Origin of the sequence: Paenibacillus dokdonensis (genome assembly GCF_004916975.1) — a bacterium.
In the GTDB taxonomy this organism is placed as follows: Bacteria; Bacillota; Bacilli; order Paenibacillales; family Paenibacillaceae; genus Paenibacillus_AQ; species Paenibacillus_AQ dokdonensis.
In genome coordinates this window covers 115,343-173,013 of record NZ_STGQ01000002.1, presented here as the reverse complement: position 1 = coordinate 173,013, position 57,671 = coordinate 115,343, and the positions used below count along the sequence as shown (strand labels likewise).

At 49.1% G+C, this 57,671-nt stretch carries 49 protein-coding genes and 1 riboswitch (2 of these 50 running past the window's edge); of the genes, 48 read left to right on the top strand and 1 reads right to left on the bottom strand.

All coding sequences use genetic code 11. The features are described 5' to 3' along the window. On the bottom strand, positions 1–234 hold the 5' portion of the coding sequence (locus tag E6W40_RS18905; RefSeq protein ID WP_136607192.1) for an RNA polymerase sigma factor. Its footprint begins 330 nt before the window's first position; the window shows 234 of its 564 coding nt (coding positions 1–234); its start codon is at positions 232–234; the stop codon falls past the left edge of the window. A gap of 280 nt (positions 235–514) precedes the next feature. On the opposite strand from E6W40_RS18905, the gene prfA reads away from it, so the two are divergent. The 48 genes from prfA to E6W40_RS18665 form a co-directional block, all read left to right on the top strand. Next, complete coding sequence (prfA, locus tag E6W40_RS18900) at positions 515–1,582, top strand: peptide chain release factor 1 (RefSeq protein WP_136607191.1); 1,068 nt, start codon at positions 515–517, stop codon at positions 1,580–1,582. 25 nt (positions 1,583–1,607) lie between these two features. Beyond that, the gene (gene prmC, locus E6W40_RS18895; RefSeq protein ID WP_211147069.1) at positions 1,608–2,525 is read left to right on the top strand and encodes a peptide chain release factor N(5)-glutamine methyltransferase; all 918 of its coding nucleotides are present in this window, start codon (positions 1,608–1,610) and stop codon (positions 2,523–2,525) included. Between the two features lie 85 nt (positions 2,526–2,610). Continuing rightward, positions 2,611–3,840 carry an FtsW/RodA/SpoVE family cell cycle protein gene (locus E6W40_RS18890; protein WP_136607189.1) on the top strand — a complete coding sequence of 410 codons (1,230 nt, stop codon included), beginning with the start codon at positions 2,611–2,613 and terminating at the stop codon, positions 3,838–3,840. A 94-nt stretch (positions 3,841–3,934) separates the two neighbouring features. Further along, positions 3,935–5,116, top strand: a complete 1,182-nt coding sequence (locus E6W40_RS18885; protein ID WP_136607188.1) for an FtsW/RodA/SpoVE family cell cycle protein — start codon at positions 3,935–3,937, stop codon at positions 5,114–5,116. A 285-nt stretch (positions 5,117–5,401) separates the two neighbouring features. Further along, positions 5,402–6,145, top strand: coding sequence for a stage II sporulation protein R (spoIIR, locus tag E6W40_RS18880; RefSeq protein WP_136607187.1), 744 nt, complete (start codon positions 5,402–5,404; stop codon positions 6,143–6,145). A 225-nt stretch (positions 6,146–6,370) separates the two neighbouring features. Beyond that, positions 6,371–7,471 (top strand): L-threonylcarbamoyladenylate synthase, encoded by a 1,101-nt coding sequence (locus E6W40_RS18875; protein WP_246073159.1) that lies wholly within the window; start codon positions 6,371–6,373, stop codon positions 7,469–7,471. 80 nt (positions 7,472–7,551) lie between these two features. After that, positions 7,552–8,112: a manganese efflux pump MntP gene (locus E6W40_RS18870; protein ID WP_136607185.1), complete on the top strand. Its 561-nt coding sequence runs from the start codon at positions 7,552–7,554 to the stop codon at positions 8,110–8,112. A gap of 72 nt (positions 8,113–8,184) precedes the next feature. Further along, positions 8,185–8,772 (top strand): low molecular weight protein arginine phosphatase, encoded by a 588-nt coding sequence (locus E6W40_RS18865; protein ID WP_136607184.1) that lies wholly within the window; start codon positions 8,185–8,187, stop codon positions 8,770–8,772. A gap of 61 nt (positions 8,773–8,833) precedes the next feature. Then, positions 8,834–8,916, top strand: a riboswitch (ZMP/ZTP riboswitch). Positions 8,917–9,117: 201 nt separating this feature from the next. Beyond that, the gene (gene rpiB, locus E6W40_RS18860; RefSeq protein WP_136607183.1) at positions 9,118–9,573 is read left to right on the top strand and encodes a ribose 5-phosphate isomerase B; all 456 of its coding nucleotides are present in this window, start codon (positions 9,118–9,120) and stop codon (positions 9,571–9,573) included. A 12-nt stretch (positions 9,574–9,585) separates the two neighbouring features. Continuing rightward, on the top strand, positions 9,586–10,188 hold the full coding sequence (locus E6W40_RS18855; RefSeq protein ID WP_136607182.1) for a TIGR01440 family protein: 603 nt from the start codon (positions 9,586–9,588) through the stop codon (positions 10,186–10,188). 39 nt (positions 10,189–10,227) lie between these two features. Continuing rightward, positions 10,228–11,478 (top strand): serine hydroxymethyltransferase, encoded by a 1,251-nt coding sequence (locus E6W40_RS18850; protein ID WP_136607181.1) that lies wholly within the window; start codon positions 10,228–10,230, stop codon positions 11,476–11,478. Positions 11,479–11,781: 303 nt separating this feature from the next. Continuing rightward, positions 11,782–12,411, top strand: coding sequence for a uracil phosphoribosyltransferase (gene upp, locus E6W40_RS18845; RefSeq protein WP_136607180.1), 630 nt, complete (start codon positions 11,782–11,784; stop codon positions 12,409–12,411). 21 nt (positions 12,412–12,432) lie between these two features. After that, a complete protein-coding gene (gene wecB / locus E6W40_RS18840; RefSeq protein ID WP_136607179.1) occupies positions 12,433–13,593 on the top strand; it encodes a non-hydrolyzing UDP-N-acetylglucosamine 2-epimerase in 1,161 nt (386 codons plus the stop codon). Between the two features lie 178 nt (positions 13,594–13,771). Continuing rightward, the gene (locus E6W40_RS18835) at positions 13,772–14,026 is read left to right on the top strand and encodes an AtpZ/AtpI family protein (RefSeq protein WP_136607178.1); all 255 of its coding nucleotides are present in this window, start codon (positions 13,772–13,774) and stop codon (positions 14,024–14,026) included. Continuing rightward, complete coding sequence (locus tag E6W40_RS18830; RefSeq protein WP_136607177.1) at positions 14,019–14,396, top strand: ATP synthase subunit I; 378 nt, start codon at positions 14,019–14,021, stop codon at positions 14,394–14,396. The genes E6W40_RS18835 and E6W40_RS18830 overlap by 8 nt, the downstream gene beginning before the upstream one ends. A gap of 31 nt (positions 14,397–14,427) precedes the next feature. Continuing rightward, positions 14,428–15,237: a F0F1 ATP synthase subunit A gene (atpB, locus tag E6W40_RS18825; RefSeq protein ID WP_136607176.1), complete on the top strand. Its 810-nt coding sequence runs from the start codon at positions 14,428–14,430 to the stop codon at positions 15,235–15,237. 94 nt (positions 15,238–15,331) lie between these two features. After that, positions 15,332–15,556 (top strand): F0F1 ATP synthase subunit C, encoded by a 225-nt coding sequence (gene atpE / locus E6W40_RS18820; protein ID WP_136607175.1) that lies wholly within the window; start codon positions 15,332–15,334, stop codon positions 15,554–15,556. 129 nt (positions 15,557–15,685) lie between these two features. Further along, a complete protein-coding gene (gene atpF / locus E6W40_RS18815; RefSeq protein WP_136607174.1) occupies positions 15,686–16,174 on the top strand; it encodes a F0F1 ATP synthase subunit B in 489 nt (162 codons plus the stop codon). Beyond that, positions 16,171–16,719, top strand: a complete 549-nt coding sequence (locus tag E6W40_RS18810) for a F0F1 ATP synthase subunit delta (RefSeq protein ID WP_136607173.1) — start codon at positions 16,171–16,173, stop codon at positions 16,717–16,719. The genes atpF and E6W40_RS18810 overlap by 4 nt, the downstream gene beginning before the upstream one ends. A 16-nt stretch (positions 16,720–16,735) precedes the next feature. Further along, complete coding sequence (atpA, locus tag E6W40_RS18805) at positions 16,736–18,250, top strand: F0F1 ATP synthase subunit alpha (protein ID WP_136607172.1); 1,515 nt, start codon at positions 16,736–16,738, stop codon at positions 18,248–18,250. A gap of 300 nt (positions 18,251–18,550) precedes the next feature. Further along, complete coding sequence (gene atpG / locus E6W40_RS18800) at positions 18,551–19,417, top strand: ATP synthase F1 subunit gamma (RefSeq protein WP_136607171.1); 867 nt, start codon at positions 18,551–18,553, stop codon at positions 19,415–19,417. A 113-nt stretch (positions 19,418–19,530) separates the two neighbouring features. After that, on the top strand, positions 19,531–20,934 hold the full coding sequence (gene atpD, locus E6W40_RS18795) for a F0F1 ATP synthase subunit beta (protein WP_136607170.1): 1,404 nt from the start codon (positions 19,531–19,533) through the stop codon (positions 20,932–20,934). A 54-nt stretch (positions 20,935–20,988) separates the two neighbouring features. Beyond that, positions 20,989–21,399 (top strand): F0F1 ATP synthase subunit epsilon, encoded by a 411-nt coding sequence (locus E6W40_RS18790; RefSeq protein ID WP_136607169.1) that lies wholly within the window; start codon positions 20,989–20,991, stop codon positions 21,397–21,399. Between the two features lie 300 nt (positions 21,400–21,699). Then, on the top strand, positions 21,700–21,957 hold the full coding sequence (locus E6W40_RS18785; RefSeq protein WP_136607168.1) for a DUF1146 family protein: 258 nt from the start codon (positions 21,700–21,702) through the stop codon (positions 21,955–21,957). Positions 21,958–22,366: 409 nt separating this feature from the next. Then, positions 22,367–23,719 carry a UDP-N-acetylglucosamine 1-carboxyvinyltransferase gene (gene murA, locus E6W40_RS18780; protein ID WP_136607167.1) on the top strand — a complete coding sequence of 451 codons (1,353 nt, stop codon included), beginning with the start codon at positions 22,367–22,369 and terminating at the stop codon, positions 23,717–23,719. A 377-nt stretch (positions 23,720–24,096) separates the two neighbouring features. Beyond that, positions 24,097–25,503, top strand: coding sequence for a stage II sporulation protein D (gene spoIID / locus E6W40_RS18775; RefSeq protein WP_136607166.1), 1,407 nt, complete (start codon positions 24,097–24,099; stop codon positions 25,501–25,503). Positions 25,504–25,623: 120 nt separating this feature from the next. Beyond that, positions 25,624–26,370, top strand: a complete 747-nt coding sequence (locus E6W40_RS18770) for a M23 family metallopeptidase (protein ID WP_136607165.1) — start codon at positions 25,624–25,626, stop codon at positions 26,368–26,370. A 243-nt stretch (positions 26,371–26,613) separates the two neighbouring features. Next, a complete protein-coding gene (gene spoIIID, locus E6W40_RS18765) occupies positions 26,614–26,895 on the top strand; it encodes a sporulation transcriptional regulator SpoIIID (protein ID WP_036715046.1) in 282 nt (93 codons plus the stop codon). Between the two features lie 198 nt (positions 26,896–27,093). Further along, entirely contained in the window at positions 27,094–28,092 is a 999-nt protein-coding gene (mreB, locus tag E6W40_RS18760) for a rod shape-determining protein (RefSeq protein WP_136608143.1), read from the top strand. A 110-nt stretch (positions 28,093–28,202) separates the two neighbouring features. Further along, positions 28,203–29,084: a flagellar hook-basal body protein gene (locus tag E6W40_RS18755; protein WP_136607164.1), complete on the top strand. Its 882-nt coding sequence runs from the start codon at positions 28,203–28,205 to the stop codon at positions 29,082–29,084. A 120-nt stretch (positions 29,085–29,204) separates the two neighbouring features. After that, positions 29,205–30,026: a flagellar hook-basal body protein gene (locus E6W40_RS18750; protein WP_136607163.1), complete on the top strand. Its 822-nt coding sequence runs from the start codon at positions 29,205–29,207 to the stop codon at positions 30,024–30,026. Between the two features lie 13 nt (positions 30,027–30,039). Beyond that, complete coding sequence (locus E6W40_RS30525; protein WP_136607162.1) at positions 30,040–30,324, top strand: DNA-directed RNA polymerase subunit beta; 285 nt, start codon at positions 30,040–30,042, stop codon at positions 30,322–30,324. A gap of 272 nt (positions 30,325–30,596) precedes the next feature. After that, on the top strand, positions 30,597–31,034 hold the full coding sequence (gene fabZ / locus E6W40_RS18740) for a 3-hydroxyacyl-ACP dehydratase FabZ (RefSeq protein WP_136607161.1): 438 nt from the start codon (positions 30,597–30,599) through the stop codon (positions 31,032–31,034). A 40-nt stretch (positions 31,035–31,074) separates the two neighbouring features. Beyond that, on the top strand, positions 31,075–32,793 hold the full coding sequence (locus tag E6W40_RS18735) for a phospho-sugar mutase (protein ID WP_136607160.1): 1,719 nt from the start codon (positions 31,075–31,077) through the stop codon (positions 32,791–32,793). Between the two features lie 78 nt (positions 32,794–32,871). Beyond that, positions 32,872–34,890, top strand: a complete 2,019-nt coding sequence (locus E6W40_RS18730; RefSeq protein WP_136607159.1) for a DUF5693 family protein — start codon at positions 32,872–32,874, stop codon at positions 34,888–34,890. Beyond that, positions 34,863–35,987, top strand: a complete 1,125-nt coding sequence (gene csaB, locus E6W40_RS18725; protein WP_136608142.1) for a polysaccharide pyruvyl transferase CsaB — start codon at positions 34,863–34,865, stop codon at positions 35,985–35,987. Before E6W40_RS18730 ends, csaB begins: the two co-directional genes overlap by 28 nt. A 103-nt stretch (positions 35,988–36,090) precedes the next feature. After that, positions 36,091–36,822, top strand: a complete 732-nt coding sequence (locus E6W40_RS18720) for a WecB/TagA/CpsF family glycosyltransferase (protein WP_136608141.1) — start codon at positions 36,091–36,093, stop codon at positions 36,820–36,822. A gap of 112 nt (positions 36,823–36,934) precedes the next feature. Next, positions 36,935–38,062, top strand: a complete 1,128-nt coding sequence (locus E6W40_RS18715; RefSeq protein ID WP_136607158.1) for a glycosyltransferase family 4 protein — start codon at positions 36,935–36,937, stop codon at positions 38,060–38,062. Between the two features lie 224 nt (positions 38,063–38,286). Then, on the top strand, positions 38,287–42,240 hold the full coding sequence (locus E6W40_RS18710) for an S-layer homology domain-containing protein (RefSeq protein WP_136607157.1): 3,954 nt from the start codon (positions 38,287–38,289) through the stop codon (positions 42,238–42,240). 139 nt (positions 42,241–42,379) lie between these two features. Continuing rightward, complete coding sequence (locus tag E6W40_RS18705; RefSeq protein ID WP_136607156.1) at positions 42,380–42,721, top strand: hypothetical protein; 342 nt, start codon at positions 42,380–42,382, stop codon at positions 42,719–42,721. Positions 42,722–43,166: 445 nt separating this feature from the next. Beyond that, positions 43,167–46,445 carry an Ig-like domain-containing domain gene (locus E6W40_RS18700; RefSeq protein WP_136607155.1) on the top strand — a complete coding sequence of 1,093 codons (3,279 nt, stop codon included), beginning with the start codon at positions 43,167–43,169 and terminating at the stop codon, positions 46,443–46,445. Between the two features lie 100 nt (positions 46,446–46,545). Continuing rightward, on the top strand, positions 46,546–47,100 hold the full coding sequence (locus tag E6W40_RS18695) for a hypothetical protein (protein ID WP_136607154.1): 555 nt from the start codon (positions 46,546–46,548) through the stop codon (positions 47,098–47,100). Between the two features lie 129 nt (positions 47,101–47,229). Then, entirely contained in the window at positions 47,230–47,505 is a 276-nt protein-coding gene (locus E6W40_RS18690; protein WP_136607153.1) for an alpha/beta-type small acid-soluble spore protein, read from the top strand. Between the two features lie 159 nt (positions 47,506–47,664). Further along, on the top strand, positions 47,665–48,867 hold the full coding sequence (gene metK, locus E6W40_RS18685) for a methionine adenosyltransferase (protein WP_136607152.1): 1,203 nt from the start codon (positions 47,665–47,667) through the stop codon (positions 48,865–48,867). Positions 48,868–49,074: 207 nt separating this feature from the next. Next, the gene (locus tag E6W40_RS18680) at positions 49,075–53,085 is read left to right on the top strand and encodes an Ig-like domain-containing protein (protein WP_168928980.1); all 4,011 of its coding nucleotides are present in this window, start codon (positions 49,075–49,077) and stop codon (positions 53,083–53,085) included. A gap of 312 nt (positions 53,086–53,397) precedes the next feature. Further along, the gene (locus tag E6W40_RS18675) at positions 53,398–56,109 is read left to right on the top strand and encodes a stalk domain-containing protein (protein ID WP_136607150.1); all 2,712 of its coding nucleotides are present in this window, start codon (positions 53,398–53,400) and stop codon (positions 56,107–56,109) included. A gap of 92 nt (positions 56,110–56,201) precedes the next feature. Next, complete coding sequence (locus tag E6W40_RS18670; protein ID WP_136607149.1) at positions 56,202–57,356, top strand: sensor histidine kinase; 1,155 nt, start codon at positions 56,202–56,204, stop codon at positions 57,354–57,356. A 4-nt stretch (positions 57,357–57,360) separates the two neighbouring features. Continuing rightward, positions 57,361–57,671, top strand: the start of a protein-coding gene (locus E6W40_RS18665; protein WP_136607148.1) for a response regulator. 412 nt of this gene lie beyond the right edge of the window; only the first 311 of its 723 coding nucleotides appear in the window; the start codon lies at positions 57,361–57,363; its stop codon lies beyond the right edge, outside the window.

The window sequence follows — 57,671 nt, the reverse complement described above, 5'->3', positions numbered from 1 at the left end:
GAGCCAGGTGGAGAAGGAGGAATCTTCACGGAAGGCGGGCAGCGCCGAGTAAGCCTTCATAAAAATATCTTGCGATAAATCTTTGGCCGATACGTCATCGGCTGTTATTTTCAGGCACACATGGTACACCATACTCTGATAACGCTGCACCAGAAACTTATAGGCTTCCGGATGGCCGGCCTTGACCGCCCGGACCCACTGTAGCTCTTCCAGTCTTCTCCCCTCCTCCTGCATCAATTAGTTTGACGCCGTATCTTTTTATATCCCTGCAAAGTTTTTTGGAAAAATTAATTAGGAAGACTATCCATTATTTCCCTACGGATTAAAAAAGACAAGAAGAATTTTGCGAAGCAGCTGCGTTTAGCTTCCCTCACCATTTTACATCTGGCAAATATGTATATTCCATGGTATAATAAAAAGTCGTCTGTCCATGGTGGATTAACCGGAAGGATGAACGGCGCTTTTGCTTCAATAAATTATCGAAAGCACTTTGAAACAGGAGAGGTGAACTGCCTTGTTGGACAGATTACAAGCCTTGGCAGACCGCTATGAAAAGCTTAGCGAGCTGCTGTGTGATCCTGATGTTGTGAACGACAGCAAGCGACTTCGGGAATATTCCAAAGAACAATCCGACTTACAGCCCGCATTCGAGGCGTATACTGAATATAAAACTGTAACTGAAGAGCTGGATGCCGCGAAAGTCATGCAAGGAGAAAAGCTTGATGACGACATGCGTGAAATGGTGAAAATGGAAATCGATGAGCTGTCTGCCCGCCAGACGGAGCTCGATGAACGCATTCGCGTATTGCTGCTTCCAAAGGATCCTAATGATGATAAGAACGTTATCGTCGAAATCCGTGGAGCAGCCGGCGGAGATGAAGCAGCGCTGTTTGCTTCCGACCTGTACCGCATGTACACACGTTATGCCGATAATCAGGGATGGCGCGTGGAGCTGATGGACGCCAATACGAGTGATCTCGGAGGTTTTAAAGAGGTTATCTTCATGATTAACGGACGCGGCGCGTACAGTAAAATGAAGTACGAAAGCGGCGCGCACCGCGTGCAGCGTATTCCGGCGACCGAATCGGGCGGACGGATTCATACGTCAACGTCAACGGTAGCGGTAATGCCTGAAGTTGAGGACTTTGATATTGAAATTCATGACAAGGATATCCGCGTGGACACGTTCTGCTCAAGTGGTGCGGGCGGACAGTCCGTTAATACGACCAAGTCAGCCGTGCGTGTAACGCATGTTCCGACGGGCATCGTAGCGACCTGTCAGGACGGCAAATCGCAGAACTCGAATAAGGAAAAGGCACTGCAGGTGCTACGCGCCCGGATCTTCGATATGAAGCGTCAGGAAGAAGAAGCGAAATATGCCGGCGAGCGTAAAGGCAAGGTCGGCACCGGTGACCGCAGTGAACGGATCCGCACCTATAACTTCCCGCAAAGCCGTGTGACAGATCATCGGATCGGACTTACGCTGCATAAGCTGGATCAGGTAATGAACGGTGAGATCGAAGAAATCATTTCCGCACTGAACATTGCTGAACAAGCGGATATTATGGAAAAAGGGGAATAACGCTTTGCATGAAACCACATTTGTGATGTCGCCAAAGCAAACGATACGGGAAGCCTTCATAGAGGCTTCCTCTTTTTTAACAGCATGCGGAGTCACGGAGCCGCAGCGCAGCGCCCAGCTGCTGCTGGAGCATGTGCTGAAGCTCGAGGGAGCGGCCTATTACATGGCGCTGACCGAGCCGTTCCCGGCAGAATGCAGAGAGCCGTGGGAGCAGGCCGTTTCACGCCGCGGGGCAGGAGAGCCGGCGCAGTATATAACGGGAGAGCAGGAGTTCTACGGCATCCCGTTTGAAGTGACGCCGGCCGTGCTTATTCCGCGGCCGGAGACGGAGCTGCTTGTGGAGGCTGTGCTGACGCAAGCGAAGCGGCTGTGGCCGCAGGGCGCCATGCCAAGCGGCGACGCCAACGGCGGAGACGGCGCGCTGCGCCCGCTCGAATGCGCCGACATCGGCACCGGCAGCGGCGCGATCGCCGTTACGCTGGCGCTGCAGGCCCCGCGCTGGCATGTCCGTGCCAGCGATATCTCGCAAGGTGCGCTGCAGGTCGCCGCGCGCAACGCCGCTGCCAACGGCGCTCAGGTTGCCTTCCTGGAAGGCAACCTGCTTGAGCCGTTTGCAGGCGGTTGGTTGGACATCCTCGTGTCCAACCCGCCTTACATCCCTGCAGCCGACATTGACGGCCTGCAGCGGGAGGTGCGCGACCATGAGCCGCGCACCGCACTCGATGGCGGTACAGACGGCCTTGGGCCGTACCGCCTCATGATGGAGCAGCTGCCGCTGCTCCAGGCCCCGCCCCGGCTCATCGGATTTGAGCTCGGGCAGGGCCAGGCGCAGGATGTCGCAGAGCTCCTGCGCGCTGCGGGCCACTGGGACGAGATTATCATCGTCCCGGATCTGGCGGGTATTGAGCGACATGTACTCGGCGTATCGACGAGAATACGTTAATTTTCCTTTGCATCCAGTTTAAACTACAATAGAGATATTGAAGTTGGGATATCACCCAATCCTTGAATATATTGGAGGATGCCGCATGCTGCAGAAATTCAAACGAATGGATATGTCCATCATCCTGATCCTGCTGGCACTTATGGCTTTCAGCCTGTTTTCCATTTACAGTGTTACCACGGGCAGGGCGAAGATCGGGCACTATACGGAACGCATGGCTATTTATTACGCTGTCGGATTCGTGGCCTTTTTGGGTTTCTCGCTGGTCAGCTATAAGCTGCTGATCAAGTATGCCTTATATATTTATCTTTTTGGCCTCATGCTGCTGGTGCTGGTGTTGTTCATTGGCAATGAGTATTACGGAGCCAAAGGATGGATGACGCTGCCGGGTGGCCTCAGTCTGCAGCCTGCGGAATTGTTCAAGCTGTTTCTCATTATTTTCTTATCTTATATGCTGCTGCGAAAGCGCAAAAACAAGCTTTCCTTCTGGTGTGATGTGGTGCCGCTTGGTATGTTGACGCTTGTACCCTGGCTGCTGGTCATGGCGCAGAACGATCTGGGTAACGCGCTCAGCTACATGATGATCCTGGCCGGGTTGCTCTGGATTGGCAATATCAAGTATACGCATGCACTCATCGCGTTGGTCGTGGCCTTCGCTGCCGTTTTCAGCGGCATTCAGGCATATATCCATTATCATGATCAGGCGGTCAAGCTGATTAGTGAGGATTTGGGCAAAAAGCACTGGATTGCGCGGTTTGATCCATGGCTTGTGCCGGACCTAGCTTCACGAGATGTCAGTTGGCAGACCTATAATGCGAAGCTGGCCATCGGTTCGGGCGGCATTGAAGGCAAGGGCTACATGAAAGGCACCACGATTCAGTCCGAAAGGGTGCCGCTGGCCTACGCCGATTCCATATTCGTTCAAGTGGCCGAGGAATACGGGTTTATTGGTTCATCGGTTCTGCTGCTTTTATATTTTATCCTGATCCACCGTCTGGTTCTGATCGCAGCCGATTGCCGCGACCGGGCTGGACCTTACCTGATTACGGGGATTATCACCATGTTCGTCTACCAGATTTTCGTGAACATCGGTGCCTTCATCGGCCTGATGCCGCTCACGGGCATTACGCTTCCTTTTATCAGCTACGGTGGAACCTCGCTGCTCATCAACATGATGAGTATCGGGATTGTCATGAGCATCCGCATCCATGGACAGGAAGAGGAAGATCCGTTTCCGCTGCCGGAAGGACCGGTGGAGAGTGGCTGGATCAGCAGAACTTTTCAGCATATCCGCAATGGATTTATCAGGAATTGAATCTAGCATGGCTATTCCTTTACAATAGACAAGTGAGATTTGACACGCATCACGGCTAGAAGGGGCGGGAGAGCCCCGCACAGGAGGATAGCAAATGCTTCAAAAGCTGAAAAAAGTGGATTATGTCGTTGTGTTCATACTTTTTGTATTCATGGGCATCAGTCTGATGGCAATATACAGCGTCACGACAGGGACCAAGTTTGAAGGCTCCCATATTAAAATGCTTGAGTTTTACATTTTAGCCTTCATTGCCTTTTTTGGATTGATTTTTTTGGATTATAAGCTGCTTGTCAAATATGCGCTCTATATTTATTTATTCGGGATTGTGCTGCTGGTAGCGGTCAATTTTCTGGGATCGGACGTCAACGGAGCGCAGGGCTGGTTCAAAATCGGGGGCTTCAGCCTGCAGCCTGCCGAGCTGTTCAAGCTTCTTCTGATCATCTTTCTGACCTACTTGCTGATGAAAAGGCCAAAGGCCAATCTCTCTCTGTGGAGAGATGTACTGCCGATTGGCGGCTTGACATTTATCCCGTTCGCGCTCGTCATGCTCCAAAATGACCTGGGAAATGCACTCAGCTACGTGTTGATCCTGCTCGGTCTCCTATGGGTAGGGAATATTAAATTCCTGCATGCGTTCCTCGCTTTGATAATTCTCGCGGCGGTCGCTGTAGGCGGTATATTCTCGTATATCCATTATCACGACAATATCGAGAAGTTTCTGGACAAAATGGGCCGTAATCACTGGACCGAGCGGATTGACCCTTGGCTGGTTCCGGATAAGGCGACGGCCAAAGCTTCGTATCATACCAAAAATGCGAAGCTCGCGATTGCTTCCGGCGGCATGATGGGCGAAGGTTACATGCAGGGCAGCTCGGTGCAATCCGGCCGCGTACCCTATACGTACTCAGATTCGATCTTTGTTGAGATTGCCGAGGAGTTCGGGTTTGTTGGATCTTCTGTCGTGCTTCTTCTGTATTTTATATTGATTCACCGTCTGATTCTGATCTGTCTGGAATGCCGGGATCGTGCCGGTCCGCTGCTGATTGTCGGCGTCGTTTCGATGATGCTCTATCAGATTTTTGAAAATATCGGCGCCTTTATCGGGCTGATGCCGCTGACGGGTATTACGCTGCCGTTTATCAGCTACGGCGGTACCTCGCTGCTCATCAACATGGCCAGTATCGGGATTGTCATGAGCGTCCGTGTTCATGGTCATGAGGTCAGTGAGGATATCATCGTCCCGACACAGAAGATATCTTCAACGAAACATGCTTGATAGATTGGGTATAAAAGACCGCTCGCCAGGCCCGTTAGGGGGATGGTGGAACGGTCTTTTTTTATTAAATCATAGAGAATCAATTTCATAATACCTTAAGCCGCTTCAATCAAGGCTGTATATAGATCCGAACGGTCTTATTGGTCTATATATAGTTTCAATTGTATCGTTTTAGTGAGTTATGAAATTGATTCAGATTTCATAGAATAGCAGGTTTAGACTCTATCAGATCCGGACATACTGATCAGTATCATAGAAGGATTTGATAGAGGGGGCACGAACGGGATGCACAATGAACATGAAAAAGAGGACCGTCTCCGGTCATTGGTTAAGAATACTGCTATTATTTTTTGTATTATGTTTATGCTGGCCATGACTTGGGAAGCTCAGAAAACGGACGCAGCTGTGGCTGGGGGTCCTATTCCACAGGAGTCCATACGCCTTCGCATTCTCGCTAATTCCGATAATCCGGATGATCAGCTGGTGAAACGCCAAATCCGCGATGTTGTGGTCGCTCAAATGGACAGCTGGGTCAAAGATCTGGAAAACCCGCAAAGCCTGGATGAAGCGCGTGCAACGATCCGCCAGCATCTTCCCGAGCTGAATGATCTTGTAGGAAGAGAACTCGGGAAAAAGGGAATCGATTATGAATACAATGTTGAGCTTGGCGTCGTACCGTTCCCGACGAAATTGTACGGAGGCACAGTCTATCCGGCAGGAAACTATGAGGCGCTGCGGATCACGCTCGGAACGGGTAAAGGCCAAAACTGGTGGTGCGTGCTGTTCCCGCCGCTTTGTTTCATCGACGCGGGCAGCGGTGATGCGGCAGCACAGCCTGCAGCAGCAAAAGCTGAGACAGGCAAAGACCAAGCCGCCAAAGTGAAGAAAACGGCGTATACCCCGGAGCAGGCCGAAGGACAAGCGGTGAACGCTGAAGCTGCACCGGTCAAAGCATCAGAGCCAGAGGTTCGCTTTTTCCTCTGGGATCTGTTTGAAGGCATCGCAAACTGGTTAAAGTCATTGTTCTAAGTGAAAATGTCCGGGTCCGGGAGGAGATGCACGCTCCTCTTCGATCTGTGTTAATATATTAGAAAAACGAATGATAAAGTGCTTAAGTCCATTTGACGAAGGTCCGCGGTAAGCCGCAGCTCCAGTCAGCAGTCAGGACTCCGGCGCTTTTTTTACTGGATGATCATTGAAGAGAAAGACGGGATAGAAATGGCACATACTGAAAAAGAAACAGGGACAGGCTGTATGCCTTCCACTCCATATTGGTTGATTGATCCGGCGACGACAGCCGAGCTCTCCGAGCTGCAAGAAAGGTTAAAGGAAGCGGCTGAACTACTCCGTGGCGGGGGCGTGGTTGCTTTTCCGACAGAGACGGTCTACGGTCTTGGCGCAGACGCGCGCTTAACCTCTGCTGTGGAAGCGGTATTCGCGGCAAAGGGGAGACCGTCGGACAATCCCCTGATTGTCCATATATCCAAGAACGAACAGCTGGAGGGCCTGGTGAAGCAGGTGAGCCCTGCGGCACGGAAGCTGATGGATGCCTTCTGGCCTGGACCGCTGACGGTTGTGCTTCCGGTCAAGCCAGATGTGCTTTCGCCCCGGGTGACGGCAGGGCTGGACACTGTGGGCATCCGGATGCCGGATCATCCGGTAGCATTGGCTCTGATTGAGGAATCCGGCTGTCCGGTTGCTGCTCCAAGTGCGAACCGCTCCGGCCGTCCCAGTCCTACCCTCGCCAGCCATGTTCTGGAGGATCTCGGCGGTTCAATCGACGGGATTGTTGATGGCGGCGCGACAGGTGTCGGTGTGGAATCGACTGTCGTTCAGGTGCTGGAGGACGGCAGTGTTACCGTGCTTCGCCCCGGAGGCGTTACACTGGAGCAGCTGGCGCAGGCAGCCGGCGTGCCCGTCCATCTGGATCCTGCACTCCTGCCGGAATCAGGAAGCATGAGTGGGCAGGCACCAAGAGCACCGGGGATGAAATATACTCACTACGCGCCCAAGGGAACGCTGCGCATTGTGACCGGAGAGCCGGCCGAAGTCTCGGAGTGGATCCGCCGCAGTCTGCAGGAAGCCGCAGAGCGTGGCGAACGGACAGGTATTCTGGCCTTCGATGAGCACATCGACAATTACCGCGCCGATTGCACCGAGTCGCTTGGCAGTCTCTCTGATCTGGGTACGGCAGCGCATCGTTTATATGCCGCGCTGCGCCGCATGGATGAGGAACAGATCAGCTTTATTGTATCCGAGGCTTGTCCGGAAGACGGGCTGGGAGCCGCTATTATGAACCGGCTCCGCAAGGCTGCCGGACAAACGGTGATCCATCTCGGAGGGAACGCCCGATAGCTTGCCTCATGTACAAGTCATGATTGTCCTCATGTCCGCATATGGTTGTACAAGAACCTAACGGACATGGGGGAGTTGGAATGTTTGAGACATCTGCCGGTTTAGGGCAGCTGATTACGATTCTGATTATGGCCGCCGCTTTGGGAATGGACGCCTTTTCCTTGGGAATCGGTATCGGTATGAAGGGGATTCGCCTGCTGCATGTGCTTAAAATCAGCGTGCTCATCGGATTTTTTCATATCCTGATGCCGCTTTTGGGCATATTCACCGGTCAATATGTAAGCTCTTTGCTCGGACAGGTAACCACCTATGCTGCGGGCGGGTTGCTAATTTTGCTTGGTGGTCATATGATATTTAACTCGTTGAAAAGCGGGGATACCCGGATGATTGATCACCGTTCACTGCTGGGTATGATCTTGTTTTCTTTGAGCGTGAGCGTGGATTCCTTTTCCGTCGGGGTTTCGCTCGGAATGTTCCGAAGCAATCTGATTCTTACCGTCTTGGCCTTTGGCATCTGCGGAGGTGCTATGTCGGTGATGGGACTCCTACTGGGCAGGAGGGTGAGCCGTAATTTGGGAGATTTCGGGGAGGCGCTGGGAGGCGTGATCCTTTTGGCATTTGGCCTGGCCTTTATCTTTTGAAAATATCAGAAAGTATACCGGTAGACGTTTTTCGTATACAATAACTTAAACAATCCGGGAGGTGCGATAGACGTGAAACATATCTTGTTTGTGTGCACAGGGAACACGTGCCGCAGCCCGATGGCGGAAGCTTTTCTCCGCAAAATGGCGAAGGACCGCGGCATCGGGGTTGAAGTTCGTTCGGCCGGTGTTTCCGCCATGGATGGAGTGTCGATGTCCCGTCATGCGGAGGCTGTTCTGCGCGACCATGATATTGCTGATCGTTTGATGTCCAAATCGCTTAAGCTCGATGCGGTGAATTGGTCTGATTTGATACTGACACTGACACAAGGACATAAGCAGCATGTGATCCGGAGTTTTCCGCAGGCCGCTGACAAAGTGTTTACACTCAAGGAATACGCGGAGAACGACGAGGCAGTGTTGAATGATCTGAACGAACTGGACAGCCTTTATGCGACATGGGAGGTCAAACGCTCGCTTGGACAGGAATTGACGGATGAGGAGCGGGAGCTCCTGATTGAAATTCAGCAGCGGGTTCCAAGCTTCGATATTTCCGATCCGTTCGGCGGATCCCGTGAGGATTATGATATGGCAGCAGCGGAAATCCGCACTGCCATTGAGCGTTTGCTGGATAAGCTGGAGTCATTCCGCACGTCATGAAGGAAGAATATTACTCGTTGCATTTCAGTCTTGAATGTTTTATGATGGTTGTGAAAAAACTCGGTTCCGGTGTAACTGGCGACAAATGTGGATGAAACCACGATGGAGCACCGGGATATACGGCCGGTCGCCTGGGCAAAAGAGCAATTCTGCGGTTATCCGCGGACTGCTCTTTTTTGTATTAATAAGTGAGTTTATATGCGGGGTCCCCGCAAAGTATGGGTGAAAAACATCCGGAGCAGAGACTTCATTTTGTGGGGCGATTTTCATCTTGTGGCCTGGAAATAGGGTATAATGGTACGAGAAGTCACAAAAGCACGAAATTTCAGGGAGGTTTTACAAGAGATGAAGATTGCTGTGGGAACAGATCACGCGGGAGTGCGTTTGAAAGAAGACATCATTGCCGTCATTCGGGAGATGGGACATGAGGTTGTGGATGTGGGATGCAGCTGTGCTGATTCCGTGGATTATCCTGACTATGCCCTGCCTGTATGCGAGCAGGTTACCTCGGGTGAGGCTGATCGCGGCATTCTGATTTGCGGAACAGGCATCGGCATGAGCATTGCCGCCAATAAGGTTCCCGGCATCCGCTGCGCGCTGGTGCATGATGTATTCTCTGCCCAGGCGACCAGAGAGCATAACGATTCTAACGTGCTGGCGATGGGAGAACGTGTTATCGGCCCAGGACTCGCGCAGGAAATTGCGAAAGTCTGGATCGGCACACCGTTCAGTGAAGGTGAACGGCATGTTGGTCGCGTAAACAAAATCAAGGCAATTGAGGACCGTTATCTGCAGCATTAGGGAGGTGTTCGTATGGAAGCCGTTGAACAAGGAATTCCATCGGAAGTTTCACTAAAAGAGCAAGTGTCGGCTATTTTACGCGAGCTGGCGGAGACTGCGGGACTCGGGCCCGGTAAGGTTGTTGTCATCGGGACCAGCACAAGTGAAGTGGCTGGCCGGCGGATCGGCACCTCGGGAGCGCTTGAGGTGGCGAATGAGCTTCTTGAGGGCATTGAGGAGATTAGAGGGGAATTCGGCTTTGATGTCGTGTTCCAGTGCTGCGAGCATTTGAACCGTGCGCTGGTGATGGAGCGTTCTCTTCTTACGGACATGCGCCTGACTGAAGTGGCAGCCGTGCCGGTTCCAAAGGCTGGAGGCTCCATGGCAAGCAGCGCTTACCGGTCCATGAAGAACCCGTGTCTGGCCGAAACCATTGAGGCAGATGCCGGCATCGACATCGGCGAAACGCTGATCGGCATGCATTTGCGGCGAGTAGCCGTTCCTTATCGTACACAGCTCCGCTATGTGGGTCGGGCGCGTGTGAATACTGCCTTTACCCGGCCGAAGCTGATTGGCGGCGAGCGTGCGGTTTACCAGCTTGACGCTGAATCGGGAAACGCTCATCTTTGCGACTAAACAACAAAAAAGAGAGTTTATCTAAGGGAGGAACAAGGAATTATGGATCAATTGCGTAAGAAGGACCCGGCTGTATTGGATGCGATGAATTTGGAGCTGAAGCGTCAGCGCAGCAACATCGAGCTGATTGCCTCGGAGAATATTGTCAGTGAAGCAGTGATGGAAGCCATGGGCTCCGTCCTCACGAACAAATATGCGGAAGGTTATCCAGGCAAACGGTTTTACGGCGGCTGCGAGCGCGTCGATATCGTTGAGGATATCGCCCGTGACCGTGCCAAGGAATTGTTTGGTGCAGAGCATGTCAACGTTCAGCCGCATTCCGGGGCACAAGCGAACATGGCTGTGTACCTTGCCGCCATTAATCCTGGCGATACCGTGCTCGGCATGAATCTTGCTCATGGTGGACACCTGACGCACGGCAGCCCTGTCAACGCATCAGGCCTTCTTTACAACTTCGTGGCCTACGGCGTTCAGGAAGACAGCTTCCTGATTGACTATGATGAAGTCCGCAAGGCGGCCTTCAAGCATCGTCCCCGTCTGATCGTTGCCGGTGCAAGCGCCTATCCGCGCACAATTGATTTCGAAGCCTTTGCTTCCATCGCGAATGATGTGGGTGCGCTGTTCATGGTTGATATGGCGCATATTGCCGGCCTGGTTGCCGCAGGCGTTCATCCGAGCCCTGTACCGCATGCCCATTTCGTAACGACGACCACGCATAAAACACTGCGCGGACCTCGCGGCGGCATGATTATGTGCAGAAAGCCATGGGCTCAGGCCATAGACAAGGCGGTATTCCCGGGATCCCAAGGCGGACCGCTGATGCATGTGATTGCTTCCAAAGCCGTGGCTTTTGGCGAAGCTCTGGATCCTTCTTTCAAAACCTATGCCCAAAACGTCGTGAAAAACGCCAATGTTCTGGCTGAAACCCTGGTCAGTGAAGGACTCAACATCGTATCCGGCGGTACAGACAACCATCTGATGCTGGTCGATACACGCAGCGTGAACATCACGGGTAAAGAAGCGGAGAAGGTTCTGGATTCAGTTGGCATTACAGTCAACAAGAACGCCATTCCTTTTGACCCGACCAGCCCGTTTGTAACGAGCGGAATCCGGATCGGTACGCCTGCAGCTACCTCGCGTGGCATGGATGAAGCGGCTATGGTGAAGATCGGAGAGATCATTGCCATGACGTTGAAACAGCCTAAAGACGATACGGTTCTTACCAAGGCTGCTGCCATGGTGAAGGATCTGACGGATCAATATCCTCTCTACCCGGAACTGAACTACTAAATTCTACCCTGATAGAATATATGAAAGGGCTGGAAGCTTGGCTTCCAGCCCTTTTTTTTGAAGAGATTTTCAGGTGTGCAGCGGTGAAGCCCGGGAGTCGTCCCTCCCCGCGTTGACCCGCCCAAGACACCAAAGGTTTAATCTGCGGCATATTATGGCGAAAATAAACATGTCTTACGTAGGTGCAAATTCATTTAAGGGAATGATATAATAAACAAGATTTGTGTACCTGCACGTATTTGCACATGGCAAAACCGGCACTGGCAGCTACTCGAGACTTACAATTACCGGAGGGACAAAACAATGGGAAAACTGGTGATTTGTGATCACCCTTTGATTCAACACAAGCTGACATTTATCCGTGATGTGCGGACAAACACAAAGGATTTTCGTGAACTTGTTGATGAGGTTGCTTCTTTGATGGCTTATGAGATTACACGTGAGGTTCCGCTGGAAACAGTTAAGGTTCAGACGCCTGTAGCTGAGATGGACGGCAAGGTTCTTGCTGGCCGCATGCTAGGGCTCATTCCGATTCTGCGTGCGGGTCTGGGTATGCTGGACGGCATGCTGAAGCTGATTCCTGCGGCGAAGGTAGGCCATGTTGGTCTGTTTCGTGACCCGGAAACGCTGCAGCCTGTAGAATACTACACCAAGCTGCCAACGGATGTGACCGAGCGCGAGCTGATCGTCATCGATCCGATGCTGGCGACGGGCGGATCGGCGATAGCAGCCATTGACGTTCTGAAGAAACGCGGCTGCACCCAGATCAAGATGATGAATCTGATTGCCGCGCCGGAAGGCGTTAAGGCAGTACAGGAAGCCCATCCTGATGTGGACATCTATGTTGCTGCACTCGATGAGAAATTGGACGACCACGGATATATCGTGCCGGGTCTTGGCGATGCGGGAGACCGCCTTTACGGAACCAAGTGAATCGAAAAGAGGGTATAGCTCATGTCTAAAATAAAAGTTATGACCATCTTCGGAGTGCGTCCGGAGGCCATCAAGATGGCCCCGCTCATTCTGGAGCTGGAAAAGCATCCTGAGCATATCGAATCGGTGGTCTGCGTTACCGCGCAGCACCGCCAGATGCTTGATCAGGTGCTGGAGGTTTTTAAAATTACACCGGATTACGATCTGGACGTAATGAAAGACCGCCAGACGCTGAATGAAATTACCATCCGCGTGCTGGAAGGCCTGGAGCCTGTTTTGCGTGAAGCCAAGCCGGATATCGTTCTGGTACACGGGGACACACTGACGACCTTCCTGGCCAGCTACGCGTCGTTCCTGCAGCAGATACAGGTGGGACATGTGGAAGCAGGACTGCGTACCTGGAACAAGCTCTCTCCTTATCCTGAGGAGATGAACCGCCAGCTGACAGGCGTTTTGGCCGATCTTCATTTTGCGCCGACCGAGTGGTCTGCAGGCAATTTGAAAAAAGAGAACAAAAATGAATCAAGAATATATGTCACAGGCAACACCGTAACCGATGTGTTTCAATATACCGTACAGCCTGACTACCAGCATCCGGTGCTGGAATGGGCCGCCGGCAAAAAGCTCATTCTCATGACTGCCCATCGCCGCGAATCCCAAGGTGAGCCGCATATGAACATTTTCCGGGCTGTGAAACGGATTGCTGACGAGTTTGAGGATATTGCGATCGTGTATCCTGTGCATCTTAGTCCAGCAGTCAAGGAACCGGCACATGCCGTTCTTGGCGGACATCCGAGAATCAAGCTGATCGAACCGCTGGATGTGGTGGATCTGCATAATTTCTATCCGCATACCCACCTGATTTTGACCGACTCCGGCGGACTTCAGGAGGAGGCTCCTTCATTTGGCGTACCTGTACTAGTTCTTCGCGATACGACCGAGCGTCCGGAAGGAATTGATGCCGGCACGCTTGAGCTGGTAGGTACGGATGAAGAGATGGTATATGAGCGCACCAAAAAATTGCTCACTGATCAGGCGCTGTATGAATCCATGAGCGGGGCGGCTAATCCATATGGAGACGGCAAGGCTTCGGAAAGGATAGTACAGGCGATTTTGCATCATTTTGGCATCAAAAAAGACCTTCCTGAACAATTTCACAGAAAGTTCACAAAGGAAAGTTAACCCATATTCTTAGGGCAAAGAGTACAGCATACAGTTAAACTGTACGGTTTACACGGTTTTGAAGCGTTTTGCTGTGATTATTTTCATAGTTTCACCCTAAAAACATATCAATTCGCTCAATTGACAAACTCTTGTGACATTCAGTAAAATGAACTGGGATTATGAGGGTGGACTGAGAATGAGTAAACCTGAAAAGTCGCAAAAAACCAATAAAAGCAATGCGAGTCCTATGAAATATATGGGACTTGTAAGCGCAATCGGAATTGACCTGGCAGCATGTACTTTAGGGGGCTTCTATTTGGGGTCCTGGCTGGACAAGGTATTGGGAGGACCGGGACTGTGGATCGCTTTCGGCGTTCTGCTCGGACTCTTCATCGGCGGCGTAAGCGTTTTTATGATCACCAAGGCAGTCATGGGGGAAAGTGATGAATGAATTATGGAAATACCGCAGGGTATTGACCAGAACCACACTTTATTTCCTGGCACTTTGCTTATTGGGTGCTGCTGTCTTTCCGCAATACCGGAGCATAGCGCTAGGTATGGTGCTTGGCTCCAGTGTAAGTCTGATTAATAGTTTCTATCTGGGGTACAAGGTGCAGAAAGTGTTGGATGCTGTCACCAGCGGAGAAGGTAAGAAGGTGAACATGGGGTTTTTGACCCGCGCAGCCATTTGCGTGCTGGCCGTTGTAGTGGCTTATCAAAAGCCGGAAACGTTCAATCTGTATGCTGTTGCGGCGACCCTGATCTTGTCGCAGTTCCTTCTCTTATTCATAGGAATTCGATTATCTCGTAACCAAGGGTAAATTGCTCAACTGAGAAAGGGGTGAGAAAAACATGCATAAATCACCGATTATTGAATTGGGCGGTATTCCAATTGACCTTTCCATTGTCCTGATGCTTATCGTGACATGTGTTGTCGTGTTCGTCATTGCCAAGCTGGCAACCCGAAATTTGTCGATTGACAATCCGGGCAAACTCCAGAATTTCATGGAATGGGCAGTTGAATTCGTTCAGAATTTGATTTCAAGCACGATGGACTGGAAAAAAGGAAAGCATTTCTTGTCTCTTGGCCTCACATTCATCATGTTCATCTTCGTAGCGAACTTGCTGGGCTTGCCGTTCGGTATCGTCACTGACTACCATGACGCGGGCCATGCGCACGTTTTCGGCAAGGAAATCGTTTCTGTAACAGAGGAGTTCGCCAAACATCCGGATACTGAAGAAGTTGGAGTTGCTTGGTGGAAATCACCGACAGCCGACGCTTCCGTAGCGATGGCTTTGGCTCTAATTGTCTTCCTGCTGTCGCATTTCCTCGGAATGACGAAGAATACGAAGAGTTATTTCAAACACTATTTCCAGCCATATTGGTTCTTCTTCCCGATCAACGTCATCGAACAGTTCGCCAAGCTGCTCACGCAGGGCATGCGTCTATTCGGTAACATTTTCGCGGGCGAGGTTCTGATCTCCGTATTGCTGAAATTGACGGCGCTGGGCGCTGTAGGCTGGGTTGCTTCGGCACTTGGACTTGTGGTATGGCAGGGCTTCAGTATTTTCGTCGGCGCCATTCAGGCCTTCGTCTTTACGATCCTGACCATGGTGTACATTTCACAAATGATTGAAACGCACGATGAACACGAACATTAATGAACATTAGCTTCAAAGTTAAGCTTGGAGCATCGCTTCGTTCTTAACTAAACATAAATTCTAACAAATACACATCTCTAAGGAGGATTTACAAATGGGAGTTTGGGCATATTTAGCAGCTGCTATCGCAGTAGGTTTGGGCGCACTTGGCGCAGGTATTGGTAACGGTTTGATCGTAAGTAAGACAGTAGAAGGTATCGCTCGTCAACCAGAAGCGAAATCCACGCTTCAAACAACAATGTTTATCGGTGTAGGTCTGGTCGAAGCCCTTCCAATCATCGGTGTAGTACTCGCGTTCTTGTTCTACGCAGGAGCATAATTTAATAACGAGCAAGGTTTGGCGGGGAAGGCCACGGCCATCCACGCCTTCTTTTTAGCCGTCAGATATGATTCTTTCGGAAGCAAGAGTGAACGGCAGTGTACGTGCACCGGAAAGGAGTGACTAGATTTGAGTATTAACTACGCGTCTTTTATTCTCGCGTTAATCGCATTTGTGATTTTGTATTGGCTGCTCAGTAAGTACGCTTTCGGACCGCTGTTCTCCATCATGGAGAAACGTCGTGAACTGGTGCTGCAGCAAATGAATGAAGCATCGCAAACCCGTGATCAGGCAGTCGCTTATGTAGAGGAGCAGAAGAAGGCTCTTGAAGCAGCGCGCAAGGAAGCTTATGAAATTATCGAACAGTCCAAACAAACGAGCAGCAAACAGGCTGATCAGTTGATGGTACAGGCGAAAGAGGAAGCAGTTCGCCTCAAGGAAGAAGCTGTCCGCGACATCGCCAGCGAAAAGAAAAAAGCGGTTCAGGAACTGCGCAACGAAGTGGGCGCTGTATCTGTGAAGATCGCTTCCAAGCTGCTTGAGAAAGAAGTTAGCAGCGACAGTGCACAGGAAGAGCTTGTGGACCAATACCTTAAAGAGGTAGGGGGCAGACCATGAGCCGGGAAACAATAGCAGCCAAGCGTTATGCAAAGGCGCTGTTTGAAGTGGCTGCACAGCAGCAGAAGACGCTGGAAGTGGAGCAGGAACTGAAGGCTGTCGTTGAAGCTATTACGGCAAACGCCGATGTGCAGCAGTTTATCTCCACACCCAACATTTCCATATCCGTAAAACTGGATGTGCTGAAGAAAGCCCTTCAAGATAAAGTATCCCAGCCGGTCGTAAGCACCATTGAACTGCTCATTGAGCGGGGCAGAGCTGATATCCTCTCGGATCTTCTGGATAGCTATATCCGGATCGAAGGCGAAAGCCTCGGAATTGCGGATGCTACAGTGTACTCCACTTATCCGCTGAGTGAGCAGGAACAGGAGTCTGTTGCTGCACAATTTGGAGCTTTGGCTAACAAAAAAATTCGCGTGAGTAACGTGGTTGATAAAAGCCTGCTCGGCGGCGTGAAAGTCATGATCGGCGATAAGCTGTATGACGGAACTCTGGCAGGGAAGCTGGAACGGCTTGAAAAGTCTTTTAATAGACAAGCACAGTAGATAGGGGTGAAGACACTTGAGTATCAGACCTGAAGAAATCAGTACGCTGATTAAAAGTCAAATTGAACAATATAAATCAGATATCGAAGTATCCGAAGTCGGTACCGTTATTCAAGTAAGCGACGGTATTGCCCGTGTTCACGGTATTGAAAATGTAATGTCCGGCGAACTCGTAGAATTCGCCAACGGTGTCTCCGGCCTTGCGCTGAACCTTGAAGAAAGCAACGTAGGTGTCGTTATTCTCGGACCTTACAAGGAAATCAAAGAAGGCGACCAAGTAAAACGTACTGGCCGCATCATGCAGGTTCCTGTAGGCGAGGGTTTGCTCGGACGCGTTGTTAATCCTATGGGTGAACCACTTGACGGTAAAGGCCCGATTGAAGCGGCTGAATACCGTCCGGTAGAAAACATGGCTCCAGGCGTTATTGACCGCAAATCGGTTCATGAGCCAATGCAAACAGGTATCAAATCCATTGACGCCATGGTGCCAATCGGCCGCGGACAACGCGAGCTGATCATCGGTGACCGTCAAACGGGTAAGACACAGATCGCAATCGATACGATCATTAACCAAAAGGGCAATGGCGTAAAATGTATCTATGTTGCCATCGGACAAAAGCAATCGACTGTAGCACAAGTGGTTGAATCTCTCCGTCGTCATGGCGCGCTTGATTACACCATCATCGTTACAGCTTCGGCTTCCGAGCCATCCCCACTCCTGTACATCGCTCCTTATGCGGGCTGTGCAATGGGTGAGTACTTTATGTACAAGGGCGAGCATGCGCTGATCATCTATGATGACTTGTCCAAACAAGCAGCGGCATACCGCGAACTTTCCTTGCTGCTCAAGCGTCCTCCAGGCCGCGAAGCATATCCTGGTGACGTATTCTATCTGCATTCCCGTTTGCTGGAACGTGCAGCGAAGCTGAGCGATGCTTTGGGTGGAGGTTCATTAACCGCTTTGCCATTCATTGAAACACAGGCTTCCGACGTATCTGCATACATTCCGACCAACGTAATCTCGATTACTGACGGTCAGATCTTCCTTGAATCCGAACTGTTCTACGCTGGTCAACGTCCGGCGATCAACGTGGGTATTTCCGTATCCCGTGTCGGCAGTTCCGCTCAGATCAAGGCGATGAAAAAAGTAGCCGGCGGTATGAAGCTCGACCTTGCTCAATACCGTGAGCTTCAAGCGTTCTCGCAATTTGGTTCCGACTTGGATAAATCTACGCTTGCCCGCTTGAACCGTGGTGCAAGACTGATGGAAATTCTGAAGCAAGGGGTTAACCAGCCGCTCAAGGTTGAGCAGCAGGTTGCAAGCTTGTACACGGCAGTTAGAGGCCATCTGGATGATATTCCAGTGGGCGATATCCGTCGTTTCGAAAAAGAATTCCTGGCGTTCCTGGACAGCAATCATCCAGAAATCCTGGCTTCCATTCGTGATACCAAAGATCTCGTAGCTGACAATGAAGCGGCTCTGAAAGATGCTATCGCGAAATTTAAAAGAGGCTTTGCTGTTATGGCGTAAGCCATTAACATGAACCGGGCCGCAAGGCTCGGATTCATCTTTTTCAGATATAAGCGCTTTGACCTTCAGTCAAAGGTAGGCTAATGCTTTCGAAGTGAACTTTAGCTTCGCTAAAGTTCAGGTTTATGCTTACGAAGTAACTTTGGCACAGCCAAAATTCGGTTTATGCTTACGAAGTAAACTTTGGCACAGCCAAAGTTCTGTTTATGCTTACGATGTCAGCTTTGACCTCCAGTCAAAGCTAAGGTTTATGCTTTCGAAGTAACTTTGGCTCAGCCAAAGTTTTGAGGTGGTGAAAACATGGCAAGAGGATTGCGTGAAATAAAACGTCAGATCAAGAGTATTCAAGGTACCAAGCAAATCACGAAAGCGATGGAAATGGTAGCTGCCTCCAAGCTCAGAAAAGCTCAGGAAATGGCACAGCATGCCCGTCCTTACTCTGATAAGCTGAAAGAAGTGGTGTCCAGCATCGCTTCCGGTACAAAAGGCATCAAGCATCCGATGTTTGAGAAACGCCCCGTGAAAAAGACCGGTTATCTGGTAATTACCTCAGATCGTGGTCTTGCCGGTGGATACAACGCCAACATTTTGAAAAAAGTGATGACTACGATCAAAGAGAAGCATAAGTCTACAGACGAATACGTGATTTTCGTCATCGGCCGTAAAGGCCGTGACTACTTCCGCCGCCGGGAAATGCCGATTGTGCAGGAGGTAACGGATCTGTCTGATACGCCTTCCTTCGCGGATATCAAGTCGATCGCTTATGCGGCGGTCCATCAGTTCGAGGATTCTCAGATTGATGAACTGTTTATCTGTTACAACCGTTTCGTGAACGCACTGACTCAAATTCCTGAAGTGGATCAGCTTCTGCCTATGGACAACATGGAAGGTCAAACAACTGGTGTAACGGCAAGCTACGAGTATGAGCCATCTCCGGAAGGCGTGCTTGAAGTGCTTCTGCCGAGATATGCGGAAACTTTGATTTTCAGCGCATTGCTGGATGGCAAAGCGAGTGAGCTCGGAGCGAAGATGACAGCGATGGGATCTGCAACCAAGAATGCAACCAAGCTGATTGGCGATTTGACACTTACGTATAACCGTGCGCGTCAGGCAGCCATTACTCAGGAAATTTCCGAGATTGTGGCCGGTGCCAACGCTCAGGCTTAGAAACAATGTTTTGTATGAATGACAAACCCCATGAACGGAATATGGCGTTAAGCTACTTACAGCTTACGATGAAGGTTTGCATATAAGCAGACTTGTAGGAGGGAACAAAAAAGATGAACAAAGGACGCGTAATCAGCATTATGGGTGCGGTTGTCGACATCGAGTTTGAAAGAGGTCAACTACCTGAAATCTTCAATGCGATTAAAATTGAGGGTGCAGTCGCTGGCGGACGCCAGATCGACCTGACCCTGGAAGCTTCAAACCATCTGGGCGACAACATCGTGCGTTGTATCGCGATGTCTTCCACAGACGGACTGGTTCGCGGATTGGAAGCTGTCGATCAAGGCGCTCCAATTACGGTTCCAGTAGGTTCCGTAACACTCGGCCGTGTATTTAACGTACTGGGCCAACCGATTGACCAAGCAGGTGACGTGGTTGCAGAAGTGAGCAATCCGATCCACCGTGAAGCTCCTAAATATGATGAGCTGTCTACTCAAGCAGAAATGCTTGAAACAGGCATTAAAGTTATCGACTTGCTCGCTCCTTACCAAAAGGGCGGTAAAATCGGACTGTTCGGAGGCGCGGGTGTAGGTAAAACCGTTGCGATTCAGGAACTGATCAACAACATCGCGCAAGAACACGGTGGTATCTCCGTATTCGCAGGTGTTGGTGAACGTACTCGTGAAGGTAATGACTTGTACCATGAAATGAGCGATTCCGGCGTTATCAAGAAGACCGCGATGGTGTTCGGACAAATGAACGAACCACCGGGCGCACGTCTTCGCGTAGCATTGACAGGCCTGACGATGGCGGAATATTTCCGTGATCAGGAAGGTAAAGACGTGCTGCTCTTCATCGATAACATTTTCCGCTTTACCCAAGCTGGTTCCGAAGTATCCGCCTTGCTCGGCCGTATGCCGTCCGCAGTAGGTTACCAGCCAACGCTGGCAACTGAAATGGGTCAATTGCAAGAGCGTATTACTTCCACGAAAAAAGGTTCTGTAACGTCTATCCAGGCCATCTACGTGCCTGCGGATGACTATACTGACCCGGCTCCTGCAACAACATTTGCCCACTTGGATGCAACGACGAACCTGGAGCGTAAAATCTCCGAAATGGGTATCTACCCAGCGGTAGATCCATTGGCTTCGAGTTCCCGTATCCTGGCACCTGAAATTGTAGGCGAAGAGCATTACAATGTAGCTCAAGGCGTTAAGCAGCTTCTTGCCCGCTATAATGAGCTTCAAGATATTATCGCGATCCTCGGTATGGATGAGCTGAGTGAAGACGACAAATTGCTCGTTGCGCGTGCACGTAAAATCCAACGTTTCTTGTCCCAACCGTTCCACGTAGCGGAGGCATTTAACGGCATGCCGGGTACGTATGTACCTGTCAAAGAAACCATCCGCAGTTTCAAAGAAATCCTCGATGGTAAACACGATGATCTTCCTGAAGCAGCCTTCCTCTTTGTAGGAACGATTGATGAAGCCGTAGAAAAAGCAAAAACACTGGAATAAGTCCTGCAAGGGAGGCTTTTAGCCTCCAAAGCAAGCTGTTCAGGAGGGATGAACGTGAGTACCTTTTTATTGGAAATCGTGACGCCGGATCACTTGGCATATTCCGGAGAGGTAGAAAGCCTGACGGTTCGGGGTGTGGAAGGCGATCTCGGTATCTTGCCGGGACACATTCCTATGGTTACCCCGCTTCAGGTCGCTCCGCTTATCGTCAAAACTGGCAAGAGAACCAGCCAGATTGCGGTGAATGGCGGCTTTGTGGAGATCCGTAAGGACAAAGTGGTTGTGCTGGCAGAAAGTGCCGAGACAGCTGAAGAAATCGATTTGCAGCGTGCTGAGGCTGCCAAGGAACGCGCTGAGCGCCGACTTGCAGTCAGCGGCAAGCAGGATGAAATTGATTTCCGCCGTGCCGAATTGGCTCTGCAAAAAGCCGTTAACCGGATCAATGTTTTCGGCGGCAAAAAATAAATAAGCAGTCCAGCCCGTCTCTGTCGTTTTGAGACGGGCTGTTTTTTTGTGAATCATGTAACAATTTGATGCAAAAAGTTGAACGGAAAGCTATTTTTGGGAATATTTCCGAGGAAATGACCTCATTTGAATGAAAGAAAAGGGCACTTAATTAGGGATAATAACGGAGAAAGCGCTTTATTAAAAAAGAATTTAATAATTACGAATTTGAAGCTGGATTCTTTGTGCTTTGCCCAGTATTATATAATAGTCCTTTGAATATATAAGGGTGGGTTAATCCTGAAGGATGGAGGTGTCACCATGGATTCAAGCCTTGGAAACAGCCTGGTAGGCAGTATGGGCGTCAGCGGTCTGATCTCGATTATTGTCTCTCTGATCTGTATTGGTCTGTCTTGGTGGGCGCTGCAGAATCTGAAGCTGGACCTGTTCATTCGCTTTCCCAAGAGTGCACAAGGCAAGCTCCTTCATCTGCTGCTGGCCATTATTATGGGACACTTCGTTGCCAAGTTCCTGCTTGATTACTTAAGTTGGAGCCAAATGGTTAAGTATATGTTTTAACGCGGCAGTCTTTGGTTATATCTCTGTTAGGTTGCTTTCGTAACGAATGTCGCATAGACGATGAATGTGTCGAATAATAACATTTTTTTATGTCAACAATGAATACAACAGTATAAAACGAACTAAAGCTTATATTATTTTTTTTGAAATTTATGCTGTGATGACAGCGTAATGTGAGTCTTACACAGCGGATTCGGCGTGCACAAAATCCCTTCTGATTCATTTGACAGATCTGGCTGGGTTCAGGCATAGGCCTTGAGTCCCAGGATTATCCGTTTTTTGGGCTCATTCGCCAAAAAACGCTTGTATCCATGAAAAGGTCGGTGTTATGATGGAAGTTAGGGAATTAGCTATGTAATTTCTGAAAATATTGAATTGTGGAAAAAAATGGAACGCGGAGGGAATCATGATGAGCAAATTTATCGTCCGCGGTGGCAATAAACTGACCGGAAGCGTGAAAGTCAGCGGAGCAAAAAATTCAGTTCTTCCGATCATCGCTGCCTCTCTTCTTGGGGAAGAAGGAGTAAGTGTCATATATGACGCACCTCCTCTTGACGATGTAATTACAATCAGTAAAGTGTTGGAATCGATAGGTGCAGACATTACATACGATAATGATGTAATGAGGGTTGATGCCCAAGCTATTTCCTCTTGCGAAGCACCTTACGAATGGGTGCGAAAAATGCGTGCGTCTTTTCTGGTGATGGGTCCTTTGCTCGCTAGAATGGGGCATACGCGGATTTCCTTGCCTGGAGGCTGTGCCATTGGAACAAGACCAATTGATCAGCATTTGAAGGGTTTTGAGGCTTTAGGTGCCGAGATCAGTCTTGGACAAGGTTATATTGAGGCGAAAATGAATGGCAGATTGCGCGGGGCTAAAATCTATCTGGATGTAGCCAGCGTAGGTGCTACTGAAAATATTATGATGGCCGCCACTCTCGCTGAAGGTGTGACCGTAATCGAAAATGCGGCGAAAGAGCCGGAAATTGTCGATTTGGCCAACTACCTGAACGGAATGGGCGCCAAGGTTCGCGGTGCGGGCACAGGCGTGATCCGGATCGAGGGCGTTGAAAAGATGCATGGCGCAGAACATACGGTCATTCCTGACCGGATTGAAGCAGGTACTTACATGGTAGCTGCAGCGATCACAGGCGGCGATGTGTATGTCGAAGGTGCGATTGCGGATCATTTGGGTCCAGTGATCGCCAAACTGGAAGAGATGGGCGTTTCCATTGAACCGGATGAGAATGGCGTTCGTGTCACAGCTAATCAACCGCTGAAGGCTGTTGACATCAAAACGCTTCCTTATCCAGGGTTCCCGACCGACATGCAATCGCAAATGATGGCGCTGCTGCTGAAATCCGAAGGTACAAGTGTTGTAACCGAGACAGTCTTTGAGAACCGCTTTATGCATGTAGATGAATTCCAGCTCATGAATGCGGAGATCAAGGTAGAAGGGCGTACATCTATTATCACGGGTGGCGCTGATCTGAAAGGCGCCAAGGTATGCGCAACGGATTTGCGTGCAGGCGCAGCGTTGATTCTGGCAGGACTTGTTTCCGAAGGAACAACGGAAGTGAGTGGCACGCATCATATCGACCGCGGTTACGTGGACCTGGCTGAGAAGCTGTCCGCGCTTGGCGCTGATATCTGGCGTATCTCCGTGGAAGAGCCTGTACTGGATCAACCAGTTCCGGTGAAGAAAAAGGTGGAGCTGGAAGAAGAGGTTCCTTTGTTCAACATCCAGCCAACTTGGGTATAACCGTTTCGGACTTTGTTAATGAAGAAACGAATAACATTGTACTGGAAAAAGGCAAGAACCTGGACTGTAAATGAATATGGAATAGCGAAGAAGATCGGACCTTAGGGTCCGGTCTTTTTTGTGTTTTCCGTCCATTCATATGAATCTTTCTTATCTCTTAAAAAGGGTTCTATCATCTGTGCACGGCTCATAACTATACATATCGGGAGTAAGAGAGGCGAGAGATTGAGATAAGAGCATCGCCTAAGAGAGGAAACCTAGCCCGACTGGATGGGGAGTCTACTATATAGAATGAACGGAAGATGAGGAAATAAACTCTCTAACTACATTCTATATGAAGAGGCAAATGATTAAGGATCAATGGAGGTTGGAAGCATATGAACGACCCGCGGACACAAATTAAAGTATCGGTTGCACAGAAAAATGAAGCGGCGGAGCCGGACATTTCAATACATCAGCCGGATGCACAAGCTGCTGCAGGGGGCGGCCGGGAGCAGAGCCCGGCCGGAGGGCCAGCACCGGGCATCAGGCTGAAGCCCGGTGCTGGCAGCAAGCCCCGGCAGCACCTGAGCGTGCTGCCGGGTGCAAGCGCGCAGCCGCCGCAGGCCGCTGCGCCAGAGGCGCCGGAGCCGCGCGAAGCACTCCGGCACGAAGAGCCGGGCGCGCCCGCAGGCGCCCGGCAAGCCCCCGGGCGGCGGCCATGGGCCCCGCTGCCCTCCCGCGGCCGCGGCAGCGCCAGGCGGCCGCATCGCCCGGGCAGCGCCCGCAGGCTGCACCCCGCCGTATGGGCGGGGGGGCTGCTCGCGCTGGCGCTGCTGATCCCCGTGCTGGTGGTGGCAACGCATCACCAGCCTGCACCGAAGCCGGCGCCCATACCTGCGCCGGTCGCTCCAGTGGCTGTGCCCCAAGCGGTGGCACAGCCGCAGGTGTCCGTCTATCTATCGAAGACGGACAAGGTCGAGACGCTGCCTCTCGAAGAGTACGTCGTCGGGGTCATCGCCGCAGAGATGCCGGCAGACTTTGACCTCGAGGCGCTAAAGGCACAGGCCGTTGCTGCACGCACCTTTATCATGCGCAGGCTGGCAGCCGGAGATAAGAGCGGCGTACCTGGCTCGCAAGCGGATGTGACCGACACCGTGAGCCATCAGGCGTATATCTCCAAGGAACAGCTCGAGACACAGTGGAAGGGGAAAACAGAGCAGCTGGCCAAGCTGAAGAGAGCGGTGGAAGAATCCCGGAATACAATTATGACCTATCAAGGCAAACCTATTACCGCGTCCTTCTTCTCTACCAGCAACGGTTATACCGAAAATTCGGAAGAATACTGGAATCAGAACATTCCTTACCTGCGCAGCGTGGCGAGTCCCTGGGACGAGCAGGCGCCGGGATATGAAGAGGACGTGAAGATGAGCCGTCAGGATTTCCTGACCAAACTGGGATTGGTAGGGAATTCGGTACCGGTAACAACCACAGGAGAGCAGCAGCCTTTTATTCAAATTCTCTCATCTACGACCGGACACCGGATCAAGGAGATTTCGATAGGCGGGGTTAAGTTCAGCGGACGTGAAGTGAGAGAGAAGCTAGGCCTCCGCTCCAGTCAATTCAGCTGGAAGACTTCCGGCAAGAACGTAGTCATAACGACTTACGGTTACGGTCATGGCGTCGGCATGAGCCAGTGGGGCGCAGAAGGAATGGCCAAGGAAGGCTATACCGCCACCCAGATTCTGAAACACTACTATACTGGCGTCCAATTTTCGAAAGCTTCGGATTTTATAAAAAAGTAGATTGAACGGCAGGCAGCTTCCAGGCTCTATTTTAATCCTCTATGCTTTTCAAAAAATAATTTGCGAGATACGTATAAAAGGTTTTGCCCCGGTAACAATGATTACTGAGGTGATAACCATATGAATGATCAAAACAAAAGTAATCAAAACCATGGAGAAACTCCTAAAAAATCACAGGGAGAGCTGGTTAGCCAGCCGTCTGCATGGAAAAAGCTGTTGTCCAAACGGTGGGTATACCCGGCAGCATACGTGGCCGCAGCAGCAATTATACTAACCTTAGTTTGGGTCTACCAGGATGCCAGCCAGAGGAATCTCGCTCAAGACCCTGCTAAAGTATCGGAAAATGCTACTGCACCTGCCACGAATGAAGCTGGTAAGGACGCCAAGGATCCGAAAGCTGTTGAAGTCACTGCAACTGTTGTAGACATGGCATGGCCGGTAGCCGATGCCAAGGATGTCAAAGTCGTGAAGCCTTTCTTTGAAAAAGATGGAACTGCCGAGAACAACCAGGCAGCCATGGTGCAGTACAATGACATGTTTATCCCGAATATCGGTGTAGACTTGGGCCGCGAAGACGATAAGACGTTTGAAGTGAAGGCAGCGCTGGAAGGTAAGGTTAGCCGAGTGGAACTGAATCCGCCGCTGACAGGTACGATCATCGAAATTACACATGATAACGATGTGAAAACGGTGTATCAAGCCCTTTCCGACGCGAAAGTCAAAGTAGGCGATACCGTGAAGCAAGGCGATACGATCGGCACAGCCGGCCGCAGTGAGATTGAAAAGGATCTCGGGAACCACGTACACTTTGAAGTGTATGAAAAAGGTGAGCCGGTCAATCCGGAAGAACTGCTTCCAAAAAAATAAAAAGCATGAAGAAGGCAGGGGAAACCCCTGCCTTCTTTTTTGACATTATAGAACTTATAAATGACCGGGGTCCCCGTAAAGTACCTGAATGGACTTCGAAGCAAGGCTCCACTTTGTGGGGTTATTTTGCATGCTCCGGAAAATAAATGGGCCTTGCGTAGCTTGTCAGATCCTTAAAGCGCGAATATATAGGCACGCCTCTCATATAATGTACCAAACTATCCACAGTAGGGAGGCGGGAGCGTGCACGATTACATCAAGGAACGTACGATTAAAATTGGACGTTGTATCGTGGAGACGAAGCACACGGTCCGGACAATTGCCAAAGAATTTGGCGTATCAAAAAGCACAGTGCATAAGGACCTGACCGAACGTTTGCCTGAAATTAATCCTGATCTGGCAGACCAGGTTAAGCACATTCTCGAATATCACAAATCGATCCGTCATCTCCGGGGAGGGGAAGCCACGAAAATCAAATACAAAAAGACGAAAAAACGTGAAGCTGTGGCATCCGCCAAATCATAATCTCATGAAAGCGAAGGGCGCTTTAAACCATTGAATCCGTCCCCTGAAGTATGATATGTTAAAAGATGGTATAAGGTCGAAAATTGTGATCCCGGCTTCCCTATGTACATAATCCTGCCGCATCTTGTCGAAAAGGGACTTTCAAAAGGCTCAGGGACTCTTTTACCATAAAATATGACTTTGGGGGCTCTTTTCATGATGTTTAGCAAGGATATTGGGATTGATCTGGGCACGGCTAACGTGCTCATACATGTCAAAGGGAAGGGGGTTGTTCTTGACGAACCTTCTGTCGTGACGATCGAAAGTGACACCAAAAGAGTCCTTGCCGTCGGTGAAGATGCCCGCAAAATGATAGGGCGTACACCGGGCAACATTGTGACTATTCGTCCGCTTCGTGACGGCGTTATTGCTGATTTTGCCATTACGGAAGCGATGCTTAAATATTTCATTAACCGTGTGGGAGGACGCACTTGGAGCAGCCGTCCCCGCATTCTCATCTGCGCACCGACCAATATTACATCGGTTGAACAGAAGGCGATCCGCGAGGCAGCCGAACGCAGTGGGGCTAAAGATGTGTTTTTGGAAGAAGAGCCGAAGGCCGCAGCGATTGGCGCAGGAATGGATATATTCCAGCCGAGCGGCAATATGGTAGTGGATATTGGCGGCGGGACAACGGATGTTGCTGTGCTTTCCATGGGCGACATCGTGACCGCCTCTTCTATTAAAATGGCGGGGGACAAGTTCGATGAGTCCATCGTTAGATATATTAAGAACAAATATAAATTATTGATCGGTGAGCGCACCTCCGAGGATATCAAGATTAACATCGGAACCGTGCGTCCGGGCGGACGCCAGGACGAAATGGATATCCGTGGACGCGATATGGCGTCCGGGCTTCCGTTAACGATCACCATTTCTTCAAGTGAAATCCAGGAAGCGCTGTGGGAGCCGGTTTCCGCCATTGTGGCGGCAGCCAAGTCGGTGCTGGAGCGGACACCACCGGAATTGTCGGCGGATATTATCGACCGCGGCGTCATTCTGACAGGTGGCGGAGCCATGCTGAATGGATTGGACGAGCTGCTGGCTGAAGAGCTGCGCGTTCCCGTGCTGATTGCTGAGGATCCGATGCACTGTGTTGTGAAGGGCACAGGCATTATGCTGGATAATTTGGATAAAGTGGTTAAGAAATCTTTCTAAGACGCCGATATATCTAATATCATTTATGGGTTTTAACAGCCCGTTCAATATAGAATTACTTCTTCTACTTGAATATACAGCACGACCATGAAAGGGGTGCCCCCACTCACATGATAAGAGGACTTTACACAGCTGCTGCCGGCATGCTGACCCAGGAGAACCGCCACGATACAGCGGTACAGAACTTAGCGAACGTGAATACACCGGGATACAAGCAGGTTAACAGCGTATCCCGCTCTTTTCCGGAAATGCTGATTACGATGCTTGGCGGGAATAGCGATGCTCCGGTGTCAACGATCGGCAAGCTGAACACAGGTGTGTTCGCGGAAGAAGCTTTGTCGATGTATCAGCAGGGCGTCATTAAAGCCAGCAGCAAGCCGACGGATTTTGCGCTGGTATCCGATATGGAAATGACGGATCCGGCAACAGGGCAAAATATTACGTTTGACGGTTCAGGAAAGTTTGTCAGCGCAAACGGCGATGTTATTTATAAACCCGAGGCTTTCTTTACGATAGAGGATCAGGATGGTCAGACGCGTTATACGAAAGACGGGAATTTCAAGGTCAGCACGGACGGCAGATTGCTGACTTCAACCGGCTACCAGGTATTGGATGCCAATAACAATCCGATTGTGTTGACAGGTCCGGTAGACAGCTTTAAAGTGGACGAGCAGGGGTATGTTCTAGACCCGGCCACTGGTGCGCGAGGGCAGCAAATAGGTGTGTCCGTTGTGGGGCAGCCTTACCAGATGGTGCGTGATGGCGAAGGTGTATTCCGGGTTGATGATCCGCAGGGAGCCGGTGTCCGTGCATTTGGCGGAGCCGATCGTGTGGAAGTACGTCAGAATAATATTGAGAGCTCGAATGTGAACGCATCCGAGGTCGTGGTCGATATGAATACGGCACTCCGGGCTTATGAAGCGAATCAGAAGGTCATTCAATTCTATGATAAGAGCCTGGATAAAGCCGTGAACGAAGTAGGCAGAGTATAAGGACGGTCAGAATTTTCTCAGGCATGATAGATTTTATAAATTACCGGGGTCACCGCAAAGCACCTGAATAGACCTCGGAGCAAAGCCCACTAATTTGGGGGTATTTAAGGGAGGTTTATGATGAATAACTCCATGATCAGTGCGATGGTGTCCATGAACAGCATTCAGCAGAAGCTGGATATCATCGCTGACAATATCGCGAACCTGGATACGGTGGGATACAAGCAGAAGGATACCTCATTTGAGGATACGCTGACTTCCATGATGCAGCAGCCCAAAGATTTTAAGCAGCAGGGAAGACTCTCTCCGCTTGGGTATACTACCGGATACGGAGTCCGTACGGGCGATGTGACCCGTGATATGACGCAGGGACCGCTCGATCAGACGAATAATCCGCTGGACCTTGCTATTGAGGGAAACGGGATGTTTGCGGTTGAAGCGGGCGGCAAGCGCGCCTATACCCGGGAAGGGGGCTTTCATTTCGCTCCTGACCCAAGCGAACCGGGATCCATGGTACTCCAGAACAATCAAGGATATTTCGTGCTGAATGAGAATAATGAGCATATCAAGGTGCCGGATAATGCGAAGGTAGCGATCGACTCCCATGGCAAAGTGCTGATGGACGAGGGCGGTATCGTTACGGAAGCCGGTACACTCAAGGTGCTTAAGCCGCTCCGTGAGGATGCGCTGCAGCAGATGGACGGCAACCTGTTCGTGGTTCCGACCAGCTTGACAGAGGGTCAGGTATTTGAAGCACCGCCGGTTACTGGCGATATTCCAGAGGATACATCCATCCGCTCGGGTTATCTGGAAAAATCCAATGTGGATTATATGGGCCAAATTACGGATATGATGCAGATGCAGCGTGCTTACCAGCTGGCAGCACGGGCGATTTCATCCAGCGACACGATGATGAACCTGGCTAACAATATGCGGGGTTAAGGTGGAAGCGGCTATGAGTGATAATAATAAGCCTGCTGATAAGCTGACTAGAGTCCAGAACCGTACAGACACGCCTGGAAAGGCTGGGACAGACGGAAAAAATGATAGCCAGAAGCCGGCCAGAAGAAAGACAGCCCGCTGGAGAATTGTCATCCGTTGGATGATTCCGCTGTTTCTGGTACTCGCTTTACTCGGAGGAATGATTGTCGGATATGTGGTCATCGGCAAGCAGAGCTTGTCTGAAGTGTTCGAGTGGAAGACATGGCAGCATGTCATCGACTTGGTCTTCGCTCCTTGATCCGGATGAGCCTCATCAACCGATTGACAGTACTCCCCCGCTTGCCCGGGGGAGTTTTCTTTTTTTGCTCGGAAAATGTATAATGATGGGGGACTTGAAGACAACAAAAGGGCCCCATCCGCGCCACTTCGCTTAAGACCGTGGCTGACGGGCAGAGCCCCTTATCTGAACCTTCACTTCTGCAGTTGGTGAAGGATAACTATAGTTTTTACGTATATCCGTGTTTTTATGCAAAATAGCAAGTAGAAAAGGTTGAAGGGAGATTTGATGTTATGCTAAATGTCAAAGAGATTCAGGAGATTATTCCGCATCGTCCTCCGTTTTTGCTGGTGGACCGGATTCTGGAGATGGAGGTTGGCAAGCGCGCGGTCGGCATTAAGAATGTGACCATCAACGAGCCGTTTTTCATTGGACATTTTCCGGAATATCCGGTAATGCCAGGCGTGCTGATTACCGAAGCTTTGGCCCAAGTGGGAGCTGCCGCAATTTTACAGGAAGAGAGCAATAAGGGCAAGATTGGCTTTCTGGCAGGGCTTGACGGCTTCCGTTTCAGAGGGCAGGTTGTACCCGGGGACACGCTCCGTTTGGAAGTGGAGATAACTCGGTTAAAGGGTAGTATAGGCAAGGGGCATGCGATAGCCAAGGTTGAGGACAAGATCGTAGCTGAAGGCGACATCATGTTCGCCCTGTCCGATCCAACCAAAGCCTAAATACGAATACCTAACCGTGAGTGGTGAAAGGGGAAGCAAGATGACACAATTAAGCAGATTGGCTGAAGAGAATGTACAGCGCTGGCTTTCGGATCCTTCGATCGACGAAGAGACCAAACAGGAGCTTCAGGGGCTGCAGGAGCAAACGCAGGAGCTGGAGGACCGTTTTTATAAAGATCTGGAATTCGGGACCGGTGGTCTTCGCGGCGTGATCGGCGCAGGAAGCAACCGGATGAACCGTTATACCGTCGGTAAAGCGACGCAGGGTTTTGCACGCTACATATTGGAGCAGCACGGTCAGGCGGAAGGAACCCCATCGGTGGTGATTGCTCATGACTCCCGTCATTTTTCTCCGGAATTTGCTCTTGAAGCTGCGCTGGTGCTGGCAGGCAACGGCATTACAGCGAAGCTCTTCCCGTCACTGCGTTCAACGCCTCAGCTGTCGTTCAGCGTACGCCATTTAGGCGCTACGGGAGGCATTGTCGTCACAGCCAGCCATAATCCTCCGGAATATAACGGATACAAGGTCTACAACGCCGAAGGCGGCCAGCTTGTCCCGGATCAGGCAGAGAAGGTTATCGGCTATATCCAGGAAGTTGATTCTTTTGCCTCGGTGAAACGCCTTGAGCAGTCTGAAGCGGAAGCGAAGGGAATGCTGGTATGGCTTGGTGAGGCAGATGATGAGGCTTTTACAGATACTGTTGCCGGAACCAGCGTTAACCGGGAGCTGATCGCAAGCAAGCTTGGGAAGGATTTTAATATAGTATATACCCCGCTTCATGGCACTGGTAACATCCCTGTGCGCAGCGTGCTTGATAAAGTCGGCTTCACCAATGTGCATGTGGTGGCTGAGCAGGAGCAGCCGGATGCGGAGTTTTCAACCGTGAAATCTCCTAACCCGGAAGAGCGGGAAGCTTTTACCCTTGCCATGAAGCTCGGCAAAGAGGTAGGGGCAGACATATTGGTAGGCACTGACCCGGACTGCGACCGCATGGGAGCAGTTGTACTCAATGATGCAGGCGAATATGAAGTGCTCTCCGGTAACCAGTCCGGCGCAATTATGATTCATTATCTGCTGAGCCAGCTGAAGGAGCAGGGCAAGCTGCCTGACAATGGGGCGGTTATCAAAACCATCGTTACCAGTGAAATGGGAGCAGCCATTGCGCAGCACTATGGAGCAGAGGTCTTCAATACGCTGACCGGCTTCAAATATATCGGCGAGAAAATGACTGAATTCGAACAAACCAGAAAGTACACATACCTGTTCGGATATGAGGAAAGCTACGGATATCTCGCAGGATCTTATGCCCGCGATAAAGATGCTGTACTTGCTTCTCTTCTGATCTGCGAGGCGGGTGCCTATTATAAGGCACAGGGCAAGACGCTGTATAATGTACTTCAGGAATTGTACGAACAGTTCGGATTCTTCCGTGAAAAATTGGAATCCCGCACGCTCAAGGGCAAGGACGGTCTGGCTCAAATCCAGGCTAAAATGACCGATTGGCGCGAGAATCCGCCGCAGACGGTTGCTGGCGCATCCGTGGCGGAAGTTCTCGATTACTCCAAGGGTCTGAACGGTCTGCCTCAGGAAAACGTGCTGAAATATATGCTGGAAGACGGCTCATGGTTCTGCCTGCGTCCGTCCGGTACGGAACCGAAGATCAAAGTTTACTTTGCGGTGCGCGGATCTTCGCTGAATGATGCCGAAGAGCGGATTCAGAAGCTTGCGGCTGAAGTCATGGCGCGGGTAGACGCCTAATAAATCAAAGATATGGAGTCTGCAAGGCCGCTGCCTCATGCCGCGGCTTTGCGGAGTTATAACGAGGAGGTACTTTTGGTGCATCAAAAATGGCAGCATTGGAACACGGCATCGCGCAAATGGCTGTGGATCCTGGTCGTAGTGGGCATACTTGCCGCACTGCCGGTTGCATATGACCGGTATCAAACAGAATCATCATCAAACAACGTGGAGCTGGTGTTCAATTACCGCGGTCTGGCAGAGGTTGCTGCCTATCAGGCACATCCGGAGCAGTTCATTCAGGAGCAGCTCGATAAATTAAAAGCCGCGGGCATTACCAGCATGGCGATGTTTGAAAGCACGCTGGATGACTTCAAGAAAACCCGGCGGCTGATGGTGTACAGCGCCCAGGATATTGCCCAAATGACGCAAAGCGTTGTTCCAACGGATGAGAATTTCACGTACATTCTGTTTACCAATGAAGAGAATGCGGGCCGGTTAACGCCTCTCATTGAAGACACCTTCACAAGTCTCGGCATTAACGTGAAGCCTTGGGAGTTTCATAACCAGAAGGGCCTGATTGTGGAAACCTCGCCGGAGGATGCCGCGCTGAAACCGATGCAGCCAGACCCGATTGCATTTGAACTTCTTCACAGCAAGGGTTTCAATATCGTTCCGCGGATGTCCAATAGCCTTCCGTACGATCAGGACGCCATGGAGAAGCTGCTGGCTTATTATGAAGCCAACGGTGTGAAGCGGATCCTGTTCGAGGGTGATTCGGTCAAGGGCTTTACCGACAACCAGGATAAGCACAGCCTGCAGAGCTTTGCCAACCTGCTGAACCAGCATGGCATCGGCATTGCGGCAATCGAGAATACGAAGAAGCCTCAGGCAGGAATCGATAAGCTGTCGTATTACATTCATTATAATGTGGTCCGTCTGTATTCCTTGAGTGACAAGGATGCCCAGGCACTGGACGAGGATACGATTGCGGACCGGTTTGCTCTGGCAACCAAAGACCGGAATATCCGGATGCTCTATATTAATACGGCACCAAGCAAGAGCACGGCGAAGGCGATGATGACGGATTCCATCGACAACATCATCAAGAGTCTGAACAAGCCTGGTCAAGCCATCAAGCAGATGGAGAACAACGGCTTCAAGATGGGACGTGCAGAGGCCTTTCATATTACCGATTCATCGGCACAGCGTTATTTCAAATTGGTTGTTGTACTTGGCGCAGTTGCCTTTATAGCACTTATGATTTCATGCTTCCTGCCTCTGCTGACGCTGCCGGCATTTGTGCTTGGCATGATCGGCAGTGCAGGATTGTATGTACTGAAGCCGACGCTGTTTGAGCAGGCGTTGGCGCTGCTTGTGGCCATAAGTGCTCCGACCGTCGCGGTGGTACTGGCGATACGTAAGGTCAATGCGCTCAATGCGGCCAATGCCGAGCTTGCGCCTGGACGCCGTCTGACGCATTCGATCGTCCTGTTCATTAAGACATCTATTATTTCCATGGCGGCAATTCCATTCGTGATTGCACTGCTCAACAATATTACGTATAGCCTGGTGTTGAACCAGTTCCGGGGCGTGAGTCTGCTGCATGCGGCTCCGATTCTGCTGATTGCGATATTCGTGGTCTTGTACCGCGGGGGTCGTCCGGTTCATCAAATCGGCAAGCTGTTCAGAACGCCAATTACACTGTTATGGGTTGTTGCAGCCGTATTAATCGGCGCCATCGGTTTCTATTATCTGAGCCGTACAGGCAATGGGGGCAAGGTCAGCGGTATCGAGATGGCGATTCGTCCGTTCCTGGAAAATACATTCCATGTGCGTCCGCGTAATAAGGAAATCATTGCGCATCCGCTCTTCCTGCTCGGTCTGTTCCTGTCGATCCGGTACCGCAATGCGATCTTCATTATGATCTTCGCGGTTATCGGACAGCTGTCCATGGTGGATACCTTTGCCCATATCCACTCGCCGATGAAAATTTCGTTCGCCCGTGACCTGCTCGGTCTCGGCATCGGCTTCGTTCTCGGCCTGATCGCCATCGGCGTATGGCAAATCGCAGAAGGGTGTTGGAAAAAATGGTCACCTCGCCTCAAAAGACAATAGTCATCTCGGGTTATTACGGCTTTAAGAACAGCGGCGATGAGGCTGTGCTCCAGTCCATATTGACGGCACTAGAAGAGAAGGGGAAGCAGGCAGGGGTTCAGATTAACCCTGTCGTGCTCTCCATCGATCCGGAATGGACCTCCTCCACCTATGGTGTGCAGGCGGTTCACCGCATGAAATTGGGCGAAGTGAGACAAGCTCTTAAGAACAGCAGCGGTTTGATCAGCGGTGGCGGAAGTCTTTTGCAGGATGCGACCAGCCCGAAGACGATTCCTTACTACTTGGGTGTAATCAAGCTGGCCCAGTGGATGAACAAGCCTGTGTTTGTGTACTCCCAGGGTATTGGTCCCGTGAACCGGAAGCTGTTTAATCCTTTGATCAAAAATGCCTTTAAAAAATGTGAATACATTTCGGTGCGTGACGTGCAGTCCGCAGAGTTGCTGCAAAGCATGGGGCTGCAGGGCAGCCGCATTCAGGTGGTGCCCGATCCCGTCATGGGACTGACCCCTGAACCGGATAATGTTGCTGCCATAGCTCCTGATGCAGATCAGCAGCTGCCTGTTATCGGAATTTCCGTCCGTTATTGGGATCCGGAGCGCAGGGAATTACGAGGGATCGCAGAAGGTCTTCGCGCATTCTGCGAGAAGCAGCCGGTGCATCTCAGATTTCTGCCTTTTTACTTTCCTGGCGACGAGAAAGCCTCCCAGGAAATCATTGGCCAGCTCGGTGATATTGCTTCCGGTGGAAGCAAGGTATCGGTATGCAGGGAGGCTGTCCATCCCGGGCAGATGCTGGCGGAGGTGGGGCGATGCGATCTCGTGATTGGTATGCGTCTCCACAGCCTGATCTATGCCGCCAACCGGCTTGTCCCGCTGATCGGCGTTTCCTATGATCCGAAGATCGATCACTTTTTGAAAAGACTGGATATAACGCCTGTTGGAACAAGCAGCTCGCTTGACCCGGGGATGCTGACGGCGGAAATTTCCCGTCTCCTGACCGGCGCAGAGGCTTGGAAGGAAGCGGGCAAGCCGCGTATCGACAAGCTGAAGCAGGAAGCCCAGGCGCCTGCGCAGCATATCATTGATTTTTTAAAATAAAATGAACTAAAGTTCTACCCTTCATCTTTAGTTCAATTTATATAGCAGCAAAGGATAAGGTGATAGAAGCGTGAATTCATTAGAACAAGTGCCTACGGTTTCCATGTACGGACTGCAGGTAAGCAGATTGGGCATGGAAGACACAGTAAAGTATATAACCCGCGTTATACAATCCGAAGAACGCAGACCTTTTCAGGTCATTACGGCGAACCCGATCATGGTGATGAAGGCTCTGGAGGAGCCCGAGTACATGAAGATCATGCGGGAAGCGGAGCTTCTGGTACCGGATGGTACCGGAGTGGTATGGGCGGCAGCGAGAACAGAAACGCCTGTTGCGGAGCGCGTTGCAGGCTTTGACCTTCTGCATGAGATCATGAGGGCCGGAGAAGACTACCACTGGAAAGTATATTTGCTCGGTTCTACGCCGGAAGTGATTCAAGCGACTGCGGAAAGGTTACATTTGCAGTATCCGGGTATCGAAATCTCGGGATTTCGTGATGGGTATTTTAAGTCAGACCAGGATGCGGAAGTGATCGCCGACATTCGCAAGGCGGCTCCGGATATTCTGTTCGTCGCACGTGCGGCGGATACGCAGGAACCTTGGATTGCACGCTACAAGGAACAGCTGGGTGTTCCCCTGATGATGGGCGTCGGCGGAAGCTTTGATGTCATATCGGGCAAGTCCAAGCGGGCACCGAAATTATTTCAAAAACTTCGTGCCGAATGGCTGTACCGTCTTCTGAAGGAGCCAACAAGGGCTGGAAGAATGCTTGCGCTGCCGAAATTCGTACTTAAAGTGGTGCGTGATAAAGAAAACATGACAAAACCCAGATAAATAACTGAAATGAGACGCAAAAACCCGATATTTTGCTGAATAACAGGATTGGTTTTATTTTTTGATGAGAGTATAATTCAATCCGGTAAAGAAAATGGGGGTTGAAGGAAACATGTTAATGATAGCCATCATCGGATGTATTGTGTCATTAGCCTTGGCACTGCTGCTAACGCCGCTGGTGAAAAAATTTGCGATTAAGATCGGCGCCGTCGATGTCCCGAACGCCCGAAAAGTGCATACGAGAATCATGCCCCGGCTTGGTGGATTGGCGATATATCTGGCATTTATGCTGTCCATGTTTGCCATCCTGCCATTTGTCGCGGATCATTTTTCCATTCGGGATACGAACTTTATTAAGGCTTTTCTGATTGGCGGCTCGCTGATCGTCTTGACCGGCGCCCTGGATGACCGTTTTGAACTGTCTGCCAAGGTGAAGCTGCTGGGTCAGATCATCGCTGCATCCGTCGTCGTATTCGGATTTGACATCAAAGTAGATTTTGTAAATATACCTTTTAATGATACGTATTCATCGCTGGAGAACTGGATTGCGATTCCGCTCACGATTCTCTGGATTGTCGGCGTGACGAACGCCATCAACCTGATCGACGGGCTGGACGGTCTGGCCGCCGGTGTATCCGGCATCGCGATCGGCACGATCCTCGTGATGTCGCTCCTGATGGGCAACCTGACGGTAGCGCTGGTATGTCTCTTGCTCCTTGGAGCGATTCTCGGATTCCTGTTCTTTAACTTTCATCCGGCACAGATATTCATGGGCGACACAGGTTCGCTGTTCCTGGGCTTCTGCCTGGCGATGCTGTCCATGCTTGGATTTAAGCAGATTGCGATTGTATCCTTTATTACTCCGCTGATCATTATCGGCGTACCCCTCTCGGACACGTTCTTTGCGATCGTGCGCCGCTGGATTCAGAAGAAACCGATCTTCGCTCCGGACAAGGGCCACCTGCATCACTGCCTGCGGGAAATTGGCTTCAGCCACCGCCAGTCTGTTCTCATCGTGTACGGCATCGCCGCTTTCTTCGGCGTCCTGGCTGTCATTCAGTCCTCCGCCGCGATGTATGAAGCGAATTGGGTCACCTTCGTTGTAATCTGCGTGATGATGTTCTTCCTGCAGATCGGCGCGGAAGTGATCGGCCTTGTCGGCAAGACGAAGCGTCCGATTCTGGATCTGGTTGCAAGGCTGCGAATGAAGGTTGGCGAGGAACGCAGTTCCAAGCTTTAGGAATAGATTCATGCCATAATAAAATATTATAATGAGCAAAAAGCCATACCTTCGGGTATGGCTTTTTTTAGTAACTTTTTTCCATATTAGGGGGACTTTTTTTACGGTTATTCTAAAAAATCAAGGTCTATAGACCGATAACAAGAGTAAGTGATTTAGTCTATTTTCAAAAGACCAAACGGATAATCACAAAATTTAGCAGTAAAAGGAGAGATCAAACCTTCATGCTACGCACCAAAAAGACTTATGTATGGATCATGCTTGTCGCGATGATCGTTTCATTGTTTCCGGTCGGACTGACGAAGCAGGTTTCTGCCGCCAATGAGGATCTGAAGGCAAATTATTTTATTCCGGACGATCTATTGCTTAGAAAGACGGCAACGCTGACTACCGACGGAGTAGGCGGGGAACAGATCGATAGAACCAATGTCTATGTCTCCAATTCGGGTACGCTTTCCGACATTACCGGCGTGTTCTCCAATGTAGCGGAGAATACCCTGAAGGTAAAGGTTGAACAACTTAGCTCGAAGACAAACGCCGACGGTAAAGGAGTCACCTGGGAAACGGATTCGACGCATTTTAAAAACGGAGTCATTACGGTGGACCCGACCTCCACAACCGTGCAGAAGTTTAAAGTAACGAATCTTCCGTTATTTTCCGGATTCAATAAAATTACGCTGTACGGCTCGCTCAACGGGGTTTCGAGATCGGATGTATTTTATGTGTTATACGATCAAGTTCCCTACATCACGGATTTCAAGATGACAGGTTCCAGCTTCGGCGATATTTCCTTGAACGAGGGACTCGAAGCGATTTCCGATAAGGAATCCATCTCCATCCAAGGGCAAACGAACAACGCGACGGACGTCACGGTTTCCGTGAATAACGGCACACCGCAGACGACGACGCTCTTGCAGAACGGCAAGTTCTTCTCATCCGCGCTTAAATTGCAAAAGGGCGTCAACGTGGTGACCGTTAACATTAAGAACGGCTCCGACGTGATGTCTGTGAATCGGACCATTTACTACTTTACGAAGACGGAGCCGTTTGTCAGCATCAACATGGATTACGCCGGCAAAACTTACGGGCTGCTAAACAATACACCGATTGTTACGGATACCGGAACGACGAACTATTCCGAGAAATTGACCGCCGTCGTCATTGTTCCTGATAAGGATGGCAAGTCGTTCAAGGACGCTGGCAGCATGCTGATTGACGGCGTTGCAGTAGATTTGACCACAGCCGTTATCAATGAAACCAATATCACGACGAATAGCGGCACGGATCCACTATATCATCTGGTCACTATAACATTTGATGGACCGGTAATCGATCCGTTGAAAGCAGTAACGAATGACGCCCAGAGCTTTTCGCTCGCGGTGGTTTATGGAAGTAACTATAAAGCCAGCAAGACGCTTGCCTTCCGTTATGCGGGCAATGCGACAGGGATTCAGGATATTAAGTATTTAAAAGGATATAGCGACAAAAATAATGATCTTTCCTCGATCAGCCAGCTGCCGCTGTCTGAAGTGGACACTCGTACATTTTATATTTTGGTAAAAGCCGACCAGGAATTAAAAGACCAGGAGCTTAAAGCCGAATATATGCCTAGCGAAACTGCGCTCGCCTTGACATATGTGGCAAACGGAAGTAATAGCAATGAGAAAATTTATAAAATTTCTAATATCGTCAGCGGACGACAGAATGTAAGATTCCATTTTGATGCTTCAACGGCATACTTTAATGCAGTCATATCGTATCCTTTGAAAAATAATATTTACGTTGAAAATGTGCGGAATGGACAATCCTTCGAGATTGATTCCAGAGAATCGAATCCGGAAATTCCAATCAAAGGTGAGTATCGTGATTTTGATAATCTGGAGAAAGCCGAATTATTTGTTAATGGATTAAACAGCAGTGATATTGATGGCTTTAAAATTACCTCGACCAATAAAGAATTTGACATCAAATTGACAGTCAGCACGGAAGGCCCGTTGTACTTTGGGGAAAACAAAATTAAATTCGTCGGATATTCCAAAGATGGCCGTGGCAATACGACGACGATTACCAATGAACTCCGCATTTATATTTCCGATAAGAACATTGCAAGCATTACCGTATTCCAGCCGTCTCTTGCGGATGAAGTCAAACGGGTTCCGATGGGCCAACTGGAATTGAAAGAATTGACGGACAATCAGCTGCTGGAGCAGATTACGGCGAAATATCCGGATATTTTCGAATATAAGGATGAAAGATACGAAACGACCCAATTGAAATACGATCTGGTCGTTCAAGGCAGCGGGGCAAAATACATTACCTTGAATCAGGGTACGCAAGCATTGTTCTCTTCGGCTGATGAAGCGAAGATCAAGCTTGACCAAGTCGGCCAGGCAACGACCGACTATATTCAAGGCGAAACGAAAGCATTTAATGGAACTCCATTGCAGTATGAGATCGCGGTATTCGACGGGAAGTTCGTCCTGAGAATTAAGGATGTCCCATTCACGACGACCGGCAGCCAGGTGTTTAACCTTGAACTGGTCAACAGCGTGGGCGCCCGCGCCAGCCAGCGGATCGAGATCACCCGCGTAGCGGAAGCATTCCGCATGCTGTCTCCGAAAGCAACGGTGGGCGACCGTATTGTCGTGAACAAAAACTTCGTCCGGTTCGACATTGAAGCCGAAGGCGCCGACAAGGTTGTCATCGACAAGCAGGAAGCGCAAAGACGGCCGGATCTGAACAACCGTTTCTATTTGGATTATGTCGGTCTGAAGCCCGATAAAGCGAATAAAATCAAAATTCAGGTCGTACGCGGCAAAGATTCCATCACCCAAACGATTGAAGTGTATTACACCAGCACGGTCGGCGTGAACGCTCAATTTATGACAGAAAAGTCTGCCGCCAAGTATAGCGTATTCAATAAAGGGGTAGAGCTAAGCTTCCCTAAAGCCACTGTTCTGAAAACGGCCAAAGTTGGCGTAGGCGAAGTGACGAAGTACTACCCGGACAACAAGCTGTTATTCGGCATTGCCGATCCGAAGGATGGCGTTGTTGAACGGATTAATGACTATGGCAATCAGATCAGCAACGACAAAGATGACCGTACGCCAAAAGGGGAGACCAAGATCCCGCTGTCCACGGACTTGACGGAGCCGTTCACATCCCTGATCGACCAATACAACTTTACGCGCGTATCCGATATTTACTGGGTGAGCGGGGGACTGGGAGAACACGGATCGACGACATCTCCCGACTATATGGCCCCAACCAACGGTCTTGCTCCTCAGAGCTACGAATACGGGAACATGAACTACAACTTCAAAGAATCGGCCGAACTGCAGCCGGACCGGAAACTGGTTCCGTCTCAGCGCGGGACGCTGAAGCTGGGCTTTAACAAAACTGTCGTGGACGCAGCTGGAACCACCGTTACGGTATTCCGATTCACTGATAAAGCAAAATGGGAAAATGTCGGCGGCGTGGTGGATACGAAGAGCAACACCATCAGCATTCCGTTCGATGATTTCGGTTATTATGTCGTCATGAAGCAAAGTCGCGGCTTTGATGACATTACAAAGCATCCTTGGGCACGTAACATCCTGAACGCCCTGTACTCTAAGGGCATTATGGTTAACGTGCAGCCAAATGCATTTGGTGCGGATGACCTGACAACTCGTGGTGAATTCGCAACATTGCTTGTCAAAGGCCTTAATCTTCCATTGAACTATGATAAGAAAGTTCAAACTTACTTCGATGTCGTACCTGATGCGAAGACCGATACATGGGATTTCGAGCATATTGAGACGGCATCGCGCGCAGGTATTATCACAGGCATGTCTGAAGGAAACTTTGGCGTACTGGAGCCGATTACGAGAGAAGAGGCTGCTCTGATGGTATCAAGAGCTCTCAAACTTAAGCTGGCTGCCAATGATACGAAGCTGAAGAGCTCACTGGACAAGCAGTTTCTGGATTCCGGACAGATCAGCTACTACGCTCGTCCTGCTGTGGATGCCATCGTCAAAGCCAAGATTATGGCGGGTCAGGCAGTAACGCTGCAAGGAGCGAAGAAGCCATCGTATAACTTCAATCCGAAGAGCAGCATGACTCGTGCAGAAGCAGGTAAAATTGCTGTTGAACTGTTCAAGAAGAGTTCGCAGATTTTCCCTAAAAACTTAAGCTAAACTTGATTACAGAGCTCCTTCCGCGTGTAATAACGGGAAGGAGTTCTCTATTTCCCATTACATGTCTTTGTAATTTGTCAGAGTTTAGGATACAATGTCGTAGAACGATAATTTATATTTAAAGGGTGAAGGCTATCTTATGAAACCGATCTATTCCAAGGCTCAATTGGACTATATGAGAGCAAAAACCAAATTTGAGAATAAGGCCAGCACATTGGAAAAAAAGATTGAGATGACTCGCAAGACCAGAGAGATTACTCAAGAAGTTATGGAAGGCCTTGTAATGGAGACGGGCTTTCATGATGCCTATAACGAACTGATGTTATCCGAAAACGAACTTATTGAATGGTCCCATACAACCATCAAGCATGAGAAGACCTACCGCGAGAACAAAATGCCGATCGAGCATATGTATCAGAATTTGAACGGCAGCCCGGAGATGCGTGCACAAATCATCGAACTGGCTATGAAAATTCGTTAATATTTTGTAACTTTTACATCAGACTTCTACTAATAAAGAACGCCAAACGGCGTTCTTTTTTTATGTTCCTGTTTAACTTCCAGTTCCTGCTGGTACTTGATTACCAGATATTTCTTGTACAAGCTGCTATGTTTCGTTATAATTTTAATGCCAGGTAACAATTTTGAAATTATTTTAAAAAAGGTGCAACTTTTTAAAACCTGGCGCGTCTAAGATGTAGAGTCAATTACGATGGGCGAATCCAACAATGTCCTTTATAAGAAATTTGTCTATATTTTAGAAAAATGTTCTTTACGGCATTGTGGACCCAATGTATAATACTTAGGTAGGATTAGGAATCTACTCTTTTTTTGCTGATTTCCAAGTTTACCAGTTTCTGTGATTTCGTCACAGACATCATTTATATGAAACTCTGCTCAAACTCTGGAAAGGGGGTGCATTGACTATGAGTAACAAGAGCTACCCAATTAAAGAAAACTCTAATGTGATGAAAGTTCAAGGAGGAGAACAAAAGGTTATGAAGAAAATTTTAACAGTAGCATTATCTACAGCTATGGCATTCTCTATGTTTGCATCTGTAGCATTCGGTGATTCCGCAACGGCGGTATCTGCACAAGACAAATTTGATTCCCTGAAGGCTAAAGGAATCTTCAACGGTTACCCAGACGGCTCCGCTCATCTGGAAAAGGACATGACTCGCGCTGAGTTCGCGAAGGTCCTTACTAAACTTCTTGGATTGAAAGAAGTAACTGGCACATTGTCTTACAAAGACAAAGGCTATGACGCTAAGAACTGGGCTGTTCCTTACATCGAAGCAGTAACTGCTGCGGGTATCATGGAAGGTCAAGACACAGTTAAGAAAATCTTCAACTACAACGGTCAAGTAACTGTTCAAGAAATGGCTACTGTACTGACTCGTGCGTTGAAACTTGAAGTTCCAGCTACCACTGACAACAGTGCGACTGAATGGGCTAAGGGTTATGTGCAAGCAGCAATCGATAAAGGTCTGGTTTCTAAAGATCTGAACTTCCAAGCTAACGCTTCCCGCGAATTGCTGGTTAACACTTCTTACACAATCGATCAATTGAAAAACATTTCTGTAGCTTCTTACAAAGTTGTTGATCCAAGCAACGTTGAGTTCACTTTGAACACTGGTGAAGTGGTAAAGGTGAAACTTGAAAAAGCTCTGGAAGCTAACAAAGAAACAGAAGTTACTTTCAAAAACGCTGCTGGCCAAGAAATCACTACAAAAGTGACTTATGTGGTTACAACAGCTACTAAAGTTGAATCGGTATCTGCAACTAACCTTAAAGAAATCGTAGTTTCTTACGACGGTACTGTTGATAAGGCTACAGCAGAAAACAAAGACGCTTACACAGTTAAAAGAGGTCTTAGTGTAGAAGCTGTTGATTCTGCTAAACTTCAAGCTGATGGTAAGACAGTAGTTCTTTCTGTTGCTGGTGCTATGGCAAACCAATCCAAAGAGTACACATTGTCTGTAGATGGTGTTAAAGACTCCGAAGGAAAAGCTTCTGTGAGCGTTAAAGACAAAGCGTTTGTTCCATTGGATCAAGCCCTTCCAACAGTTGATTCTGTGACTAACCTTGGTAACAAGGCTGTGAAGATTACTTTCTCTGAGCCTGTACAAGTGTCTGGATCTGTAGCTTCGACTTTCAAAATTGACGACAAAGTTGTTTCCGGAACATATGATGTATCTGGACGTACTGTGACAATCTCGTTGTTCAACACTTTGACTGACGGTGCACATAACCTGACTGTTAACAACAACATTCGCGATTTCGCAAACTATCAGTTGGTTGAAGTTACTAAAGATTTCTCTGTAACTGCTGATACTGTTGCTCCAACTGTAGTTGAAACTAAGGATGCAACTCTTGAAGGTGTTACCTTGGTATTTAGTGAAGATGTGAAGAAAGCTGAAGCTGAAACTGCATCTAACTATGCATGGTTCTCCGGTGCAACTAAAAAAGTAGCAACTAGCGCAAAACTGATTGACTCTAACACAGTTCGCGTAAACTTCACTGAAAACAGACTTCCAGGATATGCTGTTGACGTAGTTGTTAACAACATTGTGGATTATAGCGGTAACAAAATCGATAAAGACACAAAAGTTTCTGTAACAGCTAAACTGGATCAAGTTCGTCCAGAAGTTCTGTCTTCTAAATTTGACGCTGATGCACGTACTTTGACTGTGAACTTCTCTAAAACAGTTGACAAAGCTTCTTTCAAAGCAGCTAACTTGATTGTTAAAGATAAAGACGGCAAAGTAGTAACTAATGGTTACACTGCTGCATATGGCGACAATAACAGCAAATTGATTATCACGTTCACTAAAACACTCGCTACTGGAGATTACACAGTTGAGTTGAGTGGTGTTACTGACGTAACTTTGCTTGCTAATGCAATGCAACCTTACACAACTTCTATCACAGTAACTAATTCTGCTGCTCCAAATGCTCTGGCTATCACTGGATCTGGAACAACTTATGTTGTAACTTTCGATAAGAAGATGGACCAATCCAGCACTTATTCCGTACTGAACCCAGATAACTATTTCATTACTTACCGTACAACTGATGCAAAAACAATCTCTGGTAAATTGCCAGCTGCAACGAACCTGGCACCTACTTCTGATGGTAAAGGTGTAATCGTTCAGCTTCCGTCCGGAATCGCAGCTGTTACATCGTTCACTGTACAAGGTGTGAAAGACGTTGACGGTAACTACTTGGCTAACTATTCTAAAACATTCAACAACATTGGCAGCACGGTAGATCTTGTATCTGCTAAAACTGTTGCTAAAAACAAAGTTGAATTGAAAGTGAACCAACCAGTTGCATCCGTTGTTGGTAGTGATTTCGTAGTTACCGGCGCAACTGTGAAGTCTGCTACGGTCTCGACTTCTAACAACAATGTTATTGTTCTGACATTGACTGGAACAATTGCTCCTGATGCAACTCCTACAGTTAAAACTATTCCAACTTTGAGCGGTGCTACAACAGGTGTTACTGGCGCGGCTTTGAAAGTTGACACAACAGGTGTTGTTGCTGAGGACGCTATCGCTCCAGTAGTACTTTCTGCGAATGACAAAGTAACAATCGGAACAGGCGCTGGTGTTGATTTCGACGGTACTGATACTATTACAATTACCTATGATGAAGATGTTAAAGCATTGAACACTGTCGATCTTCAAGACAATATTAAGATCGAGAGAGCAGATGGCATTTCTTTGAAGAAAGGCCAAGATTTTAATGCTGCAATCGTTGGCGGTAAGATCGTAGTTACCTTGGTACCAACTGCAGCAAATCTCGTTGATTTTGATGGATTGTTCACTGTAGCAATCAATAATTCAAATGAAAACATTGTTGATTTGAATGGTAATGTTGCAGCGGAGTTCAGCACTGCTGACGCAGCTAGTAATCAAGACGTTCTTGATTTCCAACTAGCTCCTACAGCTACAGGCGCATTCTCTACAAGCGATGCTAAAGTAGTTACAGTTAACTTCAGTGAAGCTGTAACTCCAGCTACCCTGGTTGCTGCAAACTTCGTAAGTACAGCGGGTGGTGCACCTACAATTGTAGTAGCATCTGATAATAAGTCTGTTACTCTGACTTATACTAATACATTGGCAACTGGTAACACAGTTGTAGTTTCTGGAATTACTGACCTCGCAGGCAACACTATTGCATCTACAACTCTTACTAAGTAATTATAAAGAGTTGAAAATAGCTCCCTCCAAATATTTGGAGGGGCTATTTTTTTAACTTTAGAATCTTTGATGTGAATATTATATTGAATGGAGTGGGACTATGAAAAAGCCCTACAAATTATCACTTGCTGTTATCCTAATAGGCTCCGGCATCGCCCTTGGTTCCATCTTCAACATCACCGCCCAAGGCGCAGGTGCTACAAACCAGGCAGGCACTACCGACGACCCTGTCGTAACCAAAAGCTACGTAGATCAGCAAATCCAAAAAGCTCTAGGTGGTGGCGTAAGCACAACACCAACGACACCTACAGCGCCAACGATTCCCACCACACCACCAGCAACAACGCAGCCTTCAGACGGCAAGGATACCACAGTAGTGGAGAACACAGTAACTGTCGTTACCCTAAAACCAGGTGAAAAGCTGGTTGCCAAAGCTGGAGCGGAATTTATTATCCGCAGCGGTAAAGGTGTCATCTATAGTGGAGATGCTAATGGTGTAGCAGATCTCACTGACGGTAAGGATATTGCCAATGGACAAGCAGCCGGGAATAACCATCTGCTCTCTTTTCCAAGAGATGGACGGGGTATCATGGTGCAAGAAGGCAATACATATAGTTTGATTGTCATGGTGCGCGGTGGATATTCGATCCAATAATCTCTTCATTAAATATGTTCACATCTATAAGCTTATTTTTGCCATAAGTAACAATCATTTATACGTCTAGAGTGAACAAAATTACAAATAATACTCTTGCAGTACCAATATGCAGGAGGTGTTAGTAAAATGACTAGAAACAGTAATCGTACAGTGGTTCCGGAATCCCGCAATATGCTGAATCAAATGAAGTACGAAATTGCTTCTGAATTTGGGCTTGGCGCGGCTTATGGCTCAGGTCATGGCAGCGCAGACACCGAGTTTGCCGGGGAATTGGGCGAAGCTGGTGGCTCGTTTGCAGGTGGTGAATCTTACGGCGGGCATCTGACTTCTCGTGAGAACGGATCTGTTGGCGGAGAAATGACCAAACGGCTGATTCGTCAGGCGCAGCAAAGCCTGCTGTAACGGGTATCATCGATCTACTTTTATTGACATGGGTTGACAAATACGTTAATATGTCCATTGAGGATTGTCATGCAGCCTTTTCCTATATAGGGAAAGGTTCATTTTTTGTTTAGGACTACCTTACGCCGTTGTTTATTATCCTTATAGGAGGTTGATACTATGTCTGTAAAAGGACGTCATCTGTTTACATCAGAGTCCGTTACGGAAGGACATCCGGACAAGATTTGCGACCAAATCTCCGATGCGGTGCTTGATGCTTTTCTGGAAAATGATCCGAATGCCCGTGTAGCTTGCGAAGTCTCAGTTGCGACTGGACTTGTGCTTGTCATTGGTGAAATCAGTACCAAATCCGAGTATGTTGATATCCCGTCTATTGTTAGAAATACGGTAAAGGAAATTGGGTATACTCGTGCCAAGTATGGCTTTGATTATAATACATGTGCGGTTTTGACATCCCTGAACGAGCAGTCCGCTGACATCGCACAGGGCGTAAACGCCGCGTTGGAAAACCGTGACCCTGCCCAAATGGACAAGGAAACGGAAAATATCGGTGCAGGCGACCAAGGCTTGATGTTTGGTTTTGCTACCAATGAAACTCCGGAACTCATGCCGCTTCCGATCGCACTTTCGCATCGGATTGCACGCCGTTTGTCTGAGGTTCGTAAGGACGGTACGCTGGAGTACCTTCGTCCGGACGGCAAAACCCAGGTTACGATTGAATATATTGATGACAAGCCGGTACGTGTGGACACGATCGTTGTATCTACACAGCATTCCGAAGATACCTCTTTGGAGCAAATCCAGGCTGATATCAAGGAAAAGGTTATTCTCCCTGTGGTTCCTGAAGAACTGCTGGATGAGAACACCAAGTACTATATCAACCCAACAGGACGTTTTGTTATCGGCGGACCTCAAGGTGACGCGGGTCTGACAGGACGCAAAATTATCGTTGATACTTACGGCGGTTATGCTCGTCATGGCGGTGGCGCATTCTCCGGTAAGGATCCTACGAAAGTAGACCGTTCCGCAGCTTATGCAGCTCGTTATGTGGCGAAGAACCTCGTAGCAGCTGGTCTGGCTGACAAATGCGAAATCCAATTGGCTTACGCGATCGGTGTAGCTACTCCGGTATCAATCAACGTGGATACGTATGGCACAGGTAAAGTCGCAGACGAGACGCTTGTTGAGCTGATCCGCAGCAACTTTGACCTTCGTCCTGCCGGCATCATCCGCATGCTGGATCTGCGTCGTCCGATTTACAAGCAAACGGCAGCTTACGGTCACTTTGGCCGTACGGATGTAGATCTGCCTTGGGAACGCGTGGACAAAGCCGAAGAGCTTAAGGCTCAAGCAGGTCTGTAAGACAACCGCATTCTTTAAATATACAATCAACCTCAGTTTGGCATGATGCCGGGCTGAGGTTATTTATGTCTCAATCCGTGACCCAAGTCCTCAATCGGCTAAACTTCCCCAGTCTTTTGACCGAAAAAGAAGTATAAGGTTGTGTTTTGTGATGGGCTCATGAAGCATGTCTGGAGATCAAAAGCCCGGAAAGGAAGGATGAATCAAGTGAGGAAAAGGCTGTCTATTATATTGGCTTTCGTCATGATGATTGAAATACTATGGGGAAGTTTGGGAGTTGGTACGGCTGAAGTAAAGGCAGCAGGGGGTCTAGTACCTTCCATTACTGTTTCTGCGAATGTGTGCACGAGTGATAGAACTGTCAGCCGGACACCAGTGATTACCATAGACTTTGGAACGCAGAAGGTGAAGCTGGCGGACGCGGGCAGCGGAAAAGGGATTGAACTGGTAGATACAACCGATTCTCTTCATACGGTAGCGAATCTGATGGTTCCGGCCACTACGGACCCTGCCGGTCAGACAAGCTTTCAAGTACAAGTTGATAGCGGAAGACCGCTGGAATATGCGCATAAATATGAAGTGCAGGTGCCTGCGGGGCTTTTTCAATCTGTAGATGACGGGGAATTATCAGAGGGAACCAAAGATACTTATACTTTTACTACAGTAAACTCTGCCGTTCAATCGTTTCAACCTGCAGCTGGTAACACAGGAATAAAGACGGATGGTCTGCAGCTTATCATGAAATTTAATGAGCCGATGATGACGGGGAGCGGGAATCTTTCTATTGTGCAGAGATCTAACGGTGTGCAAGTGGAAAATATATCGGCAGCGGACAGCGGCAAAGTACAACTTTCTTCTGCTAACTGCACGGTCATTATTACGCCAAGCGTAAAACTATCGAAAGATACGACGTATTCTGTAACAATGGACGGAAATGCATTTAAAACATCTACAGGTGTTCCGTATGCAGGGATTAGCAGCCGTGAAGACTGGTACTTCACAACGCAGTGGAATACGTCTATTGCCAATACATACCCCAATAACAATGATGTTAATGTTTCCGCCAGCACTAAATTTACGATGACGTACAACCATCCGGTAACCGCTGGGACGGGAACGATACAGCTGCGTCTTTCGAATGGCGAACTGGTTAAATCCATAGCCGCAAGGGATACTTCCTTCGTATCAGGATCGGGATCTTCCGTCATCACGGTTAATCTGAGCGCCTATATATCCAACAGTAAGAGCTATTATGTAACCGTGTCCGATGATGCTTTTGTCGATACCCAGGGCAACTCCGTTCCGGGAATCACCACAACGACAAGATGGAAGTTTACGACGGGTGTAGATAGTTCATCCCAGTTGAGCATAAGCAGTGTATATCCAACCAACCAAAGCACGAGTGTACCGATTGACAGCGATATCAACGTGACCTTTAACCGCGAGGTGTATCAAGGATCGGGAGAGATATCTGTCCGCAAGTCCGGCAGCAGTTCACTTGTGCCTGTCGATATCAGCGTCAGCGGCCGGGATCTAAGAATTCGACTGAAGTCTGGTTACACGTACGACTATGATTCGACTTACTACGTAACGCTTGGAAGAAACGCCGTTTATGATGCGCAAAACTATAATAACCCATTTGCTGGCACGAGCTGGTACTTCCAGACTCCTGTATCGGACAAACAACCTCCGGTACTGCAGAGCAGCAATATGTACAGCAATACGATCATTCGGCTGGCGTACAATAAACAACTGTATTCAGACAATTGGCTTACGACAAACGCCTTCGGTGTAACCGTCAATGATGAATCCCGCCGGATTAGCTATGTGTATACATCAGGCGATAGTGTATATATCGTTTTGGAGACGGGTGTCGCTGTAGGCCAAATCGTTAAAGTGAGCTACAATGGCGGTTCGCATCCGATTCAGGACGGGTATCGCAATCAGGCAGCAACCTTCTCGCAGCGAGAAGTTGTTAACGGGATCGATACGGCACTGCCGCAGCCTAAGGACGGGTATGTATCCGGGAAGACGCTCAAGCTGAATTTTGGGCAATCCTTAAAAAGTCCTTCCGTTTATGCCTATGAGCAGTTTAGTGTCAAAGCAGACGGAAACAGCATTAAAGTCAGCGGGATCAGCCAAAGTGGAAACACGCTGACACTGACGCTAGATAGTACGGCTGGAGACGGACAGATCGTTAAAGTCAGCTATACGCCGGGTGCTTATCCAATTCAGGATAACCGCGGGATGAATATTGCTGCATTTACGGACTTTTTGATCCGGAATTACTTGGACACCAAACCGCCTGTATTCCAGAATGCAGAGGGTGGAGACACGAAGGTTAGGCTGAATTACAACGAGTTGTTAAGCACAAGCAATGTACCGATGAAAAGCCAATTTTCGGTTCTTGTCAATGATAAGGCCAATTACGTCAATCTAGTAGAGATTAAGGATAATCAGGTTATATTGACGCTAGCATCAGCTCTACCCAAAGATGCAAAGGTCACCATCTCCTATGTTCCCGGAACATCGCGCCTGACTGACCTGAATGGTAATTCGGCCGACTATATCAATTTGCAGCCCGTCACTGTATCCGGTTATTCGCTGGGCAGCGATATCAAGTCCGCAGTGGTACAAGGGGATACGATTCAAGTCGTGTTTAACCGGAATATGATCTCGCAATCTTCGCTTGTGACAAGTCAGTTTCAAGTGATGGTAGATGGAGTGATCCGGGGACTCTCGCAGGCTTCTCTCACGGGAAGTACAATGACGATTAAATTATCCAGTCCGGTATCGAGCGGGCAGAAGGTTGTACTCTCCTATATTCCGGGAGCAACACCGCTAAAAGATACATCCGGCGAACGACTGCTGTATTTTAATAACATTCCAGTCACGAATACGAATACCGGCAGCAGCACCAACACTTCTGACCCGAGTCTTCCTACGGATCTTACACGGCTGGAGGCAGGAGAATTCGGTAAAGAAATGCTGGCCATGGGAATCCAGTCTGTTGCTGTATCAGACATCAAATCGCGAAATGGACAGTTTATCAAGCAGTATGCCGTCGATGGGGATAAGCTGAAGAAGGTATTTGACTATATTGTCAGCAAAAATGAGGCGAGTCACACGGTTGTTGTAGATGCTGCAGTCGGACTTAATTCTGCATCCGTCACTTTGCCGCTGAATGCACTCGAATATGCCTACAATAACGACCGTAGTGCCTCTATTGCGGTCAAGGCCGGTGATGCCGTATATCTGCTGCCGCTGAGCCAGGTTAATTTTGCGGAAATTGCACGGAATCTGAATACATCGTCGACATCCATTACGCTGAGCATTACCGTAGAAAAGCTTGCGGATAGTGCAGCTTCGGAATTGGGGAAATCACTAAACGGAGGTTCGACGCAAAAAATTGCCGATCCGGTAGATTTCTACGTATCTGCAAGATCGACGGGATCACAGGAAATAGAAGTCTCTCTGAAAGGTGAATACTTAATCCGCACGAATACTACGCTGCAGGACATCCGCTCAGGACTTGTGCGTATGGATGATGCAGCAGGGAAGCTGACCTTTGTGCCTACGGTGATCGAGACGCTCAGTACCCGTAAAGTTCTGCATGCGAAGGTTAAAGGCAACTATACGGTCATGGGTCTGACCAATTACAAGTATTTTACGGATGTGGGCAATCACTGGGCCAAGGATGCCATCAATGTCCTGTCTTCCAAGCTCATTATTGATGCGAGACAAGGCAATTCGTTTGAACCCAACAAAAATATTACCCGGGCCGAGTTTGCCGAATTTGTGGCACGCGCTCTGGGACTGCAAGGAGATCTCAAAACGGCGGAACGCTTCTTTGATGTGACGAATTCACCGAAGAGCGCTTTTATCGGTGCTGCAGCCAAGGCAGGCATCGTTGCGGGGAATACGGATGGATCCTTTAAACCGAACAGCCCGATTACACGGGAACAGATGGCGATTATGATGGTACGTGCGATGAATTACGCGGGATACAATTCAACGTTGAACTTCTCACCATCCTCCTATCTGCAAGTATTCAAAGATTCTAAGTCCATTCAGTCACCGGAATCAGCCGCACGCATGCTTAAGGAAGGTATCATTCAAGGGGTAACCCCAACAACCTTCCAGCCCAAAGGGAATGCGACCCGAGCGCAGGCGGCTGTCATGCTGGAACGTCTTCTGAAAAAAGTAGGTTATCTATAAAAACCCGTTCAATGAAATCGGCAAAAGTAAGCCCTTCTCTCATTTCGTTATGAGGGAGGGCTTTTTTTCGTTAATTCTATGAAATTCGCTAAAAAATGCAGGTTTTGCCGTAACTTTTCAGGTTTAAAACAGTCTATTAAATGTATGGAAGTTACAAGATAGTAACCTCTTCAGATGATTGTGAGAGAGTTATAGGCGTTTTTGCGTCTAATCAGAGGAACATTTTTACATTGGATAACGTCAGTAGTTTCGTAGGTTCGTTTAACAAATGGGGATAGTACGTGTGTTAATAAGATGGGAGAGTAGCGTTTCATGAAATGGAATAAAAAGCTGGATGGGAATAAAAGCGGGATGACCTCAGGGAAAAAGTGGATGGTCGTATCCCTGGCAGGGTTGCTCTTCGTTGCACCGGTGGTAGGCAGCGGGATTCCGCTGAACGGGCATTCGATCTCGTCGGTCGCCAGTGCAGCGGAATCGTCGGTTACGAAGCTGGGGGAAAATCCGGTAACATCGGGTGCGATTTTGACGAAATACAGATTTACCACAACGCGTTCCGGGAAACAGGCCATTGCGCTGGCGGATGTGATCCGGATCGATCTGCAGAATCCGTACGTGAAGATGGATGTCATGAACGGCAAGGATGGCCAGTTCACGACCAAGCAGAGCACAGGCGGCATGGCGAAGGAAACCGGCGCGGTGGCTGCGGTGAACGGGGATTATTTTAATACAAGTGCAGACGGGGCTCCCATCGGCGGACAAGTGACGAATGGAGAGCTGATGTCGACGCCTTCGGATATTAAAGGGATGTATTCCTTTGCGGTTACGACGAGCGGCAAGCCGATCATTGACGAGTTTTCTTTTGACGGCTCCGTAACAGCTGAGGACGGTTCCAGCTTCCCGCTCGCGGGGATCAACAAAACCTCTTATAACTCGGAGAGCAGCAGCTCTACATACAGTCATGTGAATGCGATGTACATCTATACCAGCGCCTGGAAGTCTACCACGCGTCCTAAAAATAGTGCAACCACGCCGATTGAAGTATTGGTGCAGAATAATGTCATCACGCAAATTTCGGATCAGGGAGGATTTGCCGATATGGCGGTGCCGCAGGACGGATATATTTTGCGGACACATGGCACAGCTGCCGATTTTGTGAAAGCCCATTTGGCCGTAGGCCAAAAGCTGAATACCAATTATATGCTGAAGTCCAAAACAATGGGACAATCCGTAGACCCTGCGAATTTGCAGACGATGATCGGCGGCCATACGATTCTGGTGAATAACGGCAAAGCGACGGCTTATTCCCGGGATGTCTCCAGCATCGGCGGATACCGGGCAAGAACATCGCTTGGTTATTCGAAGGATGAGCGTTACGCCTACATCATTGCCGTAGAGAAGAATGATAGCAGCGCTGGCATGTCGCTTGGCGAATTGCAATCCTTCATGGTGGATATCGGTGTATGGAAAGGCCTCAATCTCGACGGCGGGGGTTCCACGACGATGGTCAGCCGTCCACTGGCAGAAGATGATGCGGTATTGACTTTCGACACGGAATACGGCAAAGAGCAGCGCAGTATCGTTAACGCTGTTGGCGTATATACAAATGCTCCCAAAGGCGAGCTGAAGGGTCTGAAGATCAGCGGGAACTCCGCCATTCTGATTGGCCAGCAGGCTTCGTTCAAGCTCAAAGGCTATGATACCTATTACAATCCGGTTGACACCTCTGGTCTTACACCTACCTGGAAGTCCAGCAACGGTAATATCAAGGTCAGCGGACAGACGGTAACGGGTGTGACGCCAGGCGTCTCCAAAATCACAGCAGTCAGCGGACAAGCCAGCACTAGCATGGATGTGAAGGTACTGGGCGCCGATGATCTGAATGCACTCAGTGTAGGTTCAGCAACCGCACCGCTTCAGGCGGGCAGTACGGTATCTGTACCGGTGAAGGCAACGACGAAGGACGGCCAACAGGTGGATGTGCCTGATAGCACTCTGAAATGGGAATTCATCGGATTCAAGGGCAGTGTACAGAATGGCAAGCTGACGGTAACGTCTGTGGATGCCAATGCCAAGGTGGGTTATGCTATTGCCCGTTATAACGGCTTCAGTACAGCCGTCGTGCTATCGGCAGCCGGCGAAGACATGTGGGAGAACTTCGAGAAAACCAGCTATCCGGTGCAGTTTACGAGCAATAGCGCTCAAGTGAGCGGTACGGCAGCCATAACGCAGGGAAGCGGGGATCATGCCAATTCCAAAGTACTCCAGCTGACATATGACATGACCGCAGGAACTGGCAAAATGTATGCTTACGCTGAGCTTAACGGCTCTACAGGCAAGACGATTGCAGCTCCAGCAACCTCGATGAAGATTGATGTCATGGGCGACCACAGCCTGAACTGGGCGCGTGCAGAGCTCAAGGACAACAATGGCAATACGGTTTATGTAGACCTGGCCAAAACGATCGATTGGGATGGCTGGAAGACGCTTGATATCGACCTCAGCGATAAAGGCATCGCCTTCCCGGCGCAGCTGAAGCGGGTATACGTCGTGAATGTGGAAGAGGGTCAGGATGAACGCGCGAAGACGGGTACGGTTGCTTTTGATAACATCAAGTTCACCATGCCATCCCTGTCCAGTGAAGCGGGATTGCCAACCGGTAAAGTCGAGATGACGATCGGCCAGAAGGCTTTCACAACCAATGGACAGAAGAAAACGATGGAAGCCGCTCCGGTGATGAAAGACAGCAGCACATATATTCCAATTAAATACGTACTCGATACGTTTGGAGGCAAGGCAACCTGGGATCCGGCCAATCAGAGAATTACAATAACCCGCGGCGGAAAAGTCATGGATCTGAAAGTCGGAAACAAGGATTTTATCCTTAATGGCAAACGTAAAGGGGCGGAAGTCGCACCTTACATCAGCCAAGGTCGTACTTTAGTCCCACTTCGGCTCGTATCCGAGCAATTAGGATTAAATGTAAAATGGGAACAGAAAACGAAGACCGTCACCATCGAATCATGATATGGTATGATATGTATAGAAATGAACTAGAAAACATGCATGTCAGCTCATTCTGTATAGAACTGTAGAGGTTAGAAATGGAGTAGAAATACGTGGATCTTCAAGCCGATGCGATAGACCGCGTCATTAAGAACGCCATCCAGGTGGTGGAGAACAGCAAATATCAGATGTTTGAGATTCTTGAGGCGGCCCGTGACGAACTTGCCTCTTTGAATCAGGAACTGCAGTTTGTGATGAAGGAAACGATCGAGACGCTGCAAAAGGTGGATCAGCTGGAGCTGAACTACCGGCGTTCGCGCGTCCGGCTGACGGAAGTCAGCCGGGACTTCGTCCGTTACAAGGAGGACGACATCAGGCAGGCCTATGAAAAGGCTACGCAACTTCAGCTTGATGTTATGATTTATCGCGAAAAGGAAATGTATCTGAAGGCCAGACGCGATGAATTGCAAAAGAGAGTCCGAAACGTCGAGAACTCTGTTGAACGTGCTGAATCCATCGGATCACAAATGGGTGTGGTAATGGAGTACTTATCAGGCGAACTGGGACAGGTGACACGGATTATCGAAACGGCCAAGAACCGCCAGCTAATCGGTCTGAAAATCATACTGGCTCAGGAAGAGGAACGAAAACGCATTGCCCGTGAAATTCATGACGGCCCTGCACAGCTGCTTGCCAATCTGGTTCTCCGCACAGAAATTGTGGAAAGAATGATGGCGAAGCAGGAATTTAAGATGGTACAGGACGAAATATTAGATTTGAAGGGACAAGTGCGCTCCAGCCTTGAGGAAATGCGGAAGGTGATATTCAATCTTCGCCCGATGGCTCTCGATGATTTGGGACTGATTCCTACGATGCGGAAATTCGTGCATGATTTTGAGGAGAAAACGAAAATCCGAACCATGTTTGAAACGCGTGGCAAAGAGCACCGCCTCTCTTCCGCTATGGAAGCAGCCATATACCGTTTGGTACAGGAAGCGCTCAGCAATGCGGCCAAGCATGCCTACCCGACCTATGTATTAGTAGAAATTACATACCAGGCGCAAATGGTGAAAATTGTTGTTCAGGACAATGGATTAGGCTTCAAAGTCGAGCATCTGGAACAGAAATCAAAGGATCATTTCGGGTTGATCGGCATGCGTGAGAGAGTGGAGCTGCTTGAAGGAAGAATGGAACTGGAATCCGAAGAGAACCAGGGTACTAAGATCGTAATCCATATCCCGACGAACGTGGAGAAGGGGAAGGAGTAACAGGATGGAAAACAAGGATTCTGGCAAAACATACATTAAAGTCCTTTTGGCTGACGATCATCAATTGTTTCGCGAGGGTCTGAAGCGCATTTTGAATATGGAGGATGACATTGAAGTCATCGGCGAATGCGGGGACGGCATTCAGGTATTGGAATTTTGTAATGAAATCAAGCCGGACATCGTGCTGATGGATATTAATATGCCTATCGAGAATGGGGTGGAGGCAACCGAGAAACTGCGTGAGTTGTTCCCGGATGTGAAGGTTATTATTCTATCCATTCATGATGACGAAAGCTACGTATTCGAAACGCTGCG

What these genes read in the sequence shown, in the direction of transcription:
- E6W40_RS18705 (WP_136607156.1), top strand. Translation starts at nt 42,380, where the DNA reads ATGAAACCGATCTATTCCAAGGCTCAATTGGACTATATGAGAGCAAAA.
- E6W40_RS18885 (WP_136607188.1), top strand. Translation starts at nt 3,935, where the DNA reads ATGCTTCAAAAGCTGAAAAAAGTGGATTATGTCGTTGTGTTCATACTT.
- E6W40_RS18870 (WP_136607185.1), top strand. Translation starts at nt 7,552, where the DNA reads ATGTTTGAGACATCTGCCGGTTTAGGGCAGCTGATTACGATTCTGATT.
- E6W40_RS30525 (WP_136607162.1), top strand. Translation starts at nt 30,040, where the DNA reads ATGAGTGATAATAATAAGCCTGCTGATAAGCTGACTAGAGTCCAGAAC.
- atpE (WP_136607175.1), top strand. Translation starts at nt 15,332, where the DNA reads ATGGGAGTTTGGGCATATTTAGCAGCTGCTATCGCAGTAGGTTTGGGC.
- E6W40_RS18770 (WP_136607165.1), top strand. Translation starts at nt 25,624, where the DNA reads ATGAATGATCAAAACAAAAGTAATCAAAACCATGGAGAAACTCCTAAA.
- rpiB (WP_136607183.1), top strand. Translation starts at nt 9,118, where the DNA reads ATGAAGATTGCTGTGGGAACAGATCACGCGGGAGTGCGTTTGAAAGAA.
- upp (WP_136607180.1), top strand. Translation starts at nt 11,782, where the DNA reads ATGGGAAAACTGGTGATTTGTGATCACCCTTTGATTCAACACAAGCTG.
- E6W40_RS18855 (WP_136607182.1), top strand. Translation starts at nt 9,586, where the DNA reads ATGGAAGCCGTTGAACAAGGAATTCCATCGGAAGTTTCACTAAAAGAG.
- mreB (WP_136608143.1), top strand. Translation starts at nt 27,094, where the DNA reads ATGTTTAGCAAGGATATTGGGATTGATCTGGGCACGGCTAACGTGCTC.
- metK (WP_136607152.1), top strand. Translation starts at nt 47,665, where the DNA reads ATGTCTGTAAAAGGACGTCATCTGTTTACATCAGAGTCCGTTACGGAA.
- csaB (WP_136608142.1), top strand. Translation starts at nt 34,863, where the DNA reads ATGGTCACCTCGCCTCAAAAGACAATAGTCATCTCGGGTTATTACGGC.
- fabZ (WP_136607161.1), top strand. Translation starts at nt 30,597, where the DNA reads ATGCTAAATGTCAAAGAGATTCAGGAGATTATTCCGCATCGTCCTCCG.
- atpD (WP_136607170.1), top strand. Translation starts at nt 19,531, where the DNA reads ATGAACAAAGGACGCGTAATCAGCATTATGGGTGCGGTTGTCGACATC.
- E6W40_RS18785 (WP_136607168.1), top strand. Translation starts at nt 21,700, where the DNA reads ATGGATTCAAGCCTTGGAAACAGCCTGGTAGGCAGTATGGGCGTCAGC.
- E6W40_RS18835 (WP_136607178.1), top strand. Translation starts at nt 13,772, where the DNA reads ATGAGTAAACCTGAAAAGTCGCAAAAAACCAATAAAAGCAATGCGAGT.
- prmC (WP_211147069.1), top strand. Translation starts at nt 1,608, where the DNA reads ATGTCGCCAAAGCAAACGATACGGGAAGCCTTCATAGAGGCTTCCTCT.
- E6W40_RS18830 (WP_136607177.1), top strand. Translation starts at nt 14,019, where the DNA reads ATGAATGAATTATGGAAATACCGCAGGGTATTGACCAGAACCACACTT.
- E6W40_RS18750 (WP_136607163.1), top strand. Translation starts at nt 29,205, where the DNA reads ATGAATAACTCCATGATCAGTGCGATGGTGTCCATGAACAGCATTCAG.
- E6W40_RS18890 (WP_136607189.1), top strand. Translation starts at nt 2,611, where the DNA reads ATGCTGCAGAAATTCAAACGAATGGATATGTCCATCATCCTGATCCTG.
- atpB (WP_136607176.1), top strand. Translation starts at nt 14,428, where the DNA reads ATGCATAAATCACCGATTATTGAATTGGGCGGTATTCCAATTGACCTT.
- atpG (WP_136607171.1), top strand. Translation starts at nt 18,551, where the DNA reads ATGGCAAGAGGATTGCGTGAAATAAAACGTCAGATCAAGAGTATTCAA.
- E6W40_RS18695 (WP_136607154.1), top strand. Translation starts at nt 46,546, where the DNA reads ATGAAAAAGCCCTACAAATTATCACTTGCTGTTATCCTAATAGGCTCC.
- E6W40_RS18755 (WP_136607164.1), top strand. Translation starts at nt 28,203, where the DNA reads ATGATAAGAGGACTTTACACAGCTGCTGCCGGCATGCTGACCCAGGAG.
- E6W40_RS18875 (WP_246073159.1), top strand. Translation starts at nt 6,371, where the DNA reads ATGCCTTCCACTCCATATTGGTTGATTGATCCGGCGACGACAGCCGAG.
- E6W40_RS18690 (WP_136607153.1), top strand. Translation starts at nt 47,230, where the DNA reads ATGACTAGAAACAGTAATCGTACAGTGGTTCCGGAATCCCGCAATATG.
- E6W40_RS18710 (WP_136607157.1), top strand. Translation starts at nt 38,287, where the DNA reads ATGCTACGCACCAAAAAGACTTATGTATGGATCATGCTTGTCGCGATG.
- E6W40_RS18715 (WP_136607158.1), top strand. Translation starts at nt 36,935, where the DNA reads ATGTTAATGATAGCCATCATCGGATGTATTGTGTCATTAGCCTTGGCA.
- wecB (WP_136607179.1), top strand. Translation starts at nt 12,433, where the DNA reads ATGTCTAAAATAAAAGTTATGACCATCTTCGGAGTGCGTCCGGAGGCC.
- E6W40_RS18675 (WP_136607150.1), top strand. Translation starts at nt 53,398, where the DNA reads ATGAAATGGAATAAAAAGCTGGATGGGAATAAAAGCGGGATGACCTCA.
- E6W40_RS18720 (WP_136608141.1), top strand. Translation starts at nt 36,091, where the DNA reads ATGTACGGACTGCAGGTAAGCAGATTGGGCATGGAAGACACAGTAAAG.
- spoIID (WP_136607166.1), top strand. Translation starts at nt 24,097, where the DNA reads ATGAACGACCCGCGGACACAAATTAAAGTATCGGTTGCACAGAAAAAT.
- murA (WP_136607167.1), top strand. Translation starts at nt 22,367, where the DNA reads ATGAGCAAATTTATCGTCCGCGGTGGCAATAAACTGACCGGAAGCGTG.
- spoIIR (WP_136607187.1), top strand. Translation starts at nt 5,402, where the DNA reads ATGCACAATGAACATGAAAAAGAGGACCGTCTCCGGTCATTGGTTAAG.
- E6W40_RS18810 (WP_136607173.1), top strand. Translation starts at nt 16,171, where the DNA reads ATGAGCCGGGAAACAATAGCAGCCAAGCGTTATGCAAAGGCGCTGTTT.
- E6W40_RS18700 (WP_136607155.1), top strand. Translation starts at nt 43,167, where the DNA reads ATGAGTAACAAGAGCTACCCAATTAAAGAAAACTCTAATGTGATGAAA.
- E6W40_RS18735 (WP_136607160.1), top strand. Translation starts at nt 31,075, where the DNA reads ATGACACAATTAAGCAGATTGGCTGAAGAGAATGTACAGCGCTGGCTT.